The 41,563-nt window shown below is 60.6% G+C and carries 31 protein-coding genes and 3 pseudogenes (1 of these 34 running past the window's edge); 18 read left to right on the top strand and 16 right to left on the bottom strand.

Going from position 1 to position 41,563, the window contains the following annotated elements; genetic code table 11:
* From ACO073_RS10910 to ACO073_RS10930, 5 genes are all read right to left on the bottom strand, one after another.
* Positions 1-794, bottom strand: partial view of a metal-dependent hydrolase gene (locus ACO073_RS10910; protein ID WP_421997328.1) — the 5' portion only. The gene continues 100 nt to the left of window position 1, outside the view; 794 of the gene's 894 nt are visible here — the first part of the coding sequence; it begins with the start codon at positions 792-794; the stop codon falls past the left edge of the window.
* A gap of 148 nt (positions 795-942) precedes the next feature.
* The gene (locus ACO073_RS10915; RefSeq protein ID WP_421997329.1) at positions 943-3,621 is read right to left on the bottom strand and encodes an ATP-binding protein; all 2,679 of its coding nucleotides are present in this window, start codon (positions 3,619-3,621) and stop codon (positions 943-945) included.
* Positions 3,621-3,899 carry a hypothetical protein gene (locus ACO073_RS10920; RefSeq protein WP_421997330.1) on the bottom strand — a complete coding sequence of 93 codons (279 nt, stop codon included), beginning with the start codon at positions 3,897-3,899 and terminating at the stop codon, positions 3,621-3,623. Before ACO073_RS10920 ends, ACO073_RS10915 begins: the two co-directional genes overlap by 1 nt.
* Positions 3,896-4,279 (bottom strand): response regulator transcription factor, encoded by a 384-nt coding sequence (locus tag ACO073_RS10925; RefSeq protein WP_421997331.1) that lies wholly within the window; start codon positions 4,277-4,279, stop codon positions 3,896-3,898. The genes ACO073_RS10920 and ACO073_RS10925 overlap by 4 nt, the downstream gene beginning before the upstream one ends.
* A 34-nt stretch (positions 4,280-4,313) precedes the next feature.
* Positions 4,314-5,789 (bottom strand): short-chain fatty acyl-CoA regulator family protein, encoded by a 1,476-nt coding sequence (locus ACO073_RS10930; RefSeq protein WP_421997333.1) that lies wholly within the window; start codon positions 5,787-5,789, stop codon positions 4,314-4,316.
* Between the two features lie 185 nt (positions 5,790-5,974).
* On the opposite strand from ACO073_RS10930, the gene ACO073_RS10935 reads away from it, so the two are divergent.
* The 5 genes from ACO073_RS10935 (at position 5,975) to ACO073_RS10955 (ending at position 11,116) form a co-directional block, all read left to right on the top strand.
* Positions 5,975-7,321 (top strand): substrate-binding protein, encoded by a 1,347-nt coding sequence (locus ACO073_RS10935; RefSeq protein ID WP_421997334.1) that lies wholly within the window; start codon positions 5,975-5,977, stop codon positions 7,319-7,321.
* Between the two features lie 80 nt (positions 7,322-7,401).
* Complete coding sequence (locus ACO073_RS10940; protein WP_421997335.1) at positions 7,402-8,427, top strand: branched-chain amino acid ABC transporter permease; 1,026 nt, start codon at positions 7,402-7,404, stop codon at positions 8,425-8,427.
* Between the two features lie 4 nt (positions 8,428-8,431).
* Positions 8,432-9,586, top strand: coding sequence for a branched-chain amino acid ABC transporter permease (locus ACO073_RS10945; protein ID WP_421997336.1), 1,155 nt, complete (start codon positions 8,432-8,434; stop codon positions 9,584-9,586).
* 4 nt (positions 9,587-9,590) lie between these two features.
* Positions 9,591-10,358 carry an ABC transporter ATP-binding protein gene (locus ACO073_RS10950; RefSeq protein WP_421997337.1) on the top strand — a complete coding sequence of 256 codons (768 nt, stop codon included), beginning with the start codon at positions 9,591-9,593 and terminating at the stop codon, positions 10,356-10,358.
* The gene (locus ACO073_RS10955; protein WP_421997339.1) at positions 10,355-11,116 is read left to right on the top strand and encodes an ABC transporter ATP-binding protein; all 762 of its coding nucleotides are present in this window, start codon (positions 10,355-10,357) and stop codon (positions 11,114-11,116) included. The genes ACO073_RS10950 and ACO073_RS10955 overlap by 4 nt, the downstream gene beginning before the upstream one ends.
* Positions 11,117-11,133: 17 nt before the next feature.
* On the opposite strand, the gene ACO073_RS10960 is transcribed toward ACO073_RS10955, so the two are convergent.
* The 3 genes from ACO073_RS10960 to oxlT form a co-directional block, all read right to left on the bottom strand.
* Positions 11,134-11,514, bottom strand: a complete 381-nt coding sequence (locus ACO073_RS10960) for a YidH family protein (RefSeq protein WP_421997341.1) — start codon at positions 11,512-11,514, stop codon at positions 11,134-11,136.
* Between the two features lie 101 nt (positions 11,515-11,615).
* Positions 11,616-12,839, bottom strand: coding sequence for an acyl-CoA dehydrogenase family protein (locus ACO073_RS10965; RefSeq protein ID WP_421997343.1), 1,224 nt, complete (start codon positions 12,837-12,839; stop codon positions 11,616-11,618).
* A gap of 100 nt (positions 12,840-12,939) precedes the next feature.
* Complete coding sequence (oxlT, locus tag ACO073_RS10970; protein ID WP_421997344.1) at positions 12,940-14,208, bottom strand: oxalate/formate MFS antiporter; 1,269 nt, start codon at positions 14,206-14,208, stop codon at positions 12,940-12,942.
* 88 nt (positions 14,209-14,296) lie between these two features.
* Here oxlT and ACO073_RS10975 point away from each other — a divergent pair, with 88 nt between their 5' ends.
* The 4 genes from ACO073_RS10975 (at position 14,297) to ACO073_RS10990 (ending at position 21,693) form a co-directional block, all read left to right on the top strand.
* Positions 14,297-16,150 carry an AMP-binding protein gene (locus tag ACO073_RS10975; RefSeq protein WP_421997345.1) on the top strand — a complete coding sequence of 618 codons (1,854 nt, stop codon included), beginning with the start codon at positions 14,297-14,299 and terminating at the stop codon, positions 16,148-16,150.
* Positions 16,151-16,178: 28 nt separating this feature from the next.
* Positions 16,179-18,947 (top strand): phosphoenolpyruvate carboxylase, encoded by a 2,769-nt coding sequence (gene ppc / locus ACO073_RS10980; RefSeq protein WP_421997346.1) that lies wholly within the window; start codon positions 16,179-16,181, stop codon positions 18,945-18,947.
* 177 nt (positions 18,948-19,124) lie between these two features.
* A complete protein-coding gene (locus ACO073_RS10985; RefSeq protein ID WP_421997348.1) occupies positions 19,125-19,925 on the top strand; it encodes a glucose 1-dehydrogenase in 801 nt (266 codons plus the stop codon).
* 10 nt (positions 19,926-19,935) lie between these two features.
* On the top strand, positions 19,936-21,693 hold the full coding sequence (locus tag ACO073_RS10990; protein ID WP_421997350.1) for an FAD-dependent oxidoreductase: 1,758 nt from the start codon (positions 19,936-19,938) through the stop codon (positions 21,691-21,693).
* Here the strand turns inward: ACO073_RS10990 and ACO073_RS10995 are convergent.
* From ACO073_RS10995 to ACO073_RS11020, 6 genes are all read right to left on the bottom strand, one after another.
* Complete coding sequence (locus ACO073_RS10995) at positions 21,662-22,432, bottom strand: HAD-IIA family hydrolase (RefSeq protein WP_421997352.1); 771 nt, start codon at positions 22,430-22,432, stop codon at positions 21,662-21,664. The two genes, ACO073_RS10990 and ACO073_RS10995, sit on opposite strands and share 32 nt — an antisense overlap.
* 2 nt (positions 22,433-22,434) lie before the next feature.
* A complete protein-coding gene (locus ACO073_RS11000) occupies positions 22,435-23,271 on the bottom strand; it encodes a phosphodiesterase (protein WP_421997353.1) in 837 nt (278 codons plus the stop codon).
* Positions 23,272-23,330: 59 nt separating this feature from the next.
* Complete coding sequence (locus ACO073_RS11005; protein ID WP_421997355.1) at positions 23,331-24,593, bottom strand: ABC transporter substrate-binding protein; 1,263 nt, start codon at positions 24,591-24,593, stop codon at positions 23,331-23,333.
* 68 nt (positions 24,594-24,661) lie between these two features.
* Positions 24,662-25,474, bottom strand: coding sequence for a carbohydrate ABC transporter permease (locus tag ACO073_RS11010; protein WP_421997356.1), 813 nt, complete (start codon positions 25,472-25,474; stop codon positions 24,662-24,664).
* The gene (locus ACO073_RS11015) at positions 25,471-26,409 is read right to left on the bottom strand and encodes a carbohydrate ABC transporter permease (RefSeq protein WP_421997357.1); all 939 of its coding nucleotides are present in this window, start codon (positions 26,407-26,409) and stop codon (positions 25,471-25,473) included. Before ACO073_RS11015 ends, ACO073_RS11010 begins: the two co-directional genes overlap by 4 nt.
* A complete protein-coding gene (locus ACO073_RS11020; RefSeq protein WP_421997358.1) occupies positions 26,402-27,562 on the bottom strand; it encodes an ABC transporter ATP-binding protein in 1,161 nt (386 codons plus the stop codon). Before ACO073_RS11020 ends, ACO073_RS11015 begins: the two co-directional genes overlap by 8 nt.
* A 202-nt stretch (positions 27,563-27,764) precedes the next feature.
* Here ACO073_RS11020 and ACO073_RS11025 point away from each other — a divergent pair.
* Together ACO073_RS11025 and ACO073_RS11030 are read left to right on the top strand one after the other, a co-directional pair.
* Positions 27,765-28,142, top strand: a pseudogene (locus tag ACO073_RS11025) (hypothetical protein); the annotation flags it as partial.
* A gap of 147 nt (positions 28,143-28,289) precedes the next feature.
* Positions 28,290-28,727, top strand: a complete 438-nt coding sequence (locus tag ACO073_RS11030; RefSeq protein WP_421997359.1) for an FAD-dependent oxidoreductase — start codon at positions 28,290-28,292, stop codon at positions 28,725-28,727.
* Between the two features lie 478 nt (positions 28,728-29,205).
* Here the strand turns inward: ACO073_RS11030 and ACO073_RS11035 are convergent.
* Positions 29,206-29,788, bottom strand: a pseudogene (locus ACO073_RS11035) (arylesterase).
* 45 nt (positions 29,789-29,833) lie between these two features.
* On the opposite strand from ACO073_RS11035, the gene ACO073_RS11040 reads away from it, so the two are divergent.
* The 4 genes and pseudogenes from ACO073_RS11040 to ACO073_RS11055 all read left to right on the top strand — a co-directional run.
* Positions 29,834-30,514, top strand: a complete 681-nt coding sequence (locus ACO073_RS11040; RefSeq protein WP_114691427.1) for an ATP-binding cassette domain-containing protein — start codon at positions 29,834-29,836, stop codon at positions 30,512-30,514.
* 21 nt (positions 30,515-30,535) lie between these two features.
* Positions 30,536-30,976 carry a hypothetical protein gene (locus ACO073_RS11045; protein ID WP_421997361.1) on the top strand — a complete coding sequence of 147 codons (441 nt, stop codon included), beginning with the start codon at positions 30,536-30,538 and terminating at the stop codon, positions 30,974-30,976.
* Complete coding sequence (gene purL, locus ACO073_RS11050; RefSeq protein WP_421997362.1) at positions 30,907-34,569, top strand: phosphoribosylformylglycinamidine synthase; 3,663 nt, start codon at positions 30,907-30,909, stop codon at positions 34,567-34,569. The genes ACO073_RS11045 and purL overlap by 70 nt, the downstream gene beginning before the upstream one ends.
* A 317-nt stretch (positions 34,570-34,886) precedes the next feature.
* Positions 34,887-35,348 (top strand): annotated as a pseudogene (locus ACO073_RS11055) (spermidine synthase); the annotation flags it as partial.
* A gap of 75 nt (positions 35,349-35,423) precedes the next feature.
* Here ACO073_RS11055 and ACO073_RS11060 read toward each other — a convergent pair.
* Positions 35,424-38,009 carry a bifunctional aconitate hydratase 2/2-methylisocitrate dehydratase gene (locus ACO073_RS11060; RefSeq protein WP_114691425.1) on the bottom strand — a complete coding sequence of 862 codons (2,586 nt, stop codon included), beginning with the start codon at positions 38,007-38,009 and terminating at the stop codon, positions 35,424-35,426.
* A 388-nt stretch (positions 38,010-38,397) separates the two neighbouring features.
* Here ACO073_RS11060 and ACO073_RS11065 point away from each other — a divergent pair, with 388 nt between their 5' ends.
* The 3 genes from ACO073_RS11065 to eno form a co-directional block, all read left to right on the top strand.
* Positions 38,398-40,059, top strand: a complete 1,662-nt coding sequence (locus ACO073_RS11065; protein ID WP_114691424.1) for a CTP synthase — start codon at positions 38,398-38,400, stop codon at positions 40,057-40,059.
* A 9-nt stretch (positions 40,060-40,068) separates the two neighbouring features.
* A complete protein-coding gene (gene kdsA, locus ACO073_RS11070; RefSeq protein ID WP_114691423.1) occupies positions 40,069-40,932 on the top strand; it encodes a 3-deoxy-8-phosphooctulonate synthase in 864 nt (287 codons plus the stop codon).
* A 34-nt stretch (positions 40,933-40,966) separates the two neighbouring features.
* Positions 40,967-41,563, top strand: a 597-nt coding sequence (gene eno / locus ACO073_RS11075; protein ID WP_421997363.1) for a phosphopyruvate hydratase, incomplete at its 3' end; no start/stop codon positions are given.

Raw genomic sequence — 41,563 nt, forward strand, 5'->3', positions numbered from 1 at the left:
TAGGAGAAGTAGACCCGCCAGGGCACGCCCTCCCACAGGATGCCCAGCATGCCGCGCCCGAGGAATCGCGAGGAACCTGACGGTTCCTCCGTCGCCTCCTGGCGTTGCGCAGGTTCCTCGGCAGCGGCGGGCGCGGCGCCGCGGGGCCGTCGCCAGCCCAGCACGATTGCCCCCAGGAGGATCATCACGAACAGGAACAGGGGCGTGGCGAGGAGCATGCCGACCACTCGGTTGAGGTAGCTCAGCGGGCCGTTTCCCAGAACCGCCCGATAGACGTCGATGCAGACCGACTTGTGCTCCGTCTCCTCGGCGGCGTGCCACAGCCACATGTCGGCGATCTCCGGCGGGACGACCTGGCGGAACTCGTCCGGGTAGCGCAGCAGCGTATCGGCGACCATCGAGGTGAAGTGTTCGAGGGCACTGGACAGGGACAGGCGGAACCATCGCGGGAGCCGCCCGAGGAGCCGGAAGGTGACGATGCTGATCTGCTCGGTGCGCCGGCAGTTGGGGTAGTGGCGCGCCAGCATGGCATTGCAATGCGCATGGACCTTGTTGTGCATCGCCTCCTGGTGAATGAAGCCGGCGACCTCCTCGCGTAGCTTCGGATCGGAAACCTGTCCGAGACAGTCGCGAACGGCACCGATGAAGAAACGCTCGGTGGGCGGGAAGGCGATCGAGGCGGCATTGAACAGGATCTCCAGTGGCCCGCCATCGGGGAACCACGGACCTGGCGGCACGTGTGCGAAGTCGATGTCGACGCGACGCTGGACGATACGAGGGGGTACGAAGCGCATTGTTCCTTTGTCTCGAACCGGCCGGGCTTCGACGCGGGCGTCGTTTCACCACCCACTGCACCGTCCATAACAGCCGCGTTGCGGCCAGTCATTCATGTGAGGTTGCAGGCTGCGTGCCAAGTCACCCGGCCGCGTATCTGCGGCAGGGTCAATCCCGTGCAGTCGTCAATCGTACCACGAATTCGGCGCCGTCGCTCCGTCCGGCCACGAGCGACAGGCTGCCCGGGAAGCGCTCCACGATCTGGCGGCTGATGGCGAGGCCGAGCCCGGCGCCGGGCTGGCGCGGCGTCGACCCGCGGGCGAACTTGACGAAGATGCGCTCACGCTCGGAGTCCGGGATGCCCGGTCCATTGTCGACGACGCGCGCCTCGTAGACGTTGCGGCGCAGGGTGCTCGAGACCGTCACCACGGGCGTGGCGTTCGAGTTGTACTTGATGGCGTTCGAGATCAGGTTGATGAAGACCTGTGCAAGCCTGTCGCGGTCGCCGTTCACCGTTGCCCTGCGTGCCCGGCCCGAGCGCCTGAGCCTGACTCCGGCGGCCCGCGCCAGCGCCTCGCAGCTCTCCATCGCCTTGTCGAGTGCCGTCTCCGGATCGAAGGTCGTCTCTTCCCAGGCGGGCTCGCCGTTCTCCATCCGGTTGATGTCGAGGATGCCGTCGAGCAGCCGCGTGAGACGCAGGCTTTCCTTCTGGATGATGCCGAGGAAGCGCAGCTTCTCCGCCTCGTCGATGTCCCGGTTGTTGAGCAGGATGTCGCTGAAGGACCGGATCGAGGTCATCGGCGTGCGGACCTCGTGGCTCACCTGGCTCAGGAACTCGTCCTTTTGGCCGTCGATCTCGCGCAGGCGCTGGTTCGCCAGCGCGAGCTCGGCGGCGGCGGCCTCGATCTGGCGTGACTTTCGCTCCAGCTCGGCCGAGTAGGCGCGGATCTGCTCGGCCTCGCCGGCGAGCTGCTTCAGCCTCTCGACGCTGATCGTCTCGCTGCTGACGACGCTCGACACCAGCGATCGTGCCGATGCCGCGCCGACATGGGCGGCCAGGCGCTGCTCGACCCGAGATATCAGCTCGTCGCTGGCCGTTACGGCGTGGTCGGCCGCGCCGTTGAAGAGTTGGAACGCCTCGGTCGGACCCAGGATGCGGTCGGCGATCCGGCGGAGGTCTTGCACCCGCGCGGTGCGTCGGATGACGCTCAGTTCGCTCTCCGTCTGGCGGCGGAAGACGTCGATGAACAGCGTCGATTGCAGCCGGGCGAGCGGCGTCGGCTCCGACAGGAGCGAAACCCCGACGAAGAGGGCGAGGTTCGTGCTCAGGCTCCAGAAGGTGGCGTGCACCAGCGGATCGAAGTCGGCGAGACCGAACAGTGCGTGGGGTTTCAGCCAGGTCCAGCCGAACGGGCCGTCTTCGATGACGCCGGCGGGCATCAGGAAGATCCCCTCGAAGCTCGGGAGGAACAGCGTATAGGCCCAGACCGTGAAGCCGCCCACCAGGCCGGCGATGGCGCCGCGATGGGTGGCGGATCTCCAGTAGAGCCCGCCGACCAGGCTGGGCAGGAACTGCGCGACGCCGCAGAAGGAGATCAGCCCGATGGCGGCGAGCGCGTCGGAAGTTTCACTCAGCCGCAGGTACAGGAACCCGAGGAAGACGATGAACACGATGCTTGCCCGGCGGACGCCGAGAATGAACCCGCGGACGTTGGGGTCGCTGGCCGACGGCAGGATGGAGAATCGCAACGCCAGCGGCATGACGATGTGATTGGAGATCATCGTCGACAGCGCGATCGAGGAGACGATGACCATCGATGTCGCGGAGGAAAAGCCGCCGAGGAAGGCGAGCAGCGCGATGACGTCGTGCTTTCCCTCGAGCGGCAGCGTCAGGACGAAGAGGTCGGGATCCGATCCCGCCGGCAGCCGGTTGAGGCCGGCGATCGCGATCGGCACGACGAACAGGCAGATCAGGAACAGGTAGAGGGGGAACAGCCAGGACGCGGTCCGCAACTGGCGCTCGCTGGTGTTCTCGACGACGGTCACCTGGAACTGCCGCGGCAGGCAGATCACCGCGGCGCCGGCGAGGAAGCACAGCGTCACCCATCTGGCGCCGAACGTCCCTTCCGACTGCAGCAGGCTCACCGGGGCGTTGGCGAAGGCTTCGGAGGGCGTGCCCGCCAGCCCGACCACGACCCACACGCCGACGGTGAGCAGCGCCACCAGCTTGACGACCGCCTCGACCGCGATCGCCGCGATCACACCGTGGTGGCGCTCGTTCACGTCGATGTTGCGTACGCCGAAGATGATCGAGAAGGCGCACAGTCCGGCCGCCACCCAGAAGGCGACGGCGTAGTCGGGCGCCAGGGTGGAGCCGGCGGCGACGATCGCGCCGGCCGGGAAGGTGACGACCTGGAAGCTGGCGATCAGCGCCTTGAGCTGCAGGGCGATGTAGGGTGCGGTGGCGACCACGGCCATCACCGTGACGATCGCGCCCAGCGCCGGATTCTTGCCGAAGCGGGCGGAGATGAGGTCGGCGACCGAGGTGATGTTGTGGACGCGGCCCACCGTGACGAGCTTGCGCAGGAACACCCACCAACCGGCAAAGACGATGGTGGGGCCGAGGTAGATGGTGACGAACTCCATGCCCTTGGCGGCCGCCGAGCCGACGGCGCCGAAGAATGTCCACGACGTGCAGTAGATCGAGATCGACAGCGTGTAGACCAGGGGCGAGGACAGCCAACCCGCCGGGTTCTTGCGCGCCCGGCGATCGCCGGCGAACGCGACGCCGAACAGGATGGCGACATAGACGAGGCAGACGAAGACGACGAGGTCGGCCTGCAGCATCAGCGCGCGCCCGGTTCGACCGTCTCGGCCTCCGCCGGCGGAGCCGGATCGTCGTCGACTTCCGGCATCCGGGCGAGCCCGCGCGACAACAGCCAGGCGCCCAGGATGATGGCCGCCCATACCGCGAACACGTAGACGACGATGAGCGGTATGCCGGCCACGGTCAGCGGCGCGGCGAAGACGAGGATGAAGGGCGGCAGGAGCAGGGCCGCGGCGGCGACGGGGAGCAGCGTCGCCGCGTCGCGCGTGCGCTGGGCGTCGCCCTTCCAGCGCTTCATGGTCCCGTGGCGCTGCCGGTCAGGCGACAGGCCTGCTCCACCACCTCGGCGTTGGAGAAGGGCTTGGTGATGAAGGCGCTGGCACCCAGCGCCTCGGCGGTCCTGCGGTCGTCGGCCTGGCCCTTGGCTGTCAGGACGATGATGGGCAGGGCGGCCAGGGCCTGGTCGGACTTGATCGCCCGCAGCACGTCGAAGCCGTTCATGCCCGGCAGCATGATGTCGAGGATGACCGCGGAAAAGGACTCGCGCCGTGCCCGGTCGAGCGCCGCCGCCCCGTCCGTCGCGGTGGCGACCTCGAAGCCGGCGCGTCGCAGGATGAAGCTCAGGGACTCGACGATGTTCGGTTCGTCCTCGACGAGGAGTATCCTTGAGTTGCCCATCTGACCCGCTTCCCACCAAACCTTTTTGTCGAGCCTATAGGGTTTGTGCGATGCCCCCTACAGGCAATTTGACTGGCCTCGGTCGCGCGACGAGCGGCGCCTCCTGGCGGTGCCCGCATGCCTCGCGCGGGCAGAGCCGGCAGATCGTGCCGATCGGCGCCATGGCCGCCCCGAGGTCGATGCCGTCGCCGTAGACGATGCGGCCGGCCTCGGCCGCCGAGCAGGCGAGCATCACCGACAGAAGGTGGCGGGGAGCCGTTGCCGACGAGGGCCGCTTCTCGACCGCGCGCGCGAAGAACAGGAACTGCTCGCCGGCCGGCAGCTCGCCGAAGCCGCGGACCGTGACGCCCGGGGTCTGGAATGCGCCGTGGATCGCCCACAGGGGGCAGGCGTTCCCGTAGCGCGGCAAGGGCAGTCGCGGCAGGGGCAGCCGCTTGGTGACGTAGCCAGAGGCGTCCGTTCGCATGAAGGCGAAGCGCACGCCTTCGGCGCCGGGTCGGCGCAGCGTGGCCAGCCGGTGGGCCGCCTGCTCGTACGAAACGCCGAACAGGCGGCAGAGTGCGTCGAGATCGTAGCGCCAGCGCTCGGCGGCCTCGAGGAAGGGCTCGTAAGGCATCAGCACGGCCGCGGCCGCATAGGCATGAAGTGCCGACGCGGCCAGGACGCGCGATTCATCGGAAGCCAGAGCGGGGTGGTGCTTCACGATCGCCTGGATCGGCTCGCCGACGACCTCGCGCAGGGACTCCCGGAGCAGCCGGAACCGCCGGGTCTCCGGCCGCTCGGCGGCATCGGGCGACCCATTGGCTATACGTTCGTCCCTGACGGTGGAAGCCACCGCCTCGAGGTCGGGGAAATAGTTGTCGGCGGCGAGGATGAACGCGTCGACATGCTCGGCCGGCGTCGCCGAGCGGACCCGCATGTGCGCGCTGCCGAAGAACTCGAGCAATGCCTGGGCGGCAATGGCCAGCTTCTGTGTGTCCGTCGTGACGATCGACAGGAAGCGCTGCCGATCGGGCGGTGTCAGCGAATCTTCGGCTTCGAGGATCTCTGCGGCGGCGCGGATCGATGTTGCGTGAGTCAGCATGCGATGCACGCTGTCGCCCAGAAAGGGGTCGCGGTTGAGCCGGTCGGCGAGGGCCAGCACGGCCTCGCTCTGGTCCCGCCAGGCTCCATAGAGCCTCAACAGGAGGCCGGCCCAGGCGGGATGGCGTCCGACCAGATCCTCCGCTGGACCGGGAAGGCCGTCGGTGCCGGCGAATGCCGGGTCGGCGGCGATCTCCTCGAGGTTCGCCACGACCCGGCGCTCCGCCACGCCATCGAGGTCGGAACGCTCGACTCCCAGCTCCGCTGCGATCCGGTCGACGAGCCCTCCCGCGATCGCCCGCTTGTCCAGCTCGATGAGGTTGAGATAGGAGGCGGAAATTCCCGTCCGCCGCGCCAGCTCGCCCTGGGCGAGGCCGCGCTTCTTGCGCATCTCGCGGATCTTGAGGCCGGTCAGGTTTCTCGCCATCGCGTCGCTACCAGCTGGAGGACTGTCAAATATTTACGTCTAAGTATGCATATCACTACAGATATTTACAAAAAAGAGCAATTAGACCAATGGCTTATTGAACAATCGACATTGCGCGCAAAGAATGCGTTCGGCTGTTGCGCCATACACCGGCGTGCGAGCTCACCATCCCATGGGAGGAATAAATGAAACTCGACAGGTTCAACCGTCGTCGCTTCCTGAGAGCCGGCGCCGTCGCCGGCGTGGGCCTCGCCGCGCCCATGCACTTCGTCCGCGGCGCCTATGCCAACGACATCTCGTGCAACATGCCGAAGGGCAAGACCGTGACCTTCGGCTGGAACATCCCGCTGACCGGCCCCTACGCCGACGAGGGCAACGACGAGCTCAAGGCGTTCAAGCTGGCCGTCAAGCACCTCAACGGGGAGGGCGACGGCGGCATGATCAAGACCATGAAGCCGACAGCGCTCAAGGGCAACGGCGTGCTGGGCAAGAAGGTCGCCTACGTCCAGAGCGATTCGCAGACCAAGTCCGACGCCTCGCGCGACGGCGCCAAGCGCATGATCGAGCGCGACGGTGCCATCATGATCTCGGGCGGCTCCTCGTCGGGCGTGGCCGTCGCCGTGCAGGGCCTCTGCCAGGAGCTCGGCATCATCTTCATGGCCGGTCTCACCCATTCCAACGACACCACTGGCAAGGACAAGAAGCGCTACGGCTTCCGGCACTTCTTCAACGCCTACCAGTCCGGCCTGGCGCTCGCGCCGGTGCTGGCCCAGGAATATGGCAAGGACCGCAAGGCCTACCATCTCACGGCCGACTACACGTGGGGCTGGACGCAGGAAGAATCCATCAAGAACGCCACCGAGAAGCTCGGCTGGAAGACGGTCAATGCCGTGCGCACGCCGCTCGGCGCCGGCGACTTCTCGCAGTACATCACGCCGGTGCTGAACTCCGGCGCCGACGTCCTGGTCCTCAACCATTACGGCAAGGACATGGTCAACTCGCTGACCCAGGCGGTTCAGTTCGGCCTGCGCGAGAAGACCGTCAACGGCAAGAAGTTCGAGGTCGTCGTGCCGCTGTTCTCCGAGCTCATGGCACAGGGCGCCGGCGAGGCCGTGAAGGGCATCCTCGGCACCAGCAACTGGGACTGGAAGCTGCCCGACGACGCGACCAAGGCCTTCACCAAGTCGTTCGGCGCGGAGTACGGCACGCCGCCGTCGCAGGCGGCGCAGACCTGCTACGTCCAGGCGCTGCTCTACGCCGACGCCTGCGAGCGGGCCGGCACCTTCTACGCGCCGGCCGTGATCAAGGCCCTGGAGGGCTTCGAGTTCGACGGCATGGGCAACGGCAAGACGCTCTACCGGGCCGCCGACCACCAGTGCTTCAAGTCCTGCCTGGTCGTCCGCGGCAAGGAGAAGCCGAAGGACAAGTACGATCTCATGGAGATCGTGAAGGTCGTCCCGCGCGAGGACCTCATGTACGACGCCAGCATCTTCGGCGGCGATCTCGGGCCGTCGACCGCCAAGAAGTGCTGAGCCGATGATCGGTGGCCGGCCGCCCGTCCGGGCGGCCGGCCCGCCACCACCGGCGCGGACACCCGGGTAGGCCGACGAATATGGATGCGATTCTCCTGCAGGTTCTGAACGGCCTCGACAAGGGCGGAGCCTATGCGCTGATCGCGCTCGGCCTCACCCTGGTCTTCGGCACGCTGGGCGTCGTCAATTTCGCGCATGGCGCGCTGTTCATGCTGGGCGCGTTCTGCGCCGTCACCTTCGACAAGCTGCTCAAGCTGGAAAGCGTCGTCGTCGATCCGGAGAAGACGACGGCCTGGGGCAGCAAGCTCGAGATCCGCACGCCCTATGTCGAGGCATGGCTGGGGGATTTCGGCAAGGTCCTCCATGACTATTCGGTGCCGGCGTCGATCCTGCTCGCCATCCCCGTGATGCTGGCGATCGGCATCGTCATGGAGCGCGGGCTGATCCGCCATTTCTACAAGCGGCCGCATGCCGACCAGATTCTGGTGACGTTCGGCCTGGCGATCGTCATCCAGGAGGTCATCAAGCATTTCTTCGGCGCCAATCCGATCCCGCAGCCGGCGCCGCCCGCGTTCAGCGGCACCGCCTATGTCGGCACGCTCTTCGGAATGGGCCAGACGCTCGCCTATCCCTGGTGGCGGATCATCTACCTGTTCTTCTCCCTGGCGGTGATCGGCGCGGTGCTGGCGTTCCTGCAGTTCACGACCTACGGCATGGTGGTGCGCGCCGGCATGCACGACCGCCAGACCGTGGGCTTCCTCGGAATCGACATCCAGCGCCGCTTCACCGTCGTGTTCGGCCTCGCCGCGGTGGTCGCCGGCGTCGCCGGGGTCATGTACACGCCCATCCTGCCGCCCGACTACCACATGGGAATGGACTTCCTCGTCCTGTCCTTCGTCGTGGTCGTCGTGGGCGGCATGGGATCGCTGAGCGGCGCGGTTGCCGCCGGCTTCCTGCTCGGAATCCTCCAGTCCTTCGCCTCGATGAACGAGATCAACTCGCTCGTCCCGGGCATCGACCACATCATCATCTACCTGGTCGCGGTCGTCGTTCTCCTGACGCTGCCGCGCGGCCTGCTCGGCCGCAAGGGCGTCATGGAGGAATAGGGCCGTGTGGAAGAACAACCTCTCCCGCAACGACTGGCTTCTGGTGGCCGGCTTCAGCGCCGTCGTGCTCTGCCTGCCGGTCATCCTCGCGCCGGTCGGGGCGGCCTATCCTGCCCTGATGCAGAAGTTCTGCATCTTCGGAATCTTCGCCATCGGCTTCAACATCCTGTTCGGCCTGACAGGATATCTCTCGTTCGGCCACGCCGCCTTCCTGGGCGTCGGCTCCTATGCCGCCGTGTGGTCGTTTAAGCTGCTCACGATGAACGCCATCCCGGCCATCATCTTCGCCGTCTTCTGCGCCGCCGTCTTCGCGCTGCTCATGGGCTATGTCAGCCTGAAGCGGTCGGGGATCTACTTCTCGATCCTGACGCTGGCCTTCGCCCAGATGAGCTACAACCTGGCCTATTCGGTGCTGACGCCGCTCACCAACGGTGAAACCGGCCTGCAGCTGTCGCTCCAGGACCCGCGCGTCCTCGATGCCCTGTTCGTCGCCCCCCAGCCCGGCCTTCCCCGCGTCAATCTCTTCGCCGTCTACACGAGCGGCGGCGGCTATGCCGGCTTCTATCTCTGCGCGGTGACGCTGATCGTCTGCTTCTTCATCTCCTTGCGCATCTTCCGCTCGCCGTTCGGGCTGATGCTGAGGGCGATCAAGTCCAACCAGACGCGCATGCGCTACACCGGCTTCAATACCCGGCCCTATCTGCTGGCGGCCTTCGTCATTTCCGGCATGTACGCCGGGCTCGCGGGCGGGCTGATGGCCGTCACCGATCCGCTGGTCGGCGCCGAGCGCATGCAGTGGACGGCGTCGGGCGAGGTCGTCCTGATGACCATCCTGGGCGGCGCCGGCACGCTGGTCGGCCCGGTGCTCGGCGCCGCCGTCATCAAGTACTGCGAGAACATCTTCTCGGCGTTCAGCGCCTCGACCCTCGAGAACATGCTCGGCTTCCTGCCCGACGTCATCGAGCGGCCGCTGGTCGCCTTCTTCTCGCTGTTCGTCGGCGACGGCTGGAACCTCACGCTCGGCGTCGTCTTCATGCTGATCGTGATCTTCCTGCCCGGCGGCATCATGGAAGGCTTGCGGCGCGGCTGGGCCCTGGTTACCCGCCGCTCCGGCGGCGGCGACAAGGTTCCGGCAAGCCAGGCCCGGCCGGCGGAGTAGGACCATGGCGCCACGCAACGTCGTCCTCCACGTCGCGGACGTGCACAAGAACTTCGCCGGCCTCCGCGCCCTGTCCGACATCGATCTCCAGGTCGAGGAGGGCACCACCCACGCCATCATCGGCCCGAATGGCGCCGGCAAGTCCACGCTGCTGAACGTCTGCATCGGCCGGCTCGCGCCCGACACCGGCGCCGTCGTCTTCGACGGCCAGGTCATCACCGGCAAGCAGCCGTACGAGATCAACCAGATGGGTGTCGTGCGCGTCTTCCAGACGCCGGAGATCTTTGCCGACCTGACGCTGCTGCAGAACGTCATGGTGCCGGCCTTTTCCCGCCGGGACGGCGCGTTCCGGCTGAACGCCATGCAGGCGCTGTCGGGACGGAACGACATCCGTGACGAGGCGCTGTACTGCCTCGAGGATGTCGGCCTTGCCGCACAGAAGGACGCGATCGCCGCCAGCCTCTCGCGCGGCGACAAGCGCCGGCTCGAGCTGGCCATGGGGCTGGTGCAGAAGCCGCGGCTGCTCCTGCTCGACGAGCCGACGGCCGGGATGTCGCGGCACGACACGAATTCGACGATCGATCTCCTGAAGAAGTTCAAGCGCCGGGGCATGACCAAGGTGATCATCGAGCACGATATGCACGTCGTGTTCTCGCTGGCCGACCGCATCACCGTGCTGGCGCAGGGTCGCATCATCGCCGACGGCTCGCCCGACGAGGTCAAGGGCAACCCGACGGTCCAGGAGGCCTACCTCGGAGGGGCACATCCATGACTGCCGAGACCATCGTCCGCGACGGCGCCATCGGGGCGGCACCGTCGGGGCAGGCCTCCTTCTTCAGCGTCCGCGACCTGCACGCCTATTACGGCGAGAGCTACATCGTCCAGGGCGTCAGCTTCGAGGTCGCCGAGGGTGACGTGGTCGCCCTGCTGGGACGCAACGGTGCCGGCAAGACGTCGACCCTGCGGACCCTGGCGCGTGCGCGCGATCCCGAGCTCAGGCGCGGCGAGATCTGGCTGAACGGCGAGGCCGTGCACAAGCTCAGGGACTTCGAGGCCGCGCGCCTCGGCGTCCAGCTGGTCCAGGAGGACCGGCGCATCATCCCCGGCCTGACCGTCGAGGAGAACCTCCTGCTCGCCCAGGTCGCCCCGCCCGCGGGCTGGCCGCTGGAGCGGATCTACGAGCATTTCCCGCGGCTGGCGGAGCGGCGCCGGCAGGAGGGCGTGACCCTGTCGGGCGGCGAGCAGCAGATGCTGGCGGTGGCGCGCGCCCTGGCCCGCGATCTCAAGCTGCTGCTGCTCGACGAGCCTTACGAGGGATTGGCGCCGGTGATCGTGCGCGAGATCGAGGGCATCGTCGGCGAGATCAAGAATCTCGGGATCACGACCATCATCGTCGAGCAGAACGCGGTCGCCGCGCTGGAGCTCGCGAACCGCGCCCTGATCCTCGACATGGGCCATGTCGTCTTCGACGGACCGGCCCGGGCCGTGCTCGACGACGCCGAGCTGCGCAACGAATACCTGGCGATCTGAGCGGACGCCCGGCGCCGTCAGGCCGAGAAGAGCCAGATCAGCGCGATGCCGCCGACGCCGATCACCGCGAATGCCATGGCGATGACGGCGAAGCGCTGCGGGCGATAGACCTCGCGGTCGATCGTCCGGGCGACGTGCAGGTAGTGCCAGCTGCCCCCCATCATGATGACGATGCCCAGGATGATGAGCCCGAGGCCGACCCTCTCGGCATGGTGGTTCGCTATGCGCTCGAACTCGGGGATCCGCCGGAACTCCATCAGGAACAGGCTGAAGCGATTGATGGCGATGCCCAGGGCCATCACCGAGATGGAGGTGCGGACCCAGGCCAGCATCGTGCGCTCGTTGGCGAGATGCTCGGTGACATGCCGGGGCATGGGCTTCTGCTGCGACTGGTCCACGGAGGCCTCCTGGAGCCGATTCCGTTCCGCCGGCGCGGTCCACGAAAAAGGCGCGATCCCGCAGGATCGCGCCTTGTGCGAGGCCGTCAAGGCGGCCCGACTCAGTTGTACTTGGCGATCTCCAGCCGGCCGACCTGGTCGCGATGGACCTCGTCCGGGCCGTCGGCCAGGCGCAGGGTGCGCTGGTGGGCGTACATGCTGGCCAGCTTGAAGACCTGGCTGACGCCGCCGGCGCCGTGGAGCTGCAGGCAGCGGTCGACCACCTTGGAGCTGATGTTGGGCACCGCGACCTTGATCATGGCGATCTGCTGGCGCGCTTCCTTGTTGCCGAACTTGTCCATCGCCCAAGCGGCCTTCAGCACCAGCAGACGGGCCATGTCGATCTCCATGCGCATGTCGGCGACATGCGCCTTGGTCACGCCCATCTCCGAGATGCGCTGGCCGAAGGCGACGCGGCTCTTGGCCCGCTTGATGGCGAGCTCCAGCGCGCGCTCGGCGACGCCGATGGCACGCATGCAGTGATGGATGCGGCCCGGTCCGAGGCGACCCTGGGCGATCTCGAAGCCGCGGCCCTCGCCCAGCAGGATCGCCGACTTCGGCACCCGCACGTTGTCGTAGATCACCTCGGCATGGCCGTGCGGGGCGTCGTCATAGCCGAACACGTGCAGCATCTTGACGATCTTGATGCCCGGCGCGTCGCGCGGAACCACGATCATCGACTGCTGGCGGTAGGCCGGCGCGCTGGGATCGCTCTTGCCCATCAGGATGATGACCTTGCAGCGCGGGTCGCCCATGCCCGAGGACCACCACTTGCGGCCGTTGATGACGTAGCTGTCGCCGTCGCTCTCGATGCGGCACTCGACGTTGCGGGCGTCCGAGGACGCGACCGCCGGCTCGGTCATGGCGAAGCAGGAGCGGATCTCGCCGTTCAGCAGCGGCTTCAGCCACTTCTCCTTGTGCTCGGCCGAGCCATAGCGGGCGAACACTTCCATGTTGCCGGTGTCCGGAGCCGAGCAGTTGACCGCCTCGGACGCGATGTGGGAGCGGCCCAGCACCTCGCAGATCGGGGCGTATTCGAGGTTGGAGAGGCCCATCGTGCCATGCGTGTCGCCGGTCTCGCGATCGGCCGGCAGGAACATGTTCCACAGCCCGCGCTTCTTGGCCTCGGCCTTGCACTCCTCCATCACCGGCGGGAGTTGCCAGCGATCCTTGGCCTTCTCCATCTGCTCCTCGTAGACCGACTCGGCGGGGTAGATCACCTCGTCCATGAACTTGTTGAGCTTCTCCAGAAGCTCCTTGGTGCGGTCCGAGTATTCGAAGTCCATTCATCTCTCCTTGTGCTGCGGCGGACTCTGGCCGAAATCCCCGGCGATGTGAACGGTCATTCAGGCGCACCCGGCCCGGTCCGCCCAGCGGACCGGCCGCCTATTCGGCCGGGGCGGCACCGGTCCTGGGCACCACCGGCGGCCGCAAGAGGGCCAGGGCCAGCACCGCCGCCGTGGCGGTCATGGCGGCGGTGATGACGAACACGATATGCCAGTGGCCGGATTCCGCGGCCAGCAGGCTGGCCAGCGGCACCAGCATGGCCGCCGTACCCTTGGCCGTATAGAGCAGGCCGGCATTGGTCGTGGCGAAACGGGTGCCGAAATAGTCGGTGCAGGTGGTCGGGAACAGGCTCGCCACCTCGCCCCAGGCGAAGAAGACCACGCCGCCCAGCAGCACGAACAGCAGCGGATCGCGGCCCCAGACGCCGAGCGCCAGGATGCCGACCGCCTCGGCGGCGAAGATGACGAACATCGTGGTCTCGCGGCCGAGATGGTCGGACACCCAACCGCTGAACGGCCGGGTGATGCCATTGGTGATGCGGTCGAGGGTGAGGGCGAAGGTCAGGGCGGGAAGGGTGATGCCCAACAGGCTGACGGGCACGGTGGCGACGCCGAAGTCGCGCGCGATCGGCGCTAGCTGGGCGGTGAAGATGAGGCCGCCGGCCGCCACCAGGACCAGCATGAGGTAGAGCAGCCAGAACGCCGGCGCGCGCATCATCTGGGCCGGCGTGAAGTCGTGCGCCGACTGGTGGACGCGTCGAGACCCGTCCGGCTGCTCGCCACCGCGCGGGGCCGCCAGCGGCAGGGCGGCGAGCAGGACCACGATGCCCTGGCCGATGCCGAACCACAGGAAAGCCGCCTGGTAGCCGTCGGCCTGGATCGTCTGCTGGATGGGGATGATGGTGAAGGCCGATCCCAGCCCGTAGCCGGCCGCGGTGAGCCCGGTGGCGAGGCCCCGGCGGTCGGGAAACCACTTGAGCGCGTTGCCGACGCAGGTGCCGTAGACGCAGCCGGCGCCGATCCCCCCCACGGCCGCCCCGAGGTAGAGCAGCGCCAGCGAATCGGCCGCGGCGTTGATCGACCAGGCGAGGCCCACCAGGACACCGCCCAGCATCACGACGCGTCGCGGCCCCAGCCGATCGACGAACCAACCCTCAAAGGGCACCAGCCATGTCTCGGCCAGCACGAAGATGGTGAAGGCGACCTGGATGGCCGAGCGGCTCCAGCCGTACGTCTCGTTGATCGGATGGACGAACAGCGTCCAGCCGTACTGGAGGTTGGCAATCATCACCATGCAGGCAATGCCGGCAACGAGCTGCACCCAACGATTGACCCTGCGCCGGCCGTGGCCGGAACTGCTTGGCGGCATGCCCCAAATCGCTCCCTTGCCGATCGTCGGTTCCCACTCCTAAATCGGCACAAGCCAGAGATTAGCGGGAGAAACGCCGTTGGATAGTGTGGCGCAAGCGCCCTTCAAGCCGATCGACTTCCTGAGCCGCGACGTCGCGGTCGAGCGGCGCGGCGACGGCACGATCCTGCTGCGGTCGAACCATCCGCTGAAGGCCTACGAGACGCACGTGCCGGCGTTCCTTGCGCGCTGGGCGGCCGAGGCGCCGGACCGCGTCTGGCTGGCGCAGCGCCGCGGGCCCGAGCGCGACTGGCTGAAGGTCACCTATGCCGAAGCCCGGCGCCAGGTCGACGCGGTGACCCAGGCCCTGATCGACCGCGGCTTCGGCCCGGACCGGCCGGTGATGATCCTGTCGTCGAACTCCATCGAGTTCGCGCTGCTGACGCTGGCGGCCATGCAGGCGCGCGCGCCGATCGCGCCGGTGTCGCCGGCCTATTCGATGATGAGCCAGGACCACGCCAAGCTGCGCTACGTCTTCGACCTGGTGAGGCCCGGCCTGGTGTTCGTGCAGAACGGCGAGGCCTATGCCCGGGCGCTGGACGCGCTCGACCTCGAGGGCGTGCTGGTCGTCCACGTCGACCGGGCGCCGCCCGAGCGGCAGTCGCTGCCGTGGAGCGAGCTCGTCGCCACGCGGCCGACCGGCGCGGTGGCCGAGTCGATCGCGCGGATCGACGGCCGGACGGTCGCCAAGCTCCTGTTCACCTCGGGCAGCACGGGCATGCCCAAGGCGGTCATCAACACGCAGGAGATGATGTGCGCCAACATCGCCATGAGCCAGATGGCGCGCACCCGCCGGCCGACCGATCCGCCGGCCGTGATGCTCGACTGGCTGCCGTGGAACCACACGATGGGCGGCAACGCCACCTTCCAGGGCAACCTCGCCGACGGCGGCACGACCTACATCGACGACGGCAAGCCGCTGCCCGGCCTGTTCGAGCAGACGCTTCGCAACCTGCGGGAAGTTTCGCCGACCTACTTCGCCAACGTGCCGGCAGGCTACGCCATGCTGGCGACGGCGCTGGAGAAGGACGAGGCGCTGGCGCGGCGCTTCTTCGCGAACCTGAACTCTCTCGCCTATGGTGGCGCCACGCTGCCCGACGATCTCTACGAGCGCATGGAGGTGCTGGCGGTCCGCCACACTGGCTACCGCCTGCCGTTCGTCACCGGCTGGGGCTCGACCGAAACGGCGCCGACGGCGACGACGGTGCACTGGGCCTCCGAGCGCGTCGGCCTGATCGGCCTGCCCTATCCCGGCGTCACCCTGAAGCTGGTCCCGACCGGCGAGGAGGGGCGCTACGAGCTGCGGCTCAGGAGCGTGATCGTGACGCCGGGGTATTTCCGGCAGCCCGAGCTCACGGCGCAGATGTTCGACGAGGAAGGGTTCTACAAGATCGGCGACGCCGGCCGCTTCGTCGATCCGCAGGACCCGAGCTGGGGGCTGGTGTTCGACGGCCGCGTGGTCGAGGACTTCAAGCTGCTGAGCGGCACCTTCGTGCTGGTCGGCACGCTGCGCACCGCGGCGATCGCCGCCGCCTCGCCGGTGCTGCAGGACGCCGTGATCTGCGGCCAGGACCGCGACTATGTCGGCCTGCTCGGCTTCCCCAACCTCGCCGCCTGCCGCCGCCTGGCGGGCGACGAGGGCGCGAAGCTCCCGCTCGCGGAACTGCTCGCCCACGACGCGGTGGTCGGCCCGCTGCGGGAAGGGCTCGCCCGGCTGAACGGCGAGGGCAGGGGCTCCTCGATGCGCATCCGGCGGGCGATGCTGATGGCCGAGCCGCCGTCGGTCGACGGGCATGAGATCACCGACAAGGGCTACATCAACCAGCGCGCCACGCTCGAGCGGCGCCAGGCGCTGGTCGACCGGCTCTACGCGGGCGGCGAGGGCGTGATCGAGATCGGCTGAGCCGCCGTCCGTCCGCTATACTGCGGCCATGGACGACCAGCCAATTCCCGTCGAAAGTTCGGAAAAAGACGCGCCGCTGCGGTACGACATCCGGCTGCTCGGCCGCATCCTGGGCGACACGGTGCGCGCCCAGGAAGGCGAGGAGGTGTTCGAGCTGGTCGAGCACATCAGGCGCACCGGCGTGCAGTTCCATCGCGACGCCGACGAGGGCGCCCGGCAGGAGCTGCAGCGGATCATGGGCGCGCTGCCGACGGACCGGGCGCTGCGCATCATCCGCGCCTTCGGCTACTTCTCGCACCTCGCCAATATCGCCGAGGACCAGCACCATATCCGCCGCACCCGGGCCCATCAGAAGGCCGAAGCGGCCCCGCGACCCGGGACGATGGCCTATGCGCTGCGCCGCGCCCGCGAGGCCCGGCTGTCGCGCGAGCAGGTGAAGCGCTTCTTCACCCACGCGCTGTGCAGCCCCGTGCTCACCGCCCATCCGACGGAGATCCGCCGCAAGAGCTCGATCGACCGCGAGATGGAGATTGCCCGCCTGCTCGACGAGCGCGACCGCATCGAGTTCACGCCCGAGGAGCTGGCGGCCAACCGCCGGGCGCTGCGCCGCAACGTGCTGATCCTGTGGCAGACCAGCCTGGTGCGCCACAACCGCCTGCGCGTGCTCGACGAGGTGGCCAACGGCCTGTCCTACTACGATTACACGTTCCTGCAGGCGCTGCCGCTATTCTACGCCGACCTCGAGCGCCTTCTCGCGGTCACCGACCCGGCCTGGCAGGACATGGAGATTCCGTCCTTCCTGCGCATGGGCAGCTGGATCGGCGGCGACCGCGACGGCAATCCCTTCGTCACCGCCGACGTGACGCGCCAGACGCTCACCCTGCAGAGCGAGCACGCGATGCGCTTCTATTTCGAGGAGCTTCACCGGCTGGGCGGCGAACTCTCGCTCGACGGCCGGATCGTGCGCGTCTCCGATGGCCTGCGCGCGCTGGCCTCGACCTCGCCCGACCGCGCGGTCGAGCGCCAGGACGAGCCCTATCGCCGCGCCATCGTCGGCATCTACGCCCGGCTCGCGGCGACCGCCTGGTCGCTCGACCGGATGGAGGCGCCACAGGCGCCGGTCGCGAAGGCCGAACCCTACGCCTCGGCGCAGGCCTTCAAGGCCGACCTCGACACGATCTTCGATTCGCTGGCCGGGAACGGCTCGATCGGCCTGGCGCGCGGCCGCCTGCGGGCGCTGCGCCGCGCCGTCGACGTGTTCGGCTTCCACCTCGCCTCGCTCGACATCCGGCAGAATTCGGACGTCCACGAGCGGGTGATGGCCGAGCTGGTCGAGACGGCGGGGCTGGGGGTCGACTACCGCGCGCTCGACGAGGCCGGCCGGGTCGAGCTGCTGACCGGCGAGCTCGGCAACCGGCGGCCGCTGTCGTCGCCCCACCTGTCCTACGGCGAGGAGACGGCGGGCGAGCTCGCGATGCTGAACGTCGCCGCCGATGCGCACCGGCGCTACGGCCAGGCCGCCATCCCGCATTACGTGATCTCCAAGGCCGACAGCGTGTCGGACATCCTGGAGGTGGCCGTCCTGCTCAAGGAGGTCGGGCTGCTGCGGCCGCTCGAGGGACGGCTCGACGTCGACATCGTGCCGCTGTTCGAGACGATCGGCGACCTGCAGCGCTGCGGGCCGATCATGGAGGCGCTGTTCGCGCTGCCGACCTATCGCCGCCTGCTCGCCTCGCGCGGCAACGTGCAGGAAGTGATGCTGGGCTACTCGGACAGCAACAAGGACGGCGGCTACCTGACCTCGACCTGGGAGCTCTACAAGGCCGAGCTGACGCTGGTCGACCTGTTCCGCAGGCACCAGGTCGGCCTGCGCCTGTTCCATGGCCGCGGCGGTTCGGTCGGCCGCGGCGGCGGGCCCGCCTACGAGGCCGTGCTGGCCCAGCCCTCCGGCGCCGTGCGCGGCCAGATCCGCGTCACCGAGCAGGGCGAGGTGATCGCCGGCAAGTACTCCAACGCCGAGGTCGGCCGGCGCAATCTCGAGACCCTGGCCGCCGCGACCTTCGAGGCGACTCTGCTCGATGCCGAGCGGCCGGTGCCGCCGGACACTTTCAACGCCGTCATGGAGGAACTGTCGGCCCGCGCCTACCGCGCCTATCGCGCGCTGGTCTACGAGACCGAGGGTTTCGACCGCTACTTCCGCGAGTCGACGGTGCTGGACGAGATCGCCACCCTGAACATCGGCAGCCGGCCGGCCTCGCGCTCGAAGAAGCAGGGCATCGAGGACCTGCGGGCCATTCCCTGGGTGTTCAGCTGGGCGCAGTGCCGGCTGATGCTGCCGGGCTGGTTCGGCTTCGGCTCGGCGGTGAAGGCGTGGCTGGCCGATCATCCCGACGGGCTTGCCACCCTGCAGGCCATGCACGAAGCTTGGCCGTTCTTCCGCACCACGCTCAGCAACATGGACATGGTCCTGTCCAAGAGCGACATCGCGATCGCCTCGCGCTACGCCGAGCTGGTGACCGATGCAGAGCTGGGCCAACGCATCTTCGCGCGGGTGCGTGCCGAATGGCAGGCCTCGATCGATGCGGTTCTGGCGATCACGCGGCAGCAGACGCTGCTGGAGCGCAATCCGCTGCTGGCGCGGTCGATCCGCAACCGCTTCCCCTACATCGATCCCCTGAACCACGTGCAGATCGAGCTGCTGCGCCGCCACCGCGCCGGCGGCGACGACCCCGCCGTGGTGCAGGGCATCCACCTCAGCATCAACGGCATCGCCGCCGGCCTGCGCAACAGCGGCTAAGGCGGCTTGCGATAGCTCGGGACCGCTTCGGCGGTCCCGAGCTATCGGAAACGCATCGAGTCGGGCATCGCCACCTTCGGCATCGAGCCAGAAGGGCGCCGCGTTTCGACTGGCGCGGCCGGGACGGATTGCGGCTGGGCGGGAATGTTCTAGGCTTGCCGACGGGAGGGCCGGAACATGGATTTCACCAACAAGGTCGCGGTGGTCACGGGCGCCGCCAACGGCATCGGTCGCGCCACGGCGCTGGGCTTCGCCGCGCACGGCGCGAAGGTCCTGGTCGTCGATCGCGATGCCGCCGGCGGCGAATCGACCGTCGGCATCATCCGCCAGCGTGGCGGCGAGGCGGCATTCGCGGCGGCCGACGTCACCGACGCCGTTTCGGTGAAGGCCTATGTCGACAAGGCAGTGTCGACCTGGGGCCGCATCGACTGCTTCCACAACAATGCCGGCATCGAGGGCAAGGTCGCCACCACGGCCGACTACGACGAGGGCATGTTCGACGCCGTCATGGCGGTCAACGTGCGCGGTGTCTTCCTCGGGCTGAAGTACGTGCTGAAGCAGATGCTGGCCCAGCAGAGCGGTGGTGCCATCGTCAACACGGCGTCGACCGCCGGGCTCATGGGATCGCCCGGCATGCCGGCCTACGTCGCGTCCAAGCATGCCGTGCTCGGCCTGACCAAGACGGCCTCCGGCGAGGTGGCGCGCCAGGGCATCCGCGTCAACGCCGTCTGTCCGGGCCCGATCGACACCCGCATGATCCACGACCTGGAGCGTCAGCTGAATCCGACCGATCCCGGCCGGGTCGAGGCGACCTACCAGGCCTCGATCCCGATCGGCCGCTACGGCACCGCCGAGGAGGTGGCCAATACCGTCCTGTTCCTCTGCTCCGACCTCGCCGGCAACATCACCGGCGCGCACTTCGTGGTCGACGGCGGCCGCAGCTCGACGCCCGGCGCGGTAACCGCGATGAACAAGTGAGGATACGACCATGAACGTGATCGCTCCCGCACGCCACGACACCGAGGAGATCGTCGACTCGTGGCTGACGTCGTTCGCCGAGGCCCTCGAGGCGGGAGATGCGGCAGCCGCGGCCGGTCACGTCGCCCACGCGGGGCACTGGCGCGACGTCCTGGCCTTCACCTGGCGTCTGCAGACCGAGACGGGGCGTGAAGCGATAGAGGCCGCGCTTGGTCCGACGCTCGCGCGGACCCGCGCCGGCGGCTTCCACCGGCCCAAGGATCGCTCGCCGCCGCGCCGCGTGCGCCGCGCCGGGGTCGACTGCATCGAGGCGATCTTCGAGTTCGAGACGGCGTTCGGCCGCGCCGGCGGGGTCGTCCGTCTGGTCGAGGAGGACGGGGCCTGGCTGGCCTGGACGCTGCTCACCACCCTCGAGGAACTCGACGGATATCCCGACGGGCGGCCGAAGGCGGTCAGCGACGCCGAGAAGTATTCGCGCGACTTCGGCGGCGAGAACTGGCTCGACCAGCGGCGCCGGGCCATGGCGTACGAGGATCGCGATCCGGCCGTGCTGGTGGTCGGCGGCGGCCAGGCGGGACTGTCGATCGCCGCCCGGCTCGGCCATCTCGGCGTCGATACGCTGATCATCGACCGCAATCCGCGCATCGGCGACAACTGGCGCCTGCGCTACCATTCGCTGACGCTGCACAACGAGGTCCACGTCAACCACCTGCCGCTGATGCCCTTCCCGCCGACCTGGCCGGTGTTCATCCCCAAGGACAAGCTCGCCAACTGGTTCGAGACCTATGTCGACAGCCTGGAGCTGAACTTCTGGACCGGCACCGAGCTGAAGGACGGACGCTACGATCCGCAGGAGAAGTGCTGGCGGGTGACCCTGCGGCGCGACGACGGCAGCGAGCGCACGATGAAGCCGCGCCATATCGTCGTCGCCACCGGCGTCAGCGGCATCCCGATCTGGCCCGACATTCCCGGGCTCGACGCCTTCCAGGGCGAGGTGATGCATTCGGGCAGCTACACGACGGGCGGCGCCTGGAAGGGCCGCAAGGCGATGGTGATTGGCACCGGCAACAGCGGCCACGACGTCGCGCAGGATCTCTGCGCCTCGGGCGTCGACACCACCATCGTGCAGCGCAGTCCGACGTACATCGTCAGCATCCGCGAGGCCCAGAAGGTCTACTCCACCTACAGCGAAGGCCTGCCGTTCGAGGATTGCGACCTGCTCGCCTGCTCGATGCCCTACCCGGTGCTGCGTCGCGCCTACCAGCTCTCGACCGCCGAGATGCGCGAGGTCGATCGCGCCCTGCTGGAGGGCTTGAAGAGCCGCGGCTTCAGGCTGACCTTCGGCGAGGACGATACCGGCTTCCAGATGATGTATCTGCGGCGCGGCGGCGGCTACTATTTCAACGTCGGCTGCTCGGACATGATCGTGGACGGCCGCATCGCGCTGCTCCAGTACGACAGGATCGACCGCTTCGAGGCGAACGGCGTGCGTCTGACGGACGGCTCGGTCCGGCCGCTCGACCTGGTGGTCGTGGCGACGGGCTACGAGACCCAGCAGGCCTTCGCGCGCCAGACGCTGGGCGACGAGGTCGCCGACCGGATCGGCCCGGTCTGGGGCTTCGACGAGGGCGGTGAGCTGCGCAACATGTGGCGGCCGACGGGGCAGGACGGGCTGTGGTTCACCGCCGGCAGCCTGGCGCAGTGCCGCATCTACTCGCGCTACCTCGCCCTGCAGATCAAGGCACGGGAAGACGGGCTGGTCTCCTGATCCGGGGGCCCGAGGAGAGCAGGGCCAGCAGGTCGCGGCTCTCCGCCCCGGGCGCCGCGCCGACCAGCACCCAGTCTAGTCCCATGCGCCGGGCACCTTCGCCGTCGGTCGCCGGATTGTCGCCGATCGCCAGGATCGCGTCGGGCGTGAGGCCGATCCGTGCCAGCGCGGCGCGATAGAGCAGCGGCGACGGCTTGCCGATCACGCGGTACGGCGTGTCGGGCCGGCAGGCCAGAAGGGCCGCCAGCAGGGCCCCCGTCTCGGCGACCGGCAGGCCATCGGCCCCGGGATGCGAGGCGTCGCCGTTGGCCACGACCAGCCGGGCGCCCCGTTCGATCTGCCGGACCAGGCGGTTGAGGTCGGCGTAGCCGAAGCCCTCGTCGCGCGTCAGCAGCACCACCGCGGGTGCCTCGGTGTCGAGCCGCAACCCGGCGGCCAGTGCCAGCGCCTTGATGGACGGGCTGCCGTAGACGCAGGCCCGCGCGCCCGGCAGGTCGGCCGCCACCTGCTCGACGGCCGTCGCGCCGGCCAGCACGATGCGCTTGGCGGCGACGTCGAGGCCGAGGCGGCCGAGTCGTGCCGACAGGCTCTGCGGCGTGTCGCTCGAATTGTTCGACAGGATCCAGAGCCGCTCGCCGGCCTGGGCGGCGAGCTCCAGTGCGCCCGGCAGCAGCCGGTCGCCCGCGAGCAGGCAGCCGTCGAGATCGCACAGCAGGGCGCCGTAGCGGTCGAGCCACATGGTCAGCCGCCGAGCGCCGCCGTATCCGGCGCGTCCTGCGCCGCCTTGTCGTGCAGCCACCAGACCGGACCGTCGTGGAGGAAGGGCCGCTGGTGGATCACGATCCCCTCGCGCGTGACGTCGACCAGGCTGTAGTCCGGCGGCTCCAGCGACCCCGGAATCTCGGGCGACACGAGATCGAAGGCGACCTGGTGGCTGGTCGCGCGCTGGATGTGGAATGGGATTCCCCGCCAGGTGCCGGCGACGGGCCGATGCACGTGGCCGAAGAACATGTGGTCGGGACGGCGGCGCTTCTCGAAGACCGCCCACAGCGCCTCGGGATTCTGCAGGCGGATGCGGTCCATCGAGGGCAGGCCGATGTCGAAGGGCGGGTGGTGCTGGAACAGCAGCAGCGGCCGGTCGGTCGCCGCCTCCGCCAGCGCCCGGTCGAGGAACTCCAGCCGGTTTGGACAGAGGATCCCCGCATGGGTGCGGTTCTCCTCGTCGACCGTGTCGAGGGTGACGATGGTCGCTGCGTCGAACGTCCGCACCGACTGCACGAAGCCGCGGCCGTCGTCGTCGGTCTCGGGGAAAACCGCGCGCAGGGCCGCGCGGCGGTCGTGGTTTCCCATCATCAGGATCACCGGAGCGACCAGATCCCGGACGACCCGGCGGAACGCGGCGTAGGCCGCCGGCTGCCCCCAGTGGGCGAGATCGCCGGTGACGATCGTGAAGGCGATGTCGCGATGGTCGCGGTTGATCACCCGGATGGCGGCGGCGAGGCGGGCGGCCGGGTCGAGTCCGTAGAGGAGGCGGCCGGGCTCGACGAAGTGGGTATCGGTCAGGATGGCGAATTTCATTGTGGTGTCTTGTCGGTGGGGGCGGCCGCCGGCTTGCGGCCGCCCGTTGCGAGCCTAGCCTACTTCTTCGGCAGGAGCTTCTGGACGTCGGCCGTCATGTCGACGAGCACCTTGTCCGGCTCGCCGGCGCGCTGGCCGGTGACGATCGAGTTGAGATGATCCTTGATCACGTCGGTGATCTTGAGCCCGTTCTCGCCGGGGAAGGCGTACCACTGGGTCAGGATCGGAAGCTGCCGGACCGCCGTGTAGTTGTTGGGATGGGTGGCGTAGAAGTCCTTGAGGTAGACCTCGTTGGCCTTCTTGTTCGGCGGCATGTAGCCGGTGGTCTTGGCGACGATCGCCGCGCCCTCGGCGCCGTGCCAGAACTTCATGACCTCCCAGGCGGCCTGCTGCTTCTTGGGATCGCTGGTCAGGATCACGCCGACATTGCCGCCGGCGGGCAAGCGGCCCTTCTCGGGCAGGACGCCGGGGAACAGCGCGGTCTTGAGCTCGAACTTGCCGCCGATCATCTCGGTGACCTTGGCAAGGTCCGACGTCGAGGTGAAGTGGATGCCGGTCTTGCCGGCCGCCAGGGCCGAGCGCATGTCGGGCTGGTTGAGGTTCGGCATCTTGGCTTCCGTCACCAGACGGGCCAGCGTCTTGATGGCGTACTGGCCTTCCGGCCCGTCGAACGCGACCTTGCTCTCGTCGGCGTTCAGCATCGTGCCGCCGCGCGCGAAGACCGGCGCCTGCCACAGCCAGTTGCCGGTGATGTCCCAGGCGTAGGTGACGCCGTTGATGTCCGGGCCGAGCGCCTTGATCTTCTTGGCGAGCTCGATGACCTCGTCCCAGTTGGTCGGCAGCTTGTTCGGGCCGCCGCCGGCTTTCTTCACCAGGTCGAGATTGTAGTAGGCGATCGGCAGCGAGATCGCGAAGGGCAGGGCGTAGATCTTCCCCTTCTGCATGCCGACGTCGTACATCGCCTGGTGGTAGCCGTCGGCCTCCAGTTCCTTGTCGGCCTTGATGAACGCGTCGAGCGGCTGGGCGATGCCGCGGTCGACCAGCACGCGCACGCGGTTCAGGCCCTGGAAGGTGATGTCGGGCGTCTGCTTGGTGATCGCCTCGCGCAGCACCTTCTGGGTCGCTTCCTCGTACGAATCGTAGGGCGCGCGGAAGGTCACCTTGATGTCCGGGTGCTTCTTGGCGAAGGCCGCGGCGATCTGCTTGTGCGTCTCGGTGAACAGCTCCGGATAGGGATACTGGACGACGATCTCCGTGCCGGCGAGGGCCGGCACGGCGGCCAGCGCCATCGCGGCCGACAGCAGAATTGTCCTGAGTTTCATCATGATCTCCGTGGTCGGGTTGAGTCGGACGTCGGGCTCCGGCGGACGTTGGTCGCCCGCTCCTGTCGTTACTTCAGGCCGGTGAAGGCGATCCCCTCGATGAAGCGGCGCTGCGCCAGAAGGAAGGCCACGACCAGCGGCGCGATGATGATGGTGGCCGCGGCCATCAGCGGGCCGTAGTCGGTGCCGGCCTCGGCGTTGCGGAAGGCGGCGACGCCCAGCGGCGGCGTGAACAGGCCCTCGCTGTTGAGCACGATCAGCGGCCAGAAATAGTCGTTCCAGTGGGCGACGACCGAGAAGATGCCGAAGGCGGTGATCGCCGGGATCGCGGTCGGCAGCATGACGCGCCAGACGATCCCGAGCTCGGAAATGCCGTCCATGCGCGCCGCGTCGACCAGGTCGTCGGGCACGGTGAGGAAGAACTGGCGCATCAGGAAGATGCCGAACACCGAGATGACGAACGGCACGATCAGCGCGGCGTAGCTGTCGAGGATGCCGAGATGGTGGAACAGCAGGAACAGCGGCACCGCGATCGCCTGCGGCGGGATCAGGATGCAGAACAGCACCAGGGCGAACACGGTCTGCCGGCCGTGGAAGCGCAGCTTGGCCAGCGCATAGGCGGCGGGCAGCGCGATCAGGACCTGGAGGACGAAGATCGAGGCCGTGACGATGGCGCCGTTCAGCAGGAACTGAAGGAGCGGCGCCTTGGCGAAGGCGGCGGTGTAGTTCTGGACGACGTGCAGGCGTTCGGGCCACCAGCGGATCTCGGACAGGAAGACCTCCGAGGGCGGCTTCAGCGAGGTCGAGATCATCCAGGCGAAAGGGAGCAGCGTGACGGCCGCGAGGGCGAGCAGCACCGCATGGCGAAGCAGGGCGGTCATGCGTAGTGGACCTTCTTCTCGATCAGCCGGGCCTTGATCACCGTGAGGGTCAGCACGAAGACCAGGAAGATCACGGCCACGGCGGCGGCCAGGCCCGACCGGAAGAACTCGAAGCCTTCCGTGTACATGGTGTAGAGCAGCACTTCGGACGCCTTGTTGGGGCCGCCCTTGGTCAGCACGTGGACCGTGTCGAAGACCTGGAAGGAACGGATGGCCGAGATGATGACCACGAACATCGTCACCGGACCCAGCATCGGCCAGGTCACCAGCCAGAACCGCGACCATGCCGATTGCGCCCCGTCGAGCGCGGCCGCGTCGTAGAGATGGCGCGGGATCGAGACGATGCCGGCCAGGAACAGAACCATGTTGAAGCCGAAGAGCTGCCAGATGCCGATGACCGCGAGGGTCGGCAGCGCCAGCGCCGGGTCGGTCAGCCAGGCGTGCGGCGCCAGCCCGACCGCCTTCAGCAGCAGGTTGATCAGGCCGAATTGGGGATGGAGCATGTATTCCCAGGAGATCGCCATGGCGATCAGCGTCGCCATGACCGGGATGAAGAAGACGGCACGGTAGACGCTGCGCAGCCCGCCGCCCGATTCGATCAGCAGCGCGATGCCGAGCCCCAGCGCGACCGAGGCCGGGACGACGATGGCGACGTAGGTCAGCGTGTTGCCCAGCGAGCGCCAGAACACCCGGTCGGCGAACAGGTCCTGGTAGTTCTGCAGGCCGATGAAGCCGACGGTCGAGGCGCCGAGCTGGTAGTCGGTGAACGACATGACCAGCACGGTGACGACCGGGCCGATCAGCAGCAGGACCATCAGGAACAGGGCGGGGAAGGAGAGCGCCAGCGCCGTCCAGTGGTGCTCGAGCCGCTCGACCGGCCTCGGTCGGGACGGGGCGGCGATCTCCGCGCCGCGGTCGAGCGCGAGGTCAGCCATTGACCACCTGCCGGTAGGTTACGGGCCGCACCCCGACCCGGTGGCCGTCGCGATCGAAGAAGCTCGGGGCCGCTGGCTTCGGCACCAAGGCGACGGGGCTGCCGACGCCGAGCGTCCGCGCCTCCCCCGGCTCGAGCCGGCAGAGCACCGGCGCGTCGAGACCGGTGATGGCGGCGTGGAGGAAAACTTCCGAGCCCATGTTCTCGGCGTGGCTGACGGTGCCGCGCCAGGCCGGTTCGGCGGCGGTCGCGGCCGGGCGCACCGCCTCGGGCCGGATGCCGACCTGCACTTGTGTGCCCGGCGCCGCCTCGAGCCGCTGGTCGAGGGTGAGCCCCAGCACGTGGACCCGGCCCTCGGCGTCGACCCGTCCCGGCAGGACGTTGATCTTGGGCGATCCGATGAACTCCGCGACGCGGATGTCCTGAGGCCGGTTGTAGACCTCGTCCGGCGTGCCGACCTGCACGATGTTGCCGTCCATCATGACGGCGATGCGGTCCGACATGGTCATGGCCTCGGCCTGGTCGTGCGTCACGTAGATGAAGGTGGCGCCGAGGCTCCGGTGGAGCTGGGCGATCTCGGTCCGCATGTGGACGCGCAGCTTGGCGTCGAGGTTCGACAGCGGCTCGTCGAGCAGGAAGGCCTTGGGTTGGCGCACGATCGCCCGGCCCACCGCCACGCGCTGGCGCTGGCCGCCGGAGAGCTGGCCCGGCCGCCGGGCCAGCAGCTCGGTCAGGCCGAGCAGGCTGGCCGCCCGCTCGACATCGGTGCGGATCTCGCGCTGGATGCGGCGGGTGCCGGGCACCAGCAGCGGGGCGAGCGGCAGGCGCTGCCAGGCGTTCAGCCGGCGCATGCGCAGCGGCACGGCGATGTTGTCGAAGACCGACAGGTGGGGATAGAGGGCGTAGGACTGAAAAACCATGGCGAGGTCGCGCCGGCTCGCCGTCACGCCAGTGACGTCCCGGGCCTCGATCAGCACGGCCCCCTCGCTCTGACGCTCAAGGCCGGCGATGATGCGCAGAAGGGTCGACTTGCCGCACCCCGACGGCCCGACGAGCGAGATGAACTCGCCATGAGCAATGTCGAGATCGACGCCCCGAAGCACCTCGGTGCGATCGAAGCTCTTGTGGATGTTCCTGACTGCGAGCTTCGCCATCGCCTTCCCCAACGTGGCCCCTGCCGACGCTGTGGATGGTTAAAGCGATCGTCCCCAAAACCCCAAAACCCCAAAACCCATGCCTTTTATGAATATAGACACAGACTAAAGATTTTAATCAATTATGGAAACCTATGATGTTATAGTAGTTGGACTGGGCTGCGTTGGAATCTCAACTGCACTCTATTGAGCAAAGAAAGGACTTAAAGTGTTAGGAATAGAACAGTTCTCTCATCCTGGAGCAATCGGATCAAGTTCATTTGGAGTTACGAGACTGTGGAGAACCACTCACGAATTTGCCTTCAGAAATGAAATGATGAAAGAGGCAATTGGAATGTGGAAAGATCTTGAAAAAGAATCTGGAGAGAAGCTAATGCATCAATTTCCAGTACTGACAATGGGAAGTGTAAATGCTAAGTTCTTTAAAGATATTGTTGCTCAGGTACCTGATGTAAAGCTTATGACCTCAGAAGAAATCAGTGAAATGTATCCTGCATTGAAAAATATCCCTTCACATTACAAAGGATTTGTGAACACAGATTCAGGGGTTCTTAAGGCACGAAAGACACTTGAAACTTGAAGATCATTAGCAGAAGAAAAATACGGAGCAAAGCTCCTATTTAATACAAAAGTTTCGAAATTTTCGAAAAATGAAGTCCAAACCCAAGATGGATCTACTTATACAGCTAAAGATGTCGTCATCGCATGAGGTGCATACTCCATTAATATGACAACTTGTCACGAAAAGCAATATAAAAGTGATTTAGAGTACTATCATTTTACTGATAACACAGGTCTACCAAAGGGTATCTATGAATTTGATGATAAAGACAATGAGTTCTACGGAATGGTTGATGGAGAAGATCTCGGAAATTATAAGATGGGACTATCATTTAGAAGAGATATTCAAGAGATGCTTGATTATTTAAGAGACAGAATGCCAGATAAAGTAGACTCGATCAAATATTCACATGCGTGCTTCGTCACTATGGTTGACTCAGGAGAATACCAGTATAAGACAGATGAAAATGGTGTACACTTTGCTTATGGATTTTGCGGAACAGGATTTAAGTTCCTTCCACTCCATGGAAAAATTGTCTATGATGGATTGATTACAAAGAAAGAACAAAAACATTTAGCACCAAGATACAGAGCAAAGATATAAGGGATTAATGCTTAATTGTATAAAAAGAGATAATCTTATTAAAATCAAATAAAAAATAGTCTAGATATTTTAAAGATTCATTAGATAATATATGTAATTTACAGTTTTAAATTAACTAAATATATTCAAATAAAACTACCAATCTTATTTTATTAAAAATGAATGAATTTATCAAATAAATAAATTTAAAATGATTATATTTTGATTTTCAAAAATTTAAACCTAGTATTTTTGAATTTTTTGACCACAATATGAATTAAAAAGTAAAATCCTTTAAAATCTTAAATGAATTTCACTTTTATCTACAATTAAAATAATTTAAAAGGGGTTTTGGGGTTTTGGGGTTTTGGGGAGACTACTGGCGTAATAGCGCTGGTGTTAAAGTCATCAATCCGCTCAAGCAAGTAAGCTCGGATAACGCAGGCAGTTAAATCTAAGGCAGTTTTCTAAGTAAGTTACTATATGGGGTCATTGAGCCTCATACGTTTTTAAAGATAATGCTTTGTGCTGCCACATTGGGATGCAGGCGATCCGATTGAAATAATTCCGGTTTGCTGGCAACGCCCTCTAGGAAAAATGGGAGTAACTGGACCCGCTCTTGACTTGCAAGAAGGGGGTAGAGATCCTTAAATTGCATGGTGTAGGTTTGACCATAGTTCGAAGGAATCTGTATGCCGCAGAGCAAAACCTTTGCACCCGATTTTTTGCTCAGCTGAATGATCTTGCGTAGATTGGACTCAGTTTGATTTACCGGTAAGCCACGCAGGGCATCATTTGCTCCCAGCTCTATGAGAGCTATTCCTGTTTTTTTGATCCAAGAGATTGGAAAGGCGGCTTAACCCGCCCGAGCTAGTTTCTCCACTAATGCTGGCATTAAATACGCTCCAGAGGCTCTTATTTTTGGTTAATTGCTCTTGGAGAAGGGTGACCCAGCCTGTGCTAAGCGGCAAGCCATACTCAGCGGAAAGGCTATCACCCAGTATCAGGATTACTGGCTTTACTTGAGCCCAGGAAGAAATGCTCAATACGAGGCAAAATAGCCCTGTAATGAATTTGTTCACAATTAAAAACTGAATCTGTATTTTTCCACTCTAGAAAATTTTCACATGAACAAACAGTCTAATTCCATTGTTGCCGAACACGTCGGCAAGCTGGTAAATACGGCTGATGGTGACTTAGCCATTTTGCACGACTTGAGTTTTCAAATTGAGCGGGGTGAAAGTGTGGCAATTATTGGCGCCTCCGGCTCTGGAAAGAGTGCCTTGTTAAGTCTCTTGGCTGGTTTAGATCTGCTAAGCACAGGGCAAATTGATTTAATGGAGCAAAACCTCAATCTGTTGGATGAAGATGGCAGGGCACGTTTGCGCGGTCAGTTCATTGGCTTTGTATTTCAATCATTCCAGTTATTGCCGCATTTAACAGCCATGGAGAACGTCATGCTTCCCCTGGAAATGGCTGGTGTAGATCATGCTGAAGCTAGGCTAGAGGCCTATCAATGGCTAGAAAAAGTTGGGTTGAGTCTTAGAGCGAATCACTTTCCTAAGACTCTGTCATGCGGTGAGCAGCAACGGGTGGCGCTAGCCCGAGCTTTCATTAACAAGCCCGCCATCCTATTCGCCGATGAACCTACTGGGAGTCTTGATGAAGCTAGCGGAAATAGGGTGATTGAGCTCCTTTTTGAGCTAAATCGGGAGAATTCCTCAACCCTGGTTCTGGTGACCCACGATCCAGCCTTGGCTGCTCGGTGCGGACGCCAATTGAGTCTACAGGGTGGCCGCCTAGCTTAAGCAAAACCTTATAATCTTGGCATGTCATCATTCTGTTGCTTGTCCGGGGCAAATGCCCTTTCAGACTTCCGCCAACAGCGACTTTTAGCCTCGCTCGCAGCCCAAGGAATTCAACTTGAGTCCATAGAGGCTCAATACCTTCATTTCGTTTGGTCTGAGTCAGAACTCAATGCCAAAGACAAAGAGGTGCTCGAGAGTCTCCTGACTTACGGCCAACCTTTTGTATCGCAAATAAAGGGTGGGGACTCCTTGTTTAGTAAGACTGCCGATAAGCAATCCGCTATTGCTATTCCCCGTTTTGGCACAGTTTCTCCATGGGCTAGTAAAGCAACAGATATTGCTCGTCAATGTGGACTGCAAGTTTTACGTATTGAGCGTGGCACGCAGTATGCGTGGCAAAGCAAAAATCACTCAACACAGAACAAGAGCAACTGGTATTGGCTGCATTGCATGATCGGATGACCGAGGCTGTTATCTTAGATATCAATGAAGCTGGTGCTTTGTATCAATCTCTACCTGATCGCCCATTTGTTCGCATTCCCGTATTAACTGAGGGCAGGGCTGCTCTCGATAAAGCAAACCAAGAACTAGGTCTCGCCTTATCAGAGGATGAGGCGCTTTACCTCGTTGAGAATTTCATTCGCTTAGAGCGTAATCCGAGTGATGTTGAATTGATTATGTTTGCCCAAGCGAATAGCGAACATTGCCGTCATAAGATTTTCAACTCTAGCTGGACTATCGATGGCGATGATCAAGAGAAATCCTTATTTGCGATGATTCGCAATACGCATCAACTTCAGCCAGAAGGCACGATCGTTGCTTACTCTGATAACTCAGCCGTAATGGTTGGAGCCGAGTCGGAAACTTGGTCCTCTAAAGGCGAGGGTCGGCGTTACGAAAAGGACACACGTTTAGTGCATACCTTGATGAAGGTGGAGACACATAATCACCCAACAGCAATTGCTCCATTCCCTGGCGCCTCTACAGGTGCTGGTGGAGAGATTCGGGATGAAGGCGCGACTGGTGTCGGTGGGCGTCCTAAAGCAGGTCTTACCGGCTTCTCTGTTTCAAACCTTAATATCCCCGGTACTGATTTGCCGTGGGAATCTGAAAAGTATGGCAAGCCAGAGCGTATTGCCACGCCACTGCAGATCATGATCGATGGGCCATTGGGTGGCGCCGCATTTAATAATGAATTTGGTCGCCCCATTCTTGGCGGTTATTTCCGTGTGTTTGAGCAAACCCTAGAAGGTGTTCGTCGTGGCTATCACAAGCCAATCATGATTGCTGGTGGTATTGGTAGCATTGATTCGATTCATGCTGCGAAGAAGCAAATTAAAGCGGGGCACTTGTTTATTCAATTAGGTGGTCCTGGTATGCGTATTGGCATGGGTGGTGCAACCGGTAGTTCGGTTGCAACTGGCACCAATACTGCAGATTTGGATTTTGATTCCGTCCAACGTGGCAACCCCGAAATGGAACGTCGTGCGCAAGAAGTTATTAATTCTTGCATTGCCATGGGTCAGAGTAACCCTATTGTTTCAATTCATGACGTTGGCGCTGGCGGTATTTCTAATGCATTTCCAGAGTTGGCTGATGGTGCCGGCTTAGGTGCGCAATTTCAATTGCGTAAAGTGCAACTTGAAGAAAGTGGCATGAGTCCCGCGGAGATTTGGTGTAACGAATCACAAGAGCGTTATGTTCTAGCAATTGAAGCTAAAGACTTAGAGCTTTTCAAGTCTCTATGCGAACGCGAGCGTTGCCCATTCGCTGTGGTCGGCGAGGCAACTGTTGAGCGTCAGCTCCAGTTAAGCGATAGCAAAGAAATAACTGGTACCGATGCTGCAATGCCCATTGATATGCCAATGGAAGTATTGCTAGGTAAACCACCACGCATGCATCGTGATGTGACGCGTGTTGCGCAAGAGTTTGAAGAATTAAATGTCACTGACGCCGATCTTGCGCAATGCATTGCCTGGGTCCTTCAGCAACCCACGGTTGCTAGTAAATCATTCTTGATTACTATTTGCGATCGTACCGTTGGGGGTCTGAATGCCCGTGATCCATTTGTAGGCCCATGGCAAGTTCCTGTTGCGGACTGCGCGGTTACTTTGATGGATTACAAGGGCTACCGCGGTGAAGTTATGACCATGGGCGAGCGCACTCCATTGGCTGTGATTGATGCACCAGCTGCCGCCAAGATGGCAGTTGGTGAATCAATTACCAATCTATTAGCTGCGGATATTCGTCGCTTAGAAGACGTTAAGCTCTCCGCCAATTGGATGGCTGCTTGCGGTGCGTCCGGCGAGGATGCAAAGCTGTATGACTCAGTTAAAGCAATTGGTATGGATTTATGCCCAGCCATTGGCATTTCTATTCCGGTTGGTAAAGATTCTTTATCGATGGCTACTGCATGGCAAGAGGGTGCCCAAGCCAAGAAAGTGGTTTCTCCAGTTTCGTTAATCATTTCAGCTTTTGCTGCAGTTCAGGATGTTCGCAAAACCACGACCCCTTTGCTAAAACTCAAAGATGAATCTGGAACAGCATTAGAAACCGAATTAATTCTGATTGACTTAGGTCGCGGTAAAAACCGTATGGCCGGAAGCATTCTTGCTCAAGTGCTTGACCAATCTGGTAAATCAGCTCCTAGCGTTGATCACCCAGAAGATCTAAAGGCGCTTGCTAATGCCATCATTGAGCTGCGCAAAGCAGATCAGTTGCTTGCTTACCATGACCGTTCTGACGGTGGCTTGTTCGCTTGTATTGCAGAGATGGCTTTTGCATCGCATACCGGAATTTCAATGAATGTCGACATGATTGCTGTTGATGTTGGGCAAGAAGCTGATTGGGGCGATGCTAAGAACTGGGCTCAACAAGTATCCGGTCGACGTCATGAGCAAACCATGCGCGCTTTATTTAATGAAGAGCTTGGTGCGGTAATTCAGATTCGTAAAGCTGACCGCGATGCAGTATTTGCTGTTTTGCGTAAATTGAAACTGAGCGCCTATAGCCATGTGATTGCAAAGCCTAATTCCAATGGCCGTATTGAAATTTGGCGTGATGCAAAAAATGTCTTTGCTGAGCCACGTGAAGTGCTGCAAAAGATGTGGGCTAACACAAGTTATCAGATTGCTCGTTTACGCGATAACCCAGATTGCGCTGATAGTGAGTTTGCGCTACTCGATAACGTTTCCGATGCTGGAATGTCACCAAAGCTGACATTTGATATTGCGAACGATATTGCAGCCCCATTCATTAGCAAAAACGCTAGACCCAAAGTTGCCATCTTGCGAGAGCAGGGCGTGAACTCTCATGTTGAAATGGCTTATGCCATGAATTGGGCAGGCTTTGATAGCTATGACGTTCACATGTCAGATCTGCTTGCCGGTAAATCTAAGTTAGATGATTTTCGTGGCCTGATTGCCTGCGGTGGATTTAGCTACGGAGACGTATTGGGAGCGGGCGAGGGTTGGGCGAAGACCATTCTCTTTAATGCTCAATTGCGCGATCAGTTTTCTTCATTCTTTAATCGCCAAGATAGTTTTGCATTGGGCGTCTGTAATGGCTGCCAAATGATGAGCAATTTATCAGGAATCATTCCAGGTGCTGAAGCTTGGCCTAAATTCACCCGCAATCAATCAGAGCAGTACGAGGCTCGATTGGTGATGGCTGAAGTGACGGCTTCGCCCTCTATCTTTACGCAAGGTATGGCAGGAAGTCAGCTTCCCATTGCTATCGCGCATGGCGAGGGCTTTGCTAACTTTAGCCATCAAGGCAATTTGAAGGCGCTTCAGAAACAAGGATTAGCTGCTCTACGTTTTGTGGATCACCAAGGTAGCCCAACTGAAACCTACCCAATGAATCCGAATGGTTCGCCCGACGGCTTAACTGGCGTTACTACTCCAGATGGTCGCTTCACGGTCATGATGCCGCATCCTGAGCGTGTCTTTAGGGCTGTGCAGATGAGCTGGGCTCCAAATGAATGGCTTAATACTCCAGATGGCGCAAGCCCTTGGATGCGCTTATTCCGCAATGCTAGAGTCTGGGCAAAGTAATTAATATCGGATTTATCAATGGCGATGGAGCTAGTTACATTTTCTGAGAGTGGTGGAGTGCGCTATTTGCACTTTGGGAGCGAGTTAATTCAGGGTGTGATGCGTATTCGTGATCCAGATGAGATTTATCTGGAGTACAACCAGCAAATGATGGCCTGGCTACTTTTCTTGGAGTCAAAGCCGGGTATGCGAATAGCTTAACTTGGCTTAGGTACCGGCGCTCTCACGAAGTTTGCTCATCGATATTGCCCGGCCGTAAAGACGACGGTTGTTGAACTCAATCCTGCCGTGATTGTTTCAGTAAGAAGCATTTTTTCACGTCCGATGATGATCGTCGGCTGGAGACGCTGCATACAGATGCCAAGGCTTTTGTTCAGAACGCGAAGAATCAGGATCGCTTTGATGCAGTTCAGGTTGACTTATATGATGCGATTTGCGATGGATCGGCTGCTAGCTCATTAGATTTTTACAAAGGCTGTTACGACATTCTTAAATCGCCTGGTGTGCTAACGGTGAATTTGTTTTCTCGCCATAAGAGCTTTAATATCAATTTAAATAATATCTGTGAAACATTTGATAGCCGCGTTCTGCTGTTTCCAGAGTCTCATGACTGCAACGTAGTTGCAATTGCTTTCAAAGGTCCTCAGTTGGACGTGGAGTGGAAAGAAGTTTCCAGGTGCGCCAAGTTGATCATGGAAAAAACAGGCTTACCGACTAACAGTTGGGCTTCCAGTTTGAATCGTGAAAATGCTCATCAAGAAAATAGGCTCTGCATCTAAAACCAAATTCAGATAAGAAAAAAGGCGATCAGTTGATCGCCTTTTTTACTTCCCCTAAGTTCGGGGCGCTAATACTTAGATTGTTACTGTGTCGGCAACATCGCTGAACGACTTAATCTTGTCAAAGCTCATGTACTTATAAACCTCACCAGATTTAGCGTTCAACGACTCAACTTGCTCGAAATATTCCTGCGGCGTTGGTAGGCGACCCAAGAGTGCTGCAACCGCTGAAATCTCAGCAGAAGCTAGGTACACACGAGTATCGATACCTAAACGATTCGGGAAGTTACGTGTTGATGTGGAGACCGCTGTAGAGCCTTTGCGGATCTGAGCCTGGTTACCCATACACAGTGAACAGCCCGGAGTTTCCATGCGGGCACCTGTGGCACCCAGAATGCCGTAATAGCCTTCTTCGGTCAAAATCATCTGGTCCATCTTGGTTGGAGGGGCTACCCATAGGCGAGTAGGCATATCCTTTTTACCCTGAAGAACTTGACCTGCTGCACGGAAGTGTCCGATGTTCGTCATGCAAGAGCCGATAAATACTTCATCGATTTTCTCGCCAGAAACTTCAGACAAGAACTTCACATCATCTGGATCGTTAGGGCATGCCAAGATCGGTTCTTTAATCTCGTTCATATCGATTTCGATTACTTCTGCATAATCTGCATTTGCATCAGCCTTGAGTAAATCAGGTTTAGCGATCCAAGCTTCCATTGCCTTGATGCGACGACCTAGGGTGCGCTTATCTTCGTAGCCATTTGCGATCATCCACTTCATCAAGGTGATGTTAGAGCGCATGTATTCAATGATGGGATCTTTGCTGAGAGCAATTGCGCAACCAGCTGCTGAACGCTCTGCTGAAGCATCAGATAACTCAAATGCTTGTTCAACTTTGAGGTCGGGCAAACCTTCAATTTCTAAGATGCGGCCAGAGAAAATGTTCTTCTTGTTTTGTTTTTCAACTGTCAACAAGCCTTTCTTAATGGCATACAAAGGAATTGCATTAACCAAGTCACGCAAAGTAATGCCAGGCTGCATTTTTCCTTTGAAGCGAACCAAGACTGACTCAGGCATATCCAAAGGTATTGCGCCAGTAGCGGCAGCAAAAGCAACTAAGCCAGAAGCAGCAGGGAAGGAGATGCCGATTGGGAAACGGGTATGACTATCACCACCAGTACCGCAGGTATCTGGCAAGAGCAAACGATTTAACCAGCTGTGGATTACACCATCACCTGGACGTAATGCAATGCCGCCACGGTTAGTCATAAATGCTGGCAACTCATGGTGAGTGCGAATATCTACTGGTTTTGGATATGCAGATGTATGGCAGAAGGATTGCATTACCAAGTCAGCAGAGAAGCCTAAGCAAGCCAAGTCTTTTAATTCATCACGAGTCATTGGACCGGTAGTGTCTTGCGAGCCGACTGTAGTCATGTGTGGCTCGCAATAAGTGTCTGGGCGTACGCCTTGACCTTCTGGCAATCCACAGGCACGACCAATCATCTTTTGCGCCAAGCTGAAACCTTTTTTGTTGTCAGGCGGGCTAACTGGGACGCGGAATTCTGTAGAAGCTGGCAAGCTAAGTGCAGCACGCGCTTTAGCTGTGAGGCCACGACCGACGATCAAAGGAATACGACCGCCTGCACGAACTTCATCCAAAATTACGGGCGACTTGAGTGAGAAAGCAGCAATTTCTTTGCCGTTCTTAAATGCTTTTCCTTCGTATGGACGCAATTCAATTTCATCGCCCATGTTCATATCAGAAACGTCTAACTCAATTGGCAAGGCGCCAGCATCTTCCATGGTATTAAAGAAGATTGGGGCAATCTTTGTACCTAAGCAAACACCACCAAAGCGCTTGTTCGGAACAAATGGAATATCTTGACCAGTCCACCACAATACAGAGTTTGTTGCAGATTTGCGTGAGGATCCTGTGCCGACAACGTCACCAACGTAGGCAATTTGATTGCCTTTCTTTTGGAGGGCTTCGATTTGCTTCATTGGGCCGCGAACACCAGCCTCGTCTGGCTCAATGCCCGGACGTGGGTTCTTCAACATGATCGTTGCATGTAATGGAATATCTGGACGACTCCAAGCATCAGGAGCTGGAGATAGGTCGTCGGTATTGGTTTCACCGGTAACTTTAAACACGGTGAGCTTCATGCTTTCTGGAGCGGCAGGGCGGCTTGTAAACCACTCGGCATCAGCCCAGCTTTGCAGAACACCTTTAGCTTCTGCATTACCTTTTTCGGCTAACTCTTGTACATCATGGAAATAGTCGAACATCAACAAGGTCTTTTTCAAAGCTGCTGCTGCAGTAGCCGCACACTCTGAATCAGAGAGCAATTCAACTAATGGCTTAATGTTGTAACCGCCGAGCATGGTGCCCAAAAGCTCTGTAGCCTTAATGCGTGAAATCAAAGGTGACTTCTCAGTTCCTTTAGCAACGGCATCCAAAAATTCTGCTTTAACTTTAGCCGCTTCATCAACACCGGCAGGTACGCGATTGGTAATGAGTTCAAGCAATTCTACCTCTTTACCCTTTGGAGGATTTTTGAGCAAACCAACCAGTTCGGCAGTTTGATCTTTAGTCAAGGGGAGGGCTGGAATTCCAAGGGCTGCGCGTTCGGCAACTTGGGTGTTGTAGGCTTCTAGCATCGTATTTCCTATCGGGTAAGAGTTATCAACTTAAGATTCAGCAGGGCTTTAATCCCTATCCAGTCTATTGTAATTCCTAATTCATGTCTTATATAAGACTTAATTGTTAAATATTCTTAAAAAATACTCCACTTATGAGCCAAATAGGAATTAGTTGGGATAAACCGATACCCGGCAGTAATTTGACGCTATTGCGATAGGGGGTTGGATCTGGGGTGATAGTCGATTTGGGCCTATTGGATGAATTTAAGAATCGAAATAAATTGCCTATTAAACAGGCATTTTTTTATTTAGCTAGCTGGCAGCCCGAGAGTTATTGGACTGATTAAGAATTTATCCCTACAGATTCACTATCGTTATAATTACTTTTTCCAACAGAGCTTAAGCGATGACCAAATACGTTTTTGTCACTGGTGGCGTGGTTTCTTCTTTAGGGAAAGGAATCGCAGCTGCCTCGCTTGCCGCGATTCTTGAATCCCGCGGCCTGAAAGTCACCCTCCTAAAATTAGATCCTTATATCAACGTTGACCCCGGGACAATGAGCCCGCTTCAACATGGCGAAGTCTTCGTTACTGAAGACGGCGCTGAAACTGACCTCGATCTTGGTCATTACGAGCGTTTTGTCTCCGCAAAGATGCGTAAGAGCAATAACTTCACGACTGGTCAGATCTACGAATCTGTCATTAGTAAAGAGCGTCGTGGTGAATATCTGGGTAAAACAGTTCAAGTCATTCCTCATATTACGAGTGAGATTCAAGCATTTGTAGAGCGCGGTGCAAAAGCAAGTCACGACGGTAAAGCTGATATTGGCATTTGTGAGATCGGCGGAACAGTGGGTGATATCGAATCCCTGCCATTCCTTGAGGCCGCTCGCCAAATGAGTATTCGCCTGCCAAAACACAGTTGCGCCTTTGTGCATTTGACTTTGGTCCCTTACATTGCAAGTGCAGGGGAGTTAAAAACAAAACCTACGCAGCACTCAGTACAAAAGTTACGTGAAATCGGCATCATGCCGACCGTACTCTTATGTCGTGCAGATCGCCCAATTCCAGAAGACGAGCGCTCTAAGATCTCACTGTTCTCGAACGTGCGTGAAGATGCTGTGATTTCAGTTTGGGACGTTGACACCATTTACAAGATTCCTGAGATGCTTCAAGTACAAGGAATGGATGATTTGATCTGTCGTGAATTGGATATCGAGGCTAAGCCTGCAGATTTATCTGTTTGGGCAAACTTGGTTTATGAATTAGCTAATCCGCAGCACGAAGTCACTATTGGCATGGTTGGCAAGTATGTTGAGCTAACAGAATCCTACAAGTCATTGATTGAAGCTTTGCGTCATGCAGGTATTCATAATCACACTCGCGTCAATATCAATTACATTGATTCAGAAGTGATTGAAAAAGATGGTGTTGACTGCCTTCAGAATCTAGATGCGATTTTGGTTCCAGGTGGCTTTGGCAAACGTGGTACTGAAGGCAAGATTGCCGCCATTCGCTATGCCCGTGAGAACAATATTCCTTATCTGGGTATTTGTTTGGGTATGCAGTTAGCTGTGATTGAGTTTGCGCGTCATGTTGCTAATATTGCCCAGGCAAATAGCACTGAGTTTGATCCCGAGACAGAGAGTCCAGTTGTTGCTTTGATTACCGAGTGGGTTGATCGCGAAGGACGCGTTGAGAAGCGCACCAATGATTCTGATCTTGGTGGAACCATGCGTTTAGGCTCACAACGTTGCCCCATTAAAGTGGGTACCTTGGCTCATGAAATCTATGGCCCTGAGGTGAATGAGCGTCACCGCCATCGCTATGAAGTGAACAACGTGTATGTTCCGCGTCTTGAGAAGTCTGGTCTGATTATTTCTGCTAGAACTCCTAATGAATCCTTACCTGAAATGATGGAGCTGCCTAGCGCAATGCACCCTTGGTTCTTTGGTGTGCAGTTCCATCCGGAGTTCACATCAACCCCACGTGATGGGCATCCACTATTTTCCGCTTTCATTAAGGCGTCATTGATTCATCAAGCCGCTTCTCAAAAGCAAGCGGCCTAGGAGATCGTCATGAGTGCTTTTAAATTATGCGGTTTTGATGTTGGCTTGGATCACCGCTTTTTTTTGATTGCGGGGCCATGCGTTATTGAGTCCGAGCAATCTGCTTTAGATATTGCTGGAGAGCTTAAAGAAATTACTGCTTCACTCGGAATCCCATTTATCTATAAGTCATCTTTTGATAAGGCCAATCGCTCATCCGGAACTTCTTTCCGTGGCTTAGGCATGGAGAAGGGGCTCGAGATTCTGGCGCGCGTAAAACGTGAAATTGGTGTACCGGTGTTAACCGACATCCACGATATCAGCGGGATTGCTCCGGTTTCTAAAGTGGTTGATGTTCTTCAGACCCCAGCCTTTTTATGTAGACAAACTGATTTCATTCGAGCTTGCGCTCAGAACGGTAAGCCGGTGAATTTTAAGAAAGGTCAGTTTCTATCTCCACATGAAATGCTGAACGTAATTGATAAAGCACGTGCAGCAGCTTCTGAAATGAACCTACCTGACCGGTTTATGGTTTGCGAACGTGGCGCTTCTTTTGGTTACAACAACCTCGTTTCTGATATGCGTAGCTTGGCAATTTTGCGTGAAGCAAAGGCGCCAGTTGTTTTTGATGCGACCCATTCAGTTCAGCTTCCTGGCGGCCAAGGCAGCGCCAGTGGTGGACAACGTAAATTTGTACCTGTATTGGCTCGTGCTGCAGTTGCGGTGGGTATTAGTGGCCTATTCATGGAGACGCATCCAGACCCAGCTAAAGCCCTTTCTGACGGCCCAAATGCTGTGCCGCTAAATCGCATGAGAGAACTCCTTGAATCTTTAGTTGCGATTGATTCCGTTGTTAAGAAGCCTGGATCATTTTTAGAAGATAGCTTTAAGTAATACCCAAAATTCATTTTTACTTAGGAGAAGGTGCATGAGCGCCATTGTTGACATTATCGGTAGAGAAGTTTTAGATTCACGCGGCAACCCAACGGTTGAGTGCGACGTATTGCTAGAGTCTGGTGTTATGGGGCGTGCAGCAGTGCCTTCAGGCGCATCAACAGGTTCACGTGAAGCCATTGAGCTTCGTGATGGCGACAAAGCCCGCTACTTGGGCAAGGGCGTCCTCAAGGCGGTTCAAAATATCAATATCGAGATTGCTGAATCGATCTTGGGTCTGGATGCTAGCGAACAAGCCTTTCTTGATCACACCTTGATTGAGCTTGATGGAACACACAATAAAGCCCGTTTAGGCGCGAATGCAACCCTGGCTGTATCGATAGCTGTAGCACGCGCTGCTGCAGAAGAAGCTGGCCTGCCTTTATATCGCTATTTTGGCGGATCCGGCGGCATGCAATTGCCAGTACCAATGATGAACATCGTCAATGGTGGTGCACACGCCAATAACAGTCTCGATATTCAGGAATTTATGGTGATGCCAGTCGGCGCCCAAAGCTTCCGCGAAGCCTTGCGTTGTGGCGCTGAAATCTTCCATGAATTGAAGAAGATTTTGGGGGCCCAAGGTATGCCA

It is taken from the genome of Reyranella sp. (assembly GCF_965229815.1).
Lineage (GTDB): Bacteria > Pseudomonadota > Alphaproteobacteria > Reyranellales > Reyranellaceae > Reyranella.

Bases quoted from the DNA above. Each gene is read 5' to 3' on its own strand.
- ACO073_RS10990 (WP_421997350.1), top strand. From the start codon at position 19,936: ATGAACGTGATCGCTCCCGCACGCCACGACACCGAGGAGATCGTCGAC.
- ACO073_RS10930 (WP_421997333.1), bottom strand. From the start codon at position 5,789: ATGGCGAGAAACCTGACCGGCCTCAAGATCCGCGAGATGCGCAAGAAG.
- ACO073_RS10920 (WP_421997330.1), bottom strand. From the start codon at position 3,899: ATGAAGCGCTGGAAGGGCGACGCCCAGCGCACGCGCGACGCGGCGACG.
- ACO073_RS11020 (WP_421997358.1), bottom strand. From the start codon at position 27,562: ATGGCGAAGCTCGCAGTCAGGAACATCCACAAGAGCTTCGATCGCACC.
- ACO073_RS10955 (WP_421997339.1), top strand. From the start codon at position 10,355: ATGACTGCCGAGACCATCGTCCGCGACGGCGCCATCGGGGCGGCACCG.
- ACO073_RS11000 (WP_421997353.1), bottom strand. From the start codon at position 23,271: ATGAAATTCGCCATCCTGACCGATACCCACTTCGTCGAGCCCGGCCGC.
- oxlT (WP_421997344.1), bottom strand. From the start codon at position 14,208: ATGCCGCCAAGCAGTTCCGGCCACGGCCGGCGCAGGGTCAATCGTTGG.
- ACO073_RS11010 (WP_421997356.1), bottom strand. From the start codon at position 25,474: ATGACCGCCCTGCTTCGCCATGCGGTGCTGCTCGCCCTCGCGGCCGTC.
- ACO073_RS10935 (WP_421997334.1), top strand. From the start codon at position 5,975: ATGAAACTCGACAGGTTCAACCGTCGTCGCTTCCTGAGAGCCGGCGCC.
- ppc (WP_421997346.1), top strand. From the start codon at position 16,179: ATGGACGACCAGCCAATTCCCGTCGAAAGTTCGGAAAAAGACGCGCCG.
- ACO073_RS11040 (WP_114691427.1), top strand. From the start codon at position 29,834: ATGAACAAACAGTCTAATTCCATTGTTGCCGAACACGTCGGCAAGCTG.
- kdsA (WP_114691423.1), top strand. From the start codon at position 40,069: ATGAGTGCTTTTAAATTATGCGGTTTTGATGTTGGCTTGGATCACCGC.
- ACO073_RS10985 (WP_421997348.1), top strand. From the start codon at position 19,125: ATGGATTTCACCAACAAGGTCGCGGTGGTCACGGGCGCCGCCAACGGC.
- ACO073_RS11015 (WP_421997357.1), bottom strand. From the start codon at position 26,409: ATGGCTGACCTCGCGCTCGACCGCGGCGCGGAGATCGCCGCCCCGTCC.
- ACO073_RS10915 (WP_421997329.1), bottom strand. From the start codon at position 3,621: ATGCTGCAGGCCGACCTCGTCGTCTTCGTCTGCCTCGTCTATGTCGCC.
- ACO073_RS11045 (WP_421997361.1), top strand. From the start codon at position 30,536: ATGTCATCATTCTGTTGCTTGTCCGGGGCAAATGCCCTTTCAGACTTC.
- ACO073_RS10940 (WP_421997335.1), top strand. From the start codon at position 7,402: ATGGATGCGATTCTCCTGCAGGTTCTGAACGGCCTCGACAAGGGCGGA.
- ACO073_RS10925 (WP_421997331.1), bottom strand. From the start codon at position 4,279: ATGGGCAACTCAAGGATACTCCTCGTCGAGGACGAACCGAACATCGTC.
- ACO073_RS11005 (WP_421997355.1), bottom strand. From the start codon at position 24,593: ATGAAACTCAGGACAATTCTGCTGTCGGCCGCGATGGCGCTGGCCGCC.
- ACO073_RS11060 (WP_114691425.1), bottom strand. From the start codon at position 38,009: ATGCTAGAAGCCTACAACACCCAAGTTGCCGAACGCGCAGCCCTTGGA.
- ACO073_RS10950 (WP_421997337.1), top strand. From the start codon at position 9,591: ATGGCGCCACGCAACGTCGTCCTCCACGTCGCGGACGTGCACAAGAAC.
- ACO073_RS11065 (WP_114691424.1), top strand. From the start codon at position 38,398: ATGACCAAATACGTTTTTGTCACTGGTGGCGTGGTTTCTTCTTTAGGG.
- ACO073_RS10965 (WP_421997343.1), bottom strand. From the start codon at position 12,839: ATGGACTTCGAATACTCGGACCGCACCAAGGAGCTTCTGGAGAAGCTC.
- ACO073_RS11030 (WP_421997359.1), top strand. From the start codon at position 28,290: ATGACAACTTGTCACGAAAAGCAATATAAAAGTGATTTAGAGTACTAT.
- ACO073_RS10995 (WP_421997352.1), bottom strand. From the start codon at position 22,432: ATGTGGCTCGACCGCTACGGCGCCCTGCTGTGCGATCTCGACGGCTGC.